This window comes from Microcoleus sp. A003_D6 (assembly GCF_036702825.1).
Taxonomy (GTDB): Bacteria; Cyanobacteriota; Cyanobacteriia; order Cyanobacteriales; family Microcoleaceae; genus Microcoleus.
In genome coordinates, this window is the sequence record NZ_JAUBWA010000003.1 from 59,924 (window position 1) to 117,594 (window position 57,671).

Here is a 57,671-nt window from a genome sequence, read left to right on the forward strand (position 1 = left end):
TATCTTTTGTGGAACGGCTTTTATGAACAGGCAAGATGCCTGTTCCACAAGAACAAAATTTATCTTTTGTGGAACGGCTTTTATGAACAGGCAAGATGCCTGTTCCACAAGAACAAAATTTATCTTTTGTGGAACGGGCATCTTGCCCGTTCTTGAGAATGGTGCAAAATTCGTCCTAAACAACTATTTCAAACTCGCCGCAGCAACTTTAATCGGTTCGAGCAATTCTAACGGCAAATGCAGCATATTCAATTGAGTGCTATCTGCTGCTTTCCTTTCCGGATCTGGGCCGTGATAATCGCTGCCACCAGTTGCCAGCAAACCGTAATGCAGACACAAATCTTTCAACTTTTGGATTTGGCTGGAACTGTGGGTGGGATGGTATACTTCAACTCCCATTAAACCAGCATCTACTAATTCTTTTAAAACTTCCTCCACAGCGCCGCCGCGAAATAAATAAGGGTGAGCCCAAACTGGTACTGCGCCACAACTTTTTAGTAAATCAATGCCTTCGACGATCGAGAATTTCTCGTAATGCACGTAAGCCGGGCCGTCATCTCCCAGCCAGCGATCGAATGCTTCCCGCGATGATTTCGCGTGACCGGCTTTTACAAGTGCAGAGGCAATATGAGGCCTTCCCGGTGCCATGCCTGGGGATGTTTTTGGCAGTTCGATCGCGTATCCCATTGCTGCTAACTTTTCGACCATTTCTTGCGATCGGCGAAACCTTCCTTCCAGGCGATCGTTCAAAGGAACTTGCAACTTATTGGCATCGGGATAAAAACCTAAAATATGCAGCGAACGGCCGTTGTGAACGGTGCTGAGTTCGAGTCCGGGGACTATTTCGATACCGTGCAAAGCAGCGGCGGCGAAGGCTTCATCCCAACCCGACATCGTATCGTGATCGGTGACAGCCAAAGCGCGAACCCCCGAAGACGCGGCGGCGGCTACGAGTTCGGCAGGGGTGAGAGTGCCGTCGGAATAAGTCGTGTGACAGTGGAGTTCTAGCATTTTTTCTGGTCAGTTAAAGTCTGCGAAACCTGCAATTATTCCCCTCTCTCATGTGAGATAATATATCGTGACTGCGATCGACAACTTTTTGGGTGATTTCAATCTGTTACCTGTAATAAGTTGTCGCGCATTTAATTGGGAGATTTATGTTTATTAAAAGCGTGCGTGGGGTGGGCATCTTGCCCGCCTTTTTAGTTAAACTTAGATGCAGAACAGCTTAGCTATTTCTTAATTTCTCGCATTGGGTGAAGGACACCCTCTGGCAATTTGGTAGGAACCGGCGATATTTCAATACTTTGTATGTTGTGAACTGGGATAACTACCAGTTTATCTGCCAATTCGAGAATTATCGGGTCTGCCGTCAACATTTTGTGCAGGCGAGTGCCTAAAGTTGCTTGCTCTCCTACTGTTCCCTCTGGTGCAATGAACTGGAAGTATTGCTGTTTGCCGTTGGTAAAGTGGATTGTCAGATCGATATTTCTTTCTTGGTTGGTTGCTTGCATATTTTTTTCCTCTAAGAGTCGATCGGGACTTCGCAAAATTAACAATAAATCAAAACGGGCGATCGCAGCACTGTTGCAAAGCTTTTGAGAAAACCAGCCTGTCGGTACGAAAGTCCGGTTACTGCTAATTTTATCACAAAAACTGTACTGAAAGTTGCCAACTTACCCAGTATACAATTGGCAGTCGCGCGGTCTTCGCTCCTGAATGCGCGAGATCCTTCGCTAGCAATATTTGGTCGATCGGGCTTTCTTCTATGCCAGTTGGCAAATTGGCTCAATTAAGCCTCTGCTGCGAGTTGACCTCAAAGCGCTCTCAAGTTATACAGCAGCGGCACTTGAGCGCTTTGGGGTCAATGTTTTTTTCTTGTGGGAACTGTGGAGGTTGGGATTGTGGCATTCTGCTGTCACTGCGGTAGAGGATTTTTTTATAAATTAATAACATAACATTCAGGTACAGCTTATGAAATCCACACTTTGTTTTCCCGAAACTTCTATTCAATCTAACACCGTTACTGTTAACAATAATGCTATTGAATCTTGTATTGTTGCAGCTTGGATTGATTTAGTAGGAGGAGACTTTGATAGATTGGGAGGAGATGATTGGCTTCCCTTGTGCGGCGACATTGATGACGGCGAAATTTATCGGGAATGGTTTTTGTGGCAAGACAGCGAAGTGACTCAAGAGTGGGAAGCTTACGATCCAATTACTAATTATCGAGTTGTGGCATCTAGCCGAGAAATGATGATTTCTAAAATTGACCAAATAGAAGATTCCAGAACAATTTAGTTGAGCGGGAGAAGGTTAAATCTTGATTTTCAACTTTAATAAAAACTCTGTAAACAAACCCGGTCTCTCCCAAACACAAAGAAACCGGGTTTTTCCGTTCCAAACTATAGGTTTGGGTTGACTTCCAATGACCCAACATAATAATTTATGTCGCTACTGCTTTTTGCTTTTCTCGCTCTAATTTGCGCTGCTTCAATGCTGCAAGATTTTGTTTAATCGTGTCGATCGCAAATCCAGCCCCCTGCTGTTGGTATAATTCGCTGGCACGGATCAAATCTGCAACAGCCTCCTCATCCGATCGCAAATTCGCACAAGCCAAGGCGCGATTGTGGTAAGCTTCTGCTAAAGTTGAAACTTGTTCTACAGCGCTGGTAAATTTATCTTTTGCTTTGCGGTACTTTCCTGACTGATAAGCCTCAATTCCTTGTTGAAAATAAACGGAAGCCTTACTGCCGCTGTCGGTATCTGGAAATTCTGGGTAAGTTAAAATTGGTTCTTTAAAGAGTACAGAAATGCTGCCCTTGCCGAAGTAAGCCCAAGTCATTGTTCCAAACCCAATCCCCAGCACGAGGGCAACAATTACAGACAGAGCAATAAAATTGGTGAGTTCCATAGAGCAATATTTGTTGTATTAGAATATGATAAGTTAATTTCTAACTTCTGGAACAATGGCTGGGCGGATTTACCTCAACTGGAAAGGCTTTTTCGGGTCGCTAGCTTTAGTATTGTCGATCGGCTTAATTACTGCAACTGCAAGTTCTGACGCAGCAACCAAGGCGCAAACTCAAGCAGGGTGGCAATTGTTGCAGCGGGATGAGACGGGGTTGGTGGTAGCAATGCGACACGCGATCGCCCCAGGCACCGGCGATCCTGCTAACTTTAAGTTGGGTAACTGTTCCACCCAGCGCAATTTATCAGCACAAGGAAGAACCCAAGCCAAGCAAATTGCAGCCGAATTTCGCAACCGCAACATCAAAGTTGCCAGAGTTTTATCGAGTCAGTGGTGTCGGTGTTTGGAAACAGCAAAACTGATAAATTTAGGCCAAGTCGAACCGTTCCCAGCACTGAACTCGTTCTTTAGCGACAGCAGCAAAGAAGCCAGACAAACAGCCACCCTCCGCAAATTAATTGTTGACAACCGCAACACTAAAGGCGCGATAATTCTGGTAACTCATCAAGTAAATATTACCGCGATTACTGATATTGTACCGCAAAGCGGCGAAGCTGTAATTCTCAAAGGATCTGGACAAGGTAAAATCCAAATAGTCGGACGCATTGGAGGATTTTAAATAAATAAAAAGTTATAATATTAACAATTCCCCCTTACCAGAAATAATGGGTTTAAAGCCCAAAGCCCGATCGGGATAAATTAAAAGAAGACTATTTATTACTGCAATCCTCTTCCTTCCAGGTAGAGGTTGCTATAAAGCGGTCAACTGTCAACTGTCAACTGTCAACTGTCAACTAAATAATTACCAATTTATATGAGTTTCCAATACAGCGCCGCCTTAGTGACTTTAGCAGACCTTGATAAAGAAGTTCTTGTTAAATTTTACACAAAATTTCTCGACATAGAACCAAACCCTTACATTCCCAATACTTATGCTGAATTTAAACTACCCGGCTTAAGACTCGGCATATTCAAACCCAAAGATTCCCACAAATCGGAATTTGCCAATCGAGCAAAAACAGGCATGAGTTTGTGTTTGGAAGTCAGCGATATCGAAACTGCGATCGCCCGAATTTGGGCTTTAGGTTATCCGCCCAGCGGAGAAATTATCAAAGCTTCTCACGGTCTAGAAATCTATGCCTTCGATCCTGCCGGGAACCGCATAATTTTACATCAACCCATGAGAATCTAGGATGATGGCTAATGATTTGTGAACTCTCAATCTTCTCTTCTCTTCCTTCGCGTCTTCGCGGTTCCTTCAAAAAAACATCTAGTTCACAACCTGCTGAGGATTGCTATATAAGTTCTGCAATTGCTTCACGACTTTCGCAATGAGATTGTAAAACCAGCCTCTACAAATCAAAACTGCCTTAACTATCTAATCAGTTCAGCAAAACTATAAAAACTGATAATTAATAACAACAAAGCTGTCAGGTGAGTTAGCTGAAATTGAGGCTGCGGGCCGAGGGATTCCCGCACCAAAATTGAAAAAGACGAACCAATTATATAACTCAAAGAGAGCGTTAAATACTGCCACTGCAATGTTACACTCCACAGCCCGAGCAAAATCATCGCCAAAGTCAACATTACCAACTCAACAAAGCGAGGCGGATTGTGCTGAGTAGACAGAATCAAAGTGTCCAACCAATATTGCCAAGGTCTCATGTTTTAGCGATCGAGCTTTTGGATTTAGCCTTCTAGCTTAACCTACGATCGCCATTCAGTTTGTTGCTGCAAACACCTTAAAGCCTCCGCCGTCTCAACCTGCGGAAATTGCCCGTAAAAGCGACTGACACTGTAAAAAGGGTGAGGAGTCTCCAGAACGATCGCCTTATCGCCCATTTGGGTTAAAAATCCCATCAAATCTGCCGGGGCGACAGGCGCGCAAATCCACAAAGCCGCCGGTTGCTGCGACTCCAAGGCCTTAGCCGCCACAGCCATCGTCATCCCCGTAGCAATGCCATCGTCCACCACAATCGCCAAAGCCCCCGCCGCGCTGACATTGGGGCGTCCAGGAGACAAATCCGCCAGCAGAGATTGAGCATTATTTTGGGCCACGGGTAGGGCTGATTTTTGCAAGCGCAAATTGTGCTGCTTTTGCTTTTGCCAGAGAACGTGGCCGTCAGCAGTTGCAGCCCCGATCGCCAATTCTAAATTATCTGGGCGAGTAATTTTCTTGGCGACAACAACATCCAAAGGACAGCCCAAGCGGCGCGCAATCGGCACAGCAACGGGCAAACCCCCGCGCGGCAAGGCATAAACAATCGGTTTAACAGCCTCCTGTGCCGTTAAATTCAACTTGCCGAGCTCGTCCAGAACTGCCTCTGCCAGTTTTTCGCCAGCATCGGCGCGATCGTCAAAAAACGGGTTAGAGAACATATTTTTGCCTGTACGAGCTCAACGAAATAATTGGAGATTGTGCCATCGACAGCCTCGCATACAAGCTTCTAGCCAATCTCAAATCACCAAACCCGATCTAAACTATAAACTCTAGACTCAACAAAATCTCTCTAATTGTAAAATATATGTCCAGTGACTTGCAACTGAGCCTTTTTGACAACAATCAAAGTGCCGCCTTCCAAAACGACTCAATCCCAGCAAATGCCAAAATTCCCATTCCTCCGGGCACTTATCAAAATATGGAACAAATCGGCGAGCACTGCAACCGCTGTCACCGCTGCGAATTGGGCAACAGCCGAACCCACGCCGTCATCGGGCGCGGCAATCCTCAAGCCTCAATCTTGATTGTGGGAGAAGCGCCCGGACAAAACGAAGATGAAACCGGATTACCCTTTGTCGGGCGATCGGGCCAACTGTTAGATAAGATTTTAGAATCCGTAGGATTGAGTGCAGAAACCGACGTATTCATTGCCAACGTCATCAAATGTCGCCCTCCCAACAACCGCCCTCCGACAGCAAAAGAAATCGAAGCTTGCAAACCTTACTTGCTAGAACAAATTCGCATCTTAGACCCCAAAATTATTTTATTAACCGGTGCAACAGCCCTCAAAGGTTTGCTAAGCGACAAGCGACCCATTAGTAAAATCAGAGGTCAATGGATTGAATGGGAAAATCGTTGGTGTATGCCGATTTTTCACCCATCATATTTGTTGCGAAACCCCTCGCGCGAACCGGAAACTCCGAAATGGTTTATGTGGCAAGATATGCAGGCGATAAAAGCAAAATTGGATGAATTTAAAACGGTAACATAATCAAAAATCACGCCTTATATCATCTCCGGTAAACCGCAATACTTGTAGGGGCGGGTTCACCAACAATCTCGGGCTCAAACCAACAATCTCATAAACCCGCCCCTCATCACAAATTCGCACCAAATAAGAATTAGAATCATGGTTTTATCTAATATTTTCACCGCAACCCCCATCAATAGAAAAGAAATTTCTCAAGAACTCTTAGACATTGAAAATAAACAACGAACCAATCCCCTCCCTTGGAAAGGGCAATTTTCCCCCCAGTTTGTCGAAACTTTGATTAATAAATATGCTAATCAAAAAAGCGTGATTTTTGACCCATTTTTAGGTAGTGGAACAGTTTTATATGAAGCAGGAAGATTTGGAATAGAAGCCTACGGAACAGAAATTAACCCAGCAGCTTTAATCCTAGCTAACATTTATAAATTCATCAATCTTTTGCCAAGACATCGAGAAAACTATATCAATTGTTTTTTAAATCGGCTGCACACAGAAATATTTGAAACAATGCCACTTTTCCAAACAATCAAAAAAGATGTAACCCAAGATTATATAATAGAAAAAGTGGTAAAATTAGCAGGTGATGCAGAACAAGAGTGCATTAAAATTCTACATGAAGCATTAGTTATATTGCTAGATTTAGACAAGAAAGAAGTTACCTACTCAAGAATTTTCACTATTGCGGAAAATATCGCTGCTTTTGTGCTGAAACTGCCCTATAGCGAAAAACCGATAAATGCCTACAACGCCGATGCCAGAAATATTCCCCTAGAAAACTCCAGCGTCAACCTTGTGATCACCTCTCCCCCTTATATCAATGTATTCAACTATCATCAGCAGTATCGCGCTTCTACTGAAGCACTAAACTGGAAACTTTTAGAGGTAGCAAAATCTGAATTTGGTTCAAATCGCAAACATAGAAGTAATAGATTTTTAACTGTAATTCAATATTGCTTAGACATTGCCTCTACTTTGCAAGAATTGTTAAGAATATGTAGCCATGAAAGTAGGATAATATTTGTTGTCGGTCGAGAATCAAATATTAGAGGCACTCCTTTTTTTAACGGAGAGTTAGTGGCAGAAGTCGCTAGTCAAGTATTGGGTATTAGTTTAGATATCCGTCAAGAAAGAAGTTTTGTGAATCGCTATGGCAAAACGATTAAAGAAGATATACTGCACTTTGTAAAGCTAGAAAATCAACCCTATTATTTTGCATTACATCAAGCACGAACTCTGGCAAAAGAAGCATTAGAATCAGCTTATTCCATAGCGGATGAAGAAGTGAAACCTGAAATTAAAGATGCTATTGATAAGGCTGAAAAAGTACAACCTTCACCTTATTTTGATAGGCATAATTCTCGAAAACCCATTGAAACAATTCACCAAAAAGCAGAACTTTATGTTTAATTTACCTAAACCACATGGGGAAAAACTAGCAGCATTGCTCAATAACGATAAACTACCTACTACAGAGAAACTGCGTGTTGAACACGCAATCGAACACTATAACCAATGGTTAGAAACCCTTAAAAACATAAGTGGTGATTTGAAAGTCGTGCCAGAAATGGTATCTCATCTAACATCTTATAAGCGATACATTGATGTTGAACTAATTTTTGACAGTAATACTGATTTTTTATACCGTCAAAAGGGGCAATTAAAACTCGACAATTCAATTATAGAGGAATTTATACCTATCTTAGTTACAACCGTCTTTGCAGATTCATTAAAAGACAAAGAACTATCCTTTGGCCCCACACAATGTTTTTCATCACTACGATTTGAGTCAAGTTTGAAAACAAGTCCACCGGGGGCGGGATGAGTATTCGATCCAAAGATCAAGATTTTGCAATAAGTAGAAAAATCTTTTTGAAAGCTTCTCACAATCGAGATTTTAATGATAGTATTTCCCGCGAGGCAAATATTGCTTATGTTGCGGCTGAGTGTAAAACAAATCTTGATAAAACCATGTTTCAAGAGGGCGCTGCAACCGCCCTTGATGTAAAATTGAGTGTGCCAGGAGCTAAGTATTTTTTACTATGTGAATGGCTTGATATGTCACCAATAAGCTCATCACTTACAGCTATTGATGAAATTTTAATTCTTAGAAAAGCCAAGCGGTTATCGTCTAATATAAGAAGTGCTTTTAGTACAGCAAAGGGAAGAAATAAAAATCGAGTTTTTTTTGTAAACCATCTCGATGATAATCCCTTCGCACCAGCAGTTTTTATGAGGTTTTTAAGTGAAATTGAAAAGATGATTTGCAAAGATGAACTAGATGAAAAAGATGTGTTTCAAGGGGATATTTTTAATTTTAAGGATTTTTTTAATCCTTCGTTCTATCTTCTCCTTTTGCACGACAATCTCGCAACCACAAACGAATCGCCTCAGCAATTGCGCTTTCACTATCTTGACCTAATAAAGGACGAACATCCACCGCAGTACCAAACCTAGAAACAATTTTTACTAATTCCCAACCGTTCTCCGTTTTAGTTAAAAACAGCCAGTGATATTGCTGAATCTCGACTCGCTGTCCCCCGCGATACTGCCGTTCCAAAGTAGTAATAAAAACTTGAGTGGCCTTTTCAGGAAGCGCATCTTCAAAATTTAAAGGTAACGGTTCAAACTCCGGGCGACCTGCTAAAATTATTTGAGGCAGCACGTAACCGGGCGGTGTGTTTTTGTTAGAAGAAAAGTGCGATCGCACAATTACGCGATTAGCATAACTCGGCAAATCTTGCAACAGGCGATCGACTAAAGTTTCTAAATCAGCGGGACAGGGCGATCGCGCTAACAAACCATACCGACTTGCATTGATACTGTTAGTATGATTTGTAGCAAAATTAACTGCCAAAGTCGGACTTGGAACCGCAGATGTTAGCAGATAAACACAGATGAACGCTGATGGGATTTTATCTGGGTTCATCGGCGTTCATCTGCGGTTAAAAAACACATTCATATTGTTATCCCAACTCTTCACAAATACGGGTAAAAGCCGCCACCGGATCGGGCGCAGCAGTAATTGGCCGCCCAATCACCAGATAATCCGCACCAGCTTTCAAAGCCGCCTTCGGAGTCATCGATCGCCTTTGATCGCCCCCATCGGCCCATTTCGGACACACACCGGGACAAACTAACAGAAAATCATCCCCGCAACTCATTCTTAACTGTTCCACCTCTTGCGGAGAACAAACAGCCCCAGCTAAACCCGTTTCCTTAGCCAACAATGCCATGTGCAAAGCAAATTCCGGCAACTCCAAAGGTATTTTCAACTCAAAAGCCAACTGTCGCGAATTCAAACTCGTCAATAGAGTAATTGCAATCAACTTAGGACTCGGTTTATCCACAGCCGCCGCCCCTTCAGTTAAAGCCAACTGTGCCGCTTTCAAAGCATCTTTACCACAAGTAGAATGGATAGTCAATAAATCCACATTGTACTTAGCAGCAGCCCGACAAGCACCAGCCACAGTATTGGGGATATCGTGAAACTTCAAATCGAGAAAAATCCGCTTTTGCCGCTGTTTTAAAATTTCCAAAATCCCCGGCCCGGAACTCACAAATAGCTCTAAACCGACTTTCCAGAAAGATACATCGGGGAGTCTGTCGAGAAGTGCGATCGCCTCTTCTTGACTCGAAACATCCAAAGCAACAATAATTCGATTATCAGCGTTCATCAGCGTTCATCTTCAGTATTCATCTGCGGTTAAAAAAGAGATTCAAGACACCAATCGCACAAACTTATTTTTCCCGACTTGCAAAACCTTACCTTCCAATTCAGCAGGTGATTCAAAGGTGAGGTTAACATCAGAAACTTTATCGCCCTCCAACTTCACCCCGCCGCCCTGCATCAACTTCCGCGCATCACCGCTGCTTTTACAAAGCCCGCTAGCACTCAGAATATAAAACAACTTAGCCGGAAACTGCACACTTGCCAAAGAAAACTCCGCTACAGCATCAGCTTTTCCCGCAGCACCTTTAACCAGCGCAATTGCATCTTGTTGTGCGCGATCGGCCGCTTCCTTCCCCCGATACTGGCGCACCACATCCACAGCCAAAAGTTTCTGTTTTTCTCGCGGATTTTCGGGCAATTCATCAAGCGACAAATCTGTCAATAGTTCAAAATATTGGGCGATCGAGCGATCGGCAATTTTCTCCAACTTAGAATACATAGTCAGCGGGTCTTCCGACAAACCTACATAATTATTCAAAGACTTCGACATCTTCTGCACGCCGTCAGTCCCGATCAAAATCGGCATTAGCAAACCAAACTGCGGTTTCATCCCGAAATGCCGCTGCAAATCTCTCCCCACCGCAATATTAAATTTTTGGTCAGTTCCGCCCAACTCCACATCCGCTTCCAAAGCCACCGAATCGTAACCCTGCATTACTGGATACAGAAACTCGTGCAGGAAAATCGCATTTTCCTGCTGCATCCTGTTATCAAATCCCTCTTTAGCGAGCATCTGCTGCACCGTCATCGTGCCTAGCAGTTCCAAAATCTTCGCCAAGTCCAATTTTGACAACCACTCGGAGTTATAGCGAATTTCCAAACGCCCGGGGGTGTCAAAATCTAGAATCGGACGCACTTGGTCTAAATAAGTTTTGGCATTTTCCGCCACTTGTTCGGCTGTCAACTGGCTTCGCATCTCGGACTTTCCTGTCGGATCGCCAATTCTTGCGGTAAAATCTCCGATGAGCAGTACGGCTGTGTGACCGGCATCCTGAAAAGCTCGCAGCTTGCGGACGCAAATGCTGTGTCCCAAGTGAATGTCACTCCCTGTCGGGTCAATTCCCAGTTTGACGCGCAACGGTCGATCGACTTTTGCCAGCAGTTGGGCTAAATTTTCGTCAGGGTTGCTAGAATCAGGTCGATCGGGAAAAATCTCGCTGACGCCGCGGTAAAGCGCTGAAAGGTTAGGAGTTATCATCGGGGAGCGATCGTCCATCATATTTTGCCAAAGTGCAGCAGAATTAGTTACACTCACTGGTTGACGCATAAAAACATAACTATCAAGCTACTATAATCCCAAAGCTGACCGGCTTTCATTAGCTGACAGTCTCTAGGGTTCGCATCTAAAATTAAAAGTCTTAAGCCCCACATCGATTGAGGAAGTGAAATCCACGTGTCAACCAACGCAGTCCGCAAAAACACGGAAAACTCAGCCCCCGTATTCGAGTTTGTTCAGTCAGTCAGTAAAGTGACCGCCGGAACCATACTCAGCATGACAATGCTTGCCAGTTCCGTAGTCGCTGGCGGATTGGTTGGCTTAGCGATCAGCTTCCGCAATTTGCCAGATGTTCGCATCTTGCAAACCTACTCTCCCACAGAAACTACCCACATTTACGACATCAACGGCAAGCCCCTGGCCAGCATCCACGACGAAGCCAACCGGGATGTCGTAACCCTTGACAAAATCTCCCCGAACCTGAAACGGGCCGTTCTGGCGATCGAAGATAGCAACTTCTTCACCCACAAAGGCATCAACCCCGGCGGGATAGCCCGAGCTCTCATAGTCAACCTAGAGAAAGGTAGAACCGTTGAAGGCGGCTCGACTATGACTATGCAGCTAGTCAAGAACCTGTTTCTATCTCCCCAGTCAAAATTCAGCCGCAAGATAGCTGAAGCGGTAATGTCTATCCGCTTGGAGCAAATTCTCAACAAAGACCAAATTCTGCAACTTTACCTGAATCAGATTTACTTGGGTCACAACTTGTACGGCGTAGAGACAGCCTCAAGAAGCTATTTCAACAAGTCAGCAGATAGTTTGACTCTTTCAGAAGCAGCGATGCTGGCCGGCTTAATTTCCGCCCCCGAAGAATACAGTCCTTTCGTCAATTACAAGTTGGCAAAAGAGCGGCAGGAAATCGTTTTAAACCGGATGAAGGATCTTAAATGGATTACGCCGGCCCAAGAGACTGCCGCCCGAGGGCAAAAAATTAAGCTCGGCCAAATTACCTCTTTTGGCACCTCTCAAGTTCCTTACGTAACACAAGCTGTAGTCCAGGAGCTGACACGGCGTTTCGGGCGAGATGCCGTGCTCAAGGGAGGAATGCGCGTTCAAACGACGATCGACCTCAAAATGCAGCGCATAGCCGAAGAAACCGTCAAAGCGTGGCACGATCGGCTTTACTACCAAGGGCTGTTTTACGATCGCGACCAAGGTCAAATTGCCCTAGCAGCCGTCGATCCCCGCACCCACTTCGTCAAAGCAATGGTGGGCGGCGTCGATTACAAAAAGAGTCAGTTCAACCGGGCCATTCAAGCACGCCGCCAGCCCGGATCTTCTTTTAAGCCTTTCATCTACTACGCTGCCTTTGCTAGCGGCAAATACAGCCCCGATTCCGTTGTCTACGACTCTCCTGTCGGCTACCGCGACGGCGACGGCTACTACTACCCTCAAAACTACGGCGGCGGATTCTCCGGTGCCGTCAGCATCCGCAGAGCATTGGAAGTATCGCTGAACATTCCCGCGATCAAGCTCGGTCAAGAAGTCGGATTGAATAAAGTGATTGAGATTTGCCGGGTGCTCGGCATCAGAAGTCCGATGGAACCCGTGGTTTCTTTGCCCTTGGGTGCAGTTGACCTGACTCCTTTAGAAATGGCAGGAGCTTTTGCTACCTTCGCCAACAACGGCTGGCATTCTGACACCACATTTATCGTGCAAGTCACTGACAGCAGCGGCAACGTCTTGCTCGACAATACGCCCAAACCCAAATTAGTTCTTAACGCCTGGGCTGCTGCATCTGTCAACAGCGCCCTCCAAGGCGTAATTAACAGCGGAACGGCAAGGGCTGCACAACTCGGGCGGCCGGCTGCTGGGAAAACTGGTACAACTTCCTCAGAACGGGATATCTGGTTTGTGGGTTACGTGCCGCAGTTGTCGGTGGCTGTTTGGATGGGTAACGACGATTACACACCCATGAGCTACGGTGCTACTGGCGGTACAATTGTCGCCCCTGTTTGGCGCGATTTTATGAGCCAAGCTTTGCAGGGCGTTCCAGCAGAAAGTTTCAAACCTCCTTCAAATTTTGAGCGGCCTTAATTATCAGTCAGTTGTCAGTTGTCAGTTGACAGTTGGCAGTTGGTGTTTGACAGTTGGCAGTTGGCAGTTGGTGTTTGACAGTTGACAATTACCCATTATTTCTCCTCTGACTTCTGGCTTCTGGCTCACACTGGATAATTAATCCGTGTATCCGTGTCAAAATCCGTGTTGTGCCTTCCTTCTTTCTCTGACCTCATGATTGTTTTTCAAGCTCAGATTTCATCCGCTCCAGCGTTGAGTTCATTTGCTCAAACATCTGCTGGGGGGTGATTCCAAATTGATTGAGCTGTGTTTTTAACTGCTCTACAGTCATCTGAGCCATGAAGTCCTCAGACAGCTCGAAGCGCTTCATGAAAATACGGTAGCGATCCATCATTGCTTCCATCTGAGCGATGAACATTTTCTTGCCTTCGCGATCGAATTTGCCGTAATTGCCGCCTAGTTTGATGAGAGATTGATAGTCTTCAAACAACAGCTTGGCTTCTTGCTGAACAATTTCTGAATCAAAAAATCCCATAGCTTTCCTAATTTTTTAATATTTAACTAATTTCGATCGAGGCGAGAACTCCCGCTGCTTTTTGTACTATTTTATCAGTTGCCGGAGGAAGTCCCTACCCCTCAAGGTACAAGAATCAGTAGAAATTTCCGTACAGGAGAGGCATCGGGCATCGGGCATCGGGCATCGGGCATCGGGCATCGGGCATCGGGCATCGGGCATCGGGCATCGGGCCCGCAAAGCATTGGTTATTGGTTATTAAAACTAAGAACCAACCAATAACCAATAACTAATGACTGATGACTGATGACTGATGACTGATGACTTCTTCAAACTTCCCCGATACGTTCTAGAGGCCAAAACCGTACTACAGCGCGACCGATGATGTTCTGCTTAGGTAAAAATCCCCACCTGCTGGAGTCGTTGCTGTTGTTGCGGTTGTCTCCCATCACGAAGTATTGATTTTCCGGGACGCGATAGGGCCCCCACTGGTATTTAGGAGGTTCAGCAATATATTTTTCGACGATTGGTTGGTCGTTGAGGTAGACTAGACCTTTTTTAACAGCGACGGTTTGACCCGGTAAGCCAATTACCCGCTTGATGAATGCTTGGTCTTGGGTAAAGCCTTGTTCTTGCAACTTTTCGGGCGGGGCAAATACTACGATGTCGCCAGTTTTTGGAGGTTCGAGGTAGTAGGAGATTTTTTCGACTACGACGCGATCGCCCACGTGCAAAGTCGGTACCATAGAATCTGAGGGTATGAAGCGCGGTTCGGCGACCAACGCTCGAATCACTATTGCTAAACCCAAAGCAATAATCACAATCTGAAGATTTTCTCGCTGCGATTTCCACGCTTTTTGCCACCACGGTTCAGGTAGATTTCCTGCTACTTCTGTACCCAAATTCTTTTCTTCAGATGTCATGAAACTCCTCGCTATGTAGTTGCTGCTAATTATCTAATTGCCATTGAAATAGCTCGCTCTAATTAAACGTAAAACTTTGTTTGGGTATTCATAAACCCGATCGCGGGCGACCACTCTTGATGCCACTCCTATAGAAACCGAGTTTATCTGTTTTATGTTTTTCGAGACGAAGATACTCCAAAAAGTAAGCGTGCATTCTCTTGATTTTAACTCATAAAAAAGGCAGAGAATTAAAATTCTCTACCTTTTTTTATGTGAGGATTTTGAGTTGTTTGCGACTGCAAGATTTGTCCGGAATCAAAACATAACTCGCGATCGCGCGCCACTCAATCTTACTCAGCACCTTGGGGCAGCAATTCCCGCTTTTGACCTTGCAGCACCTTGACAATTCCGTCCTCGCCCACATCCACAACAGCGGTGTCACCGTCTTTGATGCGGCCAGAAAGGATTTCCTCCGCCAAGCTGTCTTCCAACAACCGCATGATAGCGCGGCGCAGAGGTCTGGCTCCGTAGCTGGGGTTGTAGCCTTCTTCTATCAGCCGTTCTTTGAACCGTTCAGTGACTTCCATCGTGATTCCTTGTTCTGTCAAGCGGCCGAACACTTCTTTGAGCATGATGACGGCGATTTCCTTGACTTCTTCCCTGTTCAACTGGCGGAAGACGATTATTTCGTCAAGTCGGTTGAGGAATTCTGGGCGGAAGTAGTTTTTGAGTTCTTCGTTAACCAAGGAGCGAATGCGGTTGTAATTGGCATCGGTTTGGTTTTCGCTGAACTCGAAGCCGAGGCCGCCGCCGCCTGTGGCGATGACCTTAGACCCGATGTTGGAGGTCATAATCAGCAGCGTGTTTTTGAAGTCCACGGTGCGACCTTTGGCATCGGTTAAGCGGCCGTCTTCCAATATTTGCAGAAGCATATTGAAGACATCGGGGTGGGCTTTTTCGATTTCGTCGAACAGCACGACGGTGTAAGGGCGGCGGCGCACTGCTTCTGTGAGTTGGCCGCCTTCGTTGTAGCCGACGTATCCGGGAGGAGAACCGATGAGTTTGGAGACGGTGTGCCGTTCCATGTATTCGGACATATCCAACCGAATCATCGCATCTTCGGAACCGAAGAAGTAGCCGGCTAAGGCTTTGGTGAGTTCGGTTTTGCCGACGCCTGTGGGCCCGGAGAAGATGAAACTGGCGATCGGGCGATTGGGATTTTTCAAGCCGACGCGGGCGCGGCGGATGGCGCGGGAAACCGCTTTCACTGCTTCTTCTTGGCCGATCAACCGCTGGTGCAAAGTGTCTTCCATGTGCAGCAGCTTTTCGGATTCGGATTCGGTCAGTTTGTTGACCGGTACGCCCGTCCAGCTTGCCACGATTTGGGCGATATCTTCTTCAGTAACTACTGGCGACGGGTCGGTTTCGCCGGTGCGGGCAGAGTCGGTTTTTTTGGCTTGGGAAATAGCGCGAATTTCGGCTTTGATCGTCATTTCCCGATCGCGCAATTCACCTGCTTTGTCAAAGTCTTGAGAACGCACCGCTTCATCTTTATCTTTGAGGACTTGGCGGAGTTCTTTGTCAAGTTCTTTGGCTGCGGGGGGAAGTTGGGAGTTGATCAAGCGGACTCTCGAACCTGCTTCGTCTACCAAGTCAATTGCTTTGTCTGGGAGGAAGCGATCGGATATGTAACGGTGAGAGAGTTTGGCTGCGGCTTCCAGGGCCGTGTCCAAGATTTTCAGCTTGTGGTGCTGTTCGTAGCGTTCCCGCAGGCCGAAGAGAATTTCGATCGTCTCGTCAACCGTGGGTTCGCCGACCATGACGGGCTGGAAGCGCCGTTCTAGGGCTGCGTCGCGCTCAATGTGCTTGCGGTACTCGTCTAAAGTTGTAGCGCCGATACACTGGAGTTCGCCTCTTGCCAGAGCCGGCTTGAGAATGTTCGCTGCGTCGATCGCCCCTTCAGCCGCACCAGCACCGATCAAAGTGTGCACTTCGTCAATGACTAAAATCACGTTACCCGCCGTGCGGATTTCGTCCATGATTTTTTTGAGGCGTTCTTCAAATTCGCCCCGGTATTTCGTACCGGCGACCAGCAAGCCGATGTCGAGGGTAACGACGCGCTTGTCTTCGAGGATGTCTGGGATGTCGTTGTTAGCGATGCGCTGGGCCAGACCTTCGGCGATCGCCGTTTTGCCGACTCCGGGTTCGCCGATTAGCACCGGATTGTTTTTAGTGCGCCGGCCGAGGATTTGAATTACCCGTTCGATTTCTTTTTGGCGTCCGACTACTGGGTCTAGCTTGCCATCGACGGCCATTTGAGTGAGGTTGGCTCCAAATTCGTCGAGGGTTGGGGTTTTGGTGCGGGCCCCGCCGCCAGTGGCTGCGACTTCTGCGGTTTCTCCCAGCATCCGAATCACTTGGGTGCGGACTTTCGACAAGTCTACTCCCAGATTTTCTAAGACTCTAGCCGCTACTCCTTCACCTTCGCGGATCAGGCCCAGCAGCAGGTGCTCGGTGCCGATATAGTTGTGTCCGAGTTGGCGAGCTTCTTCGAGGGATAGTTCTAGAACCCGCTTGGCGCGGGGGGTGAACGGAATTTCGACTGCTACGAAGCCGGAACCGCGCCCGATGATTTTTTCAACTTCAATCCGAGCGTCTTTGAGGTTGACCCCCATTGATTTGAGGACTTTCGCTGCCACCCCGGTTCCTTCACCGATCAGACCCAAGAGGATCTGTTCTGTCCCTACGAAGTTGTGACCCAGGCGGCGAGCTTCTTCCTGGGCCAACATGATTACTTTTATTGCTTTTTCTGTGAAGCGTTCAAACATGATTTATTCCCATCACCTGCTGCTGTGTGCCCGTTTCGAGGTCACGCTCGCACTTAAGGAGCGTTTTTGTTCGAGTAGGGAGACGGCAATGCCGTGTCCCTACTCGTACTGCTTATTCTAGCGCGGCACTCCCCAACCGCTAGGTCGCACTGGAAAAGCGGTTGCAGATTCTAGGCTGCTGTTGCAGGTGGCTTTCAACTGGGAAGACCCAAATGGTGGCTGACCTACAACCTCCCCTAGACTGCAAGAAGATTGCTCTTCTCGGTCTGTGCCCAACCTACGACTACTTATTATTGATGGATTCTAGCATAATCTTTTGGGCTGTCATGCAGGTGGAGAAAGTGATGGTTGTCGAAGTGTACGGCTGTTTTTTTACAAAAGTTATTGTCAGTTGTGCGATCGATCCCCTACACTCACCCTCAAGCTGTTGTCCATCTCAAGAATCTGTTGGTGTAGGAGAGGGAGAGCGAGCTGGGCTTTCTTTATCTAAAAATATTCCCCCCGATCCGTTGGAGATTTGGGTAGTCTTCATGTTGTCTGTTGTGCGATCGCTCCTGCATCAATTAGTGAGTGTTGCTACACTCCGAACGGTTTGGCTCAGACTATACTCAAGACGGTCAAAGAACTTGCTTTCGTAGCAGAGTGCTTTGGTCGTTACTAATCTGACTTTAAAGTCTGAAACTTCATTATTCAACTTTAGAAAAAAATCTAAATCCTGTTTAAGGCTTAGTCAGGTGAACCATGAATACTAGAAACTTAGAGAATCAGGTAGAAAGTACCGAAGATCGCTCGATCGAAGTTGCAGGTAAATCCCACGATGGAACTACAGCAACTTCTGTCGCTTCACAAAAAGAATTCAATGCAGAAGAGCTAGGACGTGTCTACTTTATTCGGCACGGTGAAAGTACCAGTAACGAACGCAACATTTTTGCAGGAGTTCTGGATGTTGACCTCACATCATTTGGTCGGTTGCAGGCACGCCGTGCAGGTGTTGACCTCAAGAAAAAAGGTACAAAGTTTGACGCAGTATATGTTTCCCACATGAGACGCGCGCGCCAAACCTGCGAAATCGCCCTTGCTGAAAGTCAGGCATTGAAGTCGCCCGATACCCCCGTTCAAATCGACCACCGAATTAGCGAAAAATCCTTTGGCATTTTTGCAGGCCGCAACCTAAATCTGCTGCGTCTTGCTCTTGGTTACGAAGGCTTCGAGGAAATGCTGCATTCACACAACGAAGCACCCCCGGCGGGCGAAAAGATTGCCCAAGTTTATTCTCGCGCTGCCCGTTTCTACGAAGACAAAATAGTACCGCACTTGGAACGAGGAGAAACAGTTCTAGTAGTGTGCCACCAATATGTATTAGAGCCTTTAGCCCTTTATTTAAGCGGTTTACCGCCCACTGCTTACAAACACCTAAAACTCCCCAACGGTAAAGCTCTCAGCGGTGCGGATCTCGTCAAGTTTCGCGACAAGGAATCCGGCGGTGCCGCTTCGCTGCGGAAAGAGATCAACGATCTTTCAATTATGTGGGCGATTTTGATCTATGCGGCCGCCTTCTTGCTGGGAAGTTTGGTAGGGGCCATCAGCGCCACAGCAGGAGGGATTCCATCACCGCTATTTCGATCGATAATTGTTGCGTGTCTTGCCGCCTCAACGTTTTATACCTACCTAGATATTGACTTTGCAGCGAGTAAACGCAAAGTAACTTCAACTGTAAAGTATCTAGTTTACGGGTGGATGGCAGTGCGATGGGCTGTTGGGCTATTTTTAATATTTTCTGGACTATTGTATCAGAGCGAAGCCGATCTGTACAAAGTTTTGTGGGTGCTGTTTTGGATGGTGCCGCCAGCCCTTACTTCCCCAGTTTTATCGGTGCTTTGGGGCGGCAATCTTTATCCGTCGGCCCTCTTGTCAAGAACGCTGTCGATCGTTGCTCCACTGGCGCTGCTGGCTACATTGAAGTTTGCCAATTTACCCATTAATGTTGACAGCCTGATATTTTTCGCTGTCATTCTAATTCTAGGTCTGGCAATACCGGGTGCGATCGCCCAATTTTGGCGCGACAAATCCCCGGTTGAATCAAACCACCACAGTAAAAACTGGAAATTTATCGGCGTACTGGCTGTTGCAATCATGGCTTTGGCAACCGGGTTTCAGTTTACTCCTGCAACATTCCTCAGCGATATATTTTCCTCAACGGATACAGGGCGATCGCTCGCTTGTCTGCAACAACTGGCAATTGCAACTTTGGTCTTTGTCTCGATGCGCGCAGCAGCTACCTTAACCTCAGTATTTACAAAGGGCAAGCTAAGCAAGGCAGAAGCTCGGGATGCTTATATCCTGCTTGTGAATCCAAACTTTTTCCTTTGGGCGGCTCTTTTCATCGGAGTTAGTGCAACTGCAAATCCATTAGCCGTAAGGTATGCAGTTTTTTGGGCAGCGCTGGGGTTCTTCTGCATCCCGCTCATCGAACAGATATTGTTCATGAATTCATTTGGCAATGACATACTGAGAGAAACACTGCGTTCTTCGAGAGTGGCAACAGAAGATATCAAAAAGCTTTTCCTGCAATTGGATACGGATGAAAGTCAGTCGCTCGATCCAACTGAGATTATGGAGTTGTTAGGGCTAATAGAAGATATGACAACAGGCGAACGCAGCTCTGAACAAGTCAGAAGCTACGTCACTGATTATCTTTTCAACATTCTTGACAGCGATAAAAATGGCAGTGTTGATTTAGCAGAATTAGAAGACTACATATCAACCTATGGGTTAGTTGCCAACCTGAACGTCGTCTCTGCTGCTGCATCCTCAGTTGGAGCATAAGTGGCGATCGCGCAGAGTTGATACTAATAGAGCTGACAGAATTTTGATGAATTCTATCAGCTTCCAATTAAATAGAGAAGCAATTTACAGATTCAGTCGCTCCACAGTCCGTCAAACTTTCAATTGAAAAACCTAGTTCTTTAATGAACTTGTTAGATATCAAAATCGGGAGAATGTAGCAAATGTCACGTTATAAAATTCGAGCAATTATCCTGACAGCAGTCGTTTGTGTTGGCGTCGTATGGACGACTCCGGTGCGATCGCAAGAGCAAGAGCAAGCTCCCGAGGCCAACACTCCAAAGGTGGAACAAGTTGAACCAGAGAAACCAGGAGACCCCAAAGCAGCAACAACTACCAAAGATATTAATATTCCCGTCGATGAACTGAAAATCCTCCTGAAGCCGCTCACTCTCGAAGAACTCCGAGACGAGACAGCAGCGTGGATGCTGGTACTCCAAAAAAAAGCCCGCGAAATCAGCGAAGCTGAAGTTACCATCAAGCGCCAGAATCAAGCCATCAGCCAACAACAAGAAGGCACTGATGCCCTAGAACAAGCCAAAAAAGCCCTCGAAGCGGCCGAGCAAGCTCAAAAAGGTGCTGCCCCTGGTTCGCCCCAATATCTAGAAGGAACGAAAAAGGTAGAAGAAGCCAAAGAAAGCCTCAAAACAGCCCAGTCAGCAGTCGAGAAATCGAAAATAACCAAAGCCGAATTAAAACAAGACGAGACATCTAATAAGACGCTGGAAAAAGCTCAAAAAACCGGCGACATAGAAACAGCCAAACAAACTCTCGATAAAATAAAGGCCGATCGCGATCGGACTGTTGCTGGCTCTCTAGCTTATCAAGACGCGACCAAAACGATCGAAAAACTAGAAGCAGCGCTCAAAGCATTCGAGGATGCCCAAAAAGCTCAAACTGGTGCTAAGCCAGATTCACCCGAATCCGAGCAAGCTACCAAGCAGGTCGAAACAGCGCACGAAGCCATCAAACAACTGCTCAAAGAGCTTGGGACTGGTGCAACAGAGCAATCGTCCCAGGAGCGAGACTCGGCCACAGTCGCCCTGAAAAACACCGAAATTAAAAACAACGGGGAGGAAAAAGTTGCAGGGGAGCCCGGAGTCGCCAACAACCAACAGAACCTCCAACAAAAACAACAGGAACTCAAAACAACGACCGAAAATTTGCAAAAGAGTACCGATGCGGAGTCCAAGGCAAAGAACCAACTCGTAGTGACTGTTACCGAACTTCAGTCGCAGCTAACGGCGATCGACGATCGGTTTAACGCCATCTTAGAAGAACTGGAGAAAAAAGGTGGCGATCCCAAGCCCTACCGCCAGTACACTAAAGCAGTTATGAGTATCGACGTGGATACCAAAGATACCCAAGGTTTGGGCGTGCGGCTTCTGGCTTGGGGCAAAGCTGAAGAAGGTGGGCTGCGCTGGGCGGGAAATGCAGGGAAGTTCGTCGGGATTGTGATTGTTTCCGTCATAGTCTCTCAAATCCTCGGCGCCATCCTCAACCGACTGCTGGCGCTATTCGGCGGCACATCGAGAATCATGCGTAAATTTATTGTGATGCTCGTCAAGCGGGGCGGAGTTGTGGTCGGGTTTCTAGTTGCTCTGACAGCCCTGGAAGTCAGCCTCGGTCCAGTTTTAGCCCTGGTTGGGGGTTTGAGTTTCATTTTGGCCTTCGCCCTGCAAAGCAACCTGGGTAACATAGCTAGCGGCTTGATGATTATGGCTTACAAGCCCTTCGATGTCGGTGACGAAATCAAACTCGGCGAACTTTGGGGGTGGGTAGAGTCTATCACCTTAGCTAACACGAAAATTAAAGGTCTTGACGGTCAGATGTTTAACGTTCCCAACAACACGGTTTGGGGCGAGACTATCGAAAACCTGAGTCACAGTGAAACTCGCAAATTTACACACTGCTTGCGGATTGGCTTTGATGAAAACCTGGGTAAAGTGGAGCAATTGCTCGTAGAAATTCTCAAATCGCATCCCAAAGTTTTAGCAGTTCCAGCCCCCAGCACCCAAGTGTGGAGCATTGAGGACTATTACATCAGTGTGAAGGCCGATGGGTGGGTGAAAAAAGAGGATTTTTGGACAGTCCATTCAGACGCGATCCGCATGATTCGGGAACGGTTCTACAAAGAGGGTATCCAACTTGCTGCTATCCCCAAAAGTATGGGTGTAGGAGAACCAGATAATAGTAATGGCAACATTCCCGATTTCGTTTCAGAAACCTCTGTGCATCAGGGGGTAGGCTAGGTTTCGGAAAGCCCTAAAATCAGATGAATGCGATCGATCCTGACGGATTGTTTGGTTCAACGATCGAGAAAAGATGACCGAGCCAGAGATTTGGGGTGAGCCTTAGTGCAACCCAACTTATATCAAGTTCGGCTAATCAATTGTCATTGCTAACGAAGTGAAGCAATCTCATATCGTTTCCGGTTGCATCGGAATGATAGTTCGGACACCGCGAGTGCCTTAGTCCCTACCGCGATTAATTGTAGGGATTAAGGCACTCGCGGTGTCCTGTCCGTTTCGATCTAGTTGTTGACGACGCTACCCGGCTCCCAAGGAGTGAACTGGATGGTGATGCAGCAGCCTATTGAAATCTCGCGAAATCAGATCGAGCGATTTGCCAAATTAATATCCATTGATGCCAGACCCGTGCAACCGCAAAACAATCGCTTTGTGTTGCGATCGAGCTGAAGAACCTAGAAACAGTTCCCGATTTTTAAATGCACCCTGCAACTTGGGTTATGAGCGATCGCAGCCAAATGTGTAGCGGATCGCGATCGCGATACTGATGCCAAATCATTAGATAATTGTACTGACCCAATTCAATCGGTGGCTCGATCACAGCAATGTTTGTATGTTGAGCAAACAGCATTGCAATTCGACGAGGTGAGGTAAAAATCAGATCGGTCTGTTGGACGATCGTAGGAACCGAGAGAAAATGTGGTAACTTCAACATCACTCGACGCTTTACGCCTAAATTTGACAACACGTTATCCACATGGGTTTTAGTTGGACTCAGGATTGGGTTTGCAGGCGTGATGAACCCGTGTGGCAAAGCAACATAAGATTCAACTGTAAGACCCGTTTGAGCGATCGGATGATCGGCGCGAAGGACGCACGCATAATCTTCTACAAATAACTTTTGGGATTTAAACTCCTCAGTTTCCGGTAGATTAGGAGCTCCAAAGCCCAGATCGATCGCTCCATCTCTGAGTAAATCTAATGTCTCACTACGCCAATGATGGCATTCAATATTCAGTTGAGGAGCCTGCTGAGAAATTTCCTTCAAAACCATAGGAAGAATCAAAACCGTTGCGTAATCTGATACAGCTAGGTGGATTGTACCTTGTGCTGTTTTAGGTTCAAAAACAGTTGGTTGAATTAACTGCTCGATATCTAACAAAATTTTCTCTAGCGGTTCCAGTAGCTCGATACCGCATGGCGTAAGAAGCATACCTTTGTTTGACCGCACAAGTAGCGGATCGTTGAACACTTGGCGCAATCGTTTAAGTGCGTGACTGGTAGCTGATTGACTCAAACCTATTTTTTCTCCAGCATTCGTGACGTTACGTTCTTGCAGCAAGGCATATAACACCACGAGAAGATTAAGGTCGAGTTGGGATAAATTTATTTGATGCATACATATTATTTATATCATGCATTTGACAAATAATACTCAATAGTTTACTATCTTTATGTTTATTAAAAAGTCACCTAAAATGCTATGTAAAAATAGTAGATTTTCAACCATATAGCCCTTCCTATGGAGCGCCTGCTGCTGTTCTCGCTATCTATCCCAATCTTTTATAGATGTGCGGGAAAGTAACAACCGCTACTGTTTCTGACGGTGCAGTACATTTCACCATACACTCCTCTTTCGAGCGACTTTTTGAATATGAATGACAATCAACGAATTATCCAGCTCAGTGAAGTCTCTGTAAACGATTTTCCGGCTTCTAGTGACTATAAATATAAATGCAATTTGCAGGTAATTTCCGAAGAGGGACAAAGCTTGTTGTCAAGGGATCTGCTGATCCGCACGCAACCCAGTTGGTTGGTGGATTTTAAAAACAAGGGAGACTGCACGATCGCGATTACCCTGCGTTACCGGGAAGGGGACATCACTCAACCTTGGCAGGATGCTGGAACGGTCACGTTTGCCACCCAGGAGTGCCTGAATGGAGAGCGCAGCGCCGAGTTAGAATTTCCCATTACAACTTGGAATCAGGCACCCCAATTAAAGCTGAAAACTCGCCTGAGCCAGAGTAGCAGTCAGGGAAGTAGCAGCAGCTTTAACATCTTGGGGAATCAGAACGCTACTCGCCGCATCCACAGCAAAGAAACTCAGCCAGAGGCCGAGTTCGAGATGCCTCAAAGCGTTCCTCTCTCGCCCCCAGAAGAAGTGATTGTCAAAGATACTTGGAACAAGCTGCGGGCGTGGAAAGAATTGCAGATGGAAAAGTTCTTGAAACGCCTGTTGCTAGAGGAACCGGATCTGGAGTATATCTTCGGGGACGCGATGAACAGCATGAATGACTATTTCTTTGAGTTGTTTGATTGCTGCGTACACCAACTTCAGCCTGAAACTCAGAATGTAATTGGAGAACCCTTAATGGGCGTACCTCCAGAAAAAGGGGATTCGTTTGACACGGTTGAGGATTACGGTGCGCTGTTTGCCGATATCGGGATGCGTCCCCAGCACTGGTTGAAGGCACGGCAGGTGTGGATGTGGATGCTACCATCGGTTCCTTACCTGGAAGAGTACGATCAGCAAGATTTAGCAAAAGGCGCAAACTCTTCCCTCTACCGCTTCTTCAATAGCCATGTAATTGTGCCGATGGTGGAGGCAGTCCGTCGCTACGAAGAAGCAATGCTTCCAGATGTGAGGCAACGCATGGCAGACTCGTTGAGCGTACTCCAACAGAATCAGCAGGAGATTGGCAAGGCATTTTTTCAAACTCTATTTGAAAAGTACCCCTTCATCATGCCTATCTTTGGACGGACAAACATGGATTATCTGTCCTTGAACCTGTTTCAGGTTTTGGAATTCTTGGTTCACAGATTCAACGGCGGCAGCAGAGAGCAACTAATTAAAGATATGCGCGTATATATCTTTAATAACATTGACATAAATGGGAGTGGAACAATCTCTATTGAGGAACTCATCGATTTCTCGCACTCCTCCGGGCTACCCTTGTCCCTAAGCGAGTTGAACGCTCTGTTTATTCGCGTAGATATTGATGGTAGCGGCGAGATTGACTTTGAGGAATTTGAGGAGTTGATAGTCCAGGAGTTAGGCTCGCAGGTGAATAGTTTTGATGATATACCCTCCTGCGCCTATCCTGCTATACAAGACAACCTGCTGGTCATGCTTGAGAAGTACATACCAGACTTCACGCCAGAGTTACGGCAAGCATGGCAGACGTTAATCGCTCGCGCTATCAATGTCATCAAGCTACCCAAGCTGAATGAGGAACGATTGCTCAAAAAAGCCAAGCAGTACCTGGAGCTGATCGCCACCGAGCAGGCATGGGAACCGGAGGACAAAGCACGACGATGGACAGAAATTCAAGAGGAAGTACGCGCCACCGGAACCTATACCCACACGTATGAAGAAGTGGCGTATGGAGCGCAAGTCTCATGGCGCAATGCTTCTAAGTGTGTGGGGCGGATTCAGTGGAATAACATGGTGGTGCGCGATCGCCGCCACGTTACCGACCCTGATGAGATGTTCCGCGAACTCAAAGAACATATGCAGTACGCGACAAACGGCGGTAACCTCCAGATTACCATGACCGTCTTTCGTCCCAAACATCCCAAAGAAGGCTGGGGGCCGCGTATTTGGAATTCACAATTAGCTCGTTATGCGGCATACGAGCAACCAGATGGTAGCATTCTCGGCGATCCTGCCAACCTGGAATTAACCAAAGCGATTGTGAAATTGGGCTGGCAACCGCCTGAACCCCGCACGGACTACGACATTTTACCTCTAGTGATTGAAGCTTCGGGTATGGAACCGAAGATGTACCATTTCGATCGGGATGAGATTCTGGAAGTGGAAATCGAGCATCCCACGATTCCTGAATTCAAGTCATTGGGCTTCCGTTGGTATGCCGTCCCTGCCATTAGCAACTTCTCAATGCACGTTGGCGGCATCAACTACGCTTGCATTCCCTTTAATGGCTGGTACATGGGTACGGAGATTATGCGGGACTTCCTGGATGAGTACCGCTACAACAAGATGGAGGACATCGCCAAAGTTCTCAAGTTGGATACCAGTTCCGAGCAGACATTGTGGCGCGATCGCGTAGCATTGGAACTCAACGTCGCCATCCTCTACTCGTTCCAGAAAGAGAAGGTAACGATGGTAGACCATCAATCTGCCTCTCGTCAATTCCTGACACACGACTTACGCGAGAAGAAAGCAGGACGCGAGTGTCCGGGAGATTCGGGTTGGGTCGTACCCGCATCGGGGGGAAGTGCTTGTCCGGTCTGGCACCACCAGATGCGCGACTTCTACCTAGAGCCAGCCTATCACCATGCTGCCGATCGCTGGGCAGTGGAAGATGGTATTGACCTGGAAAAATTCATTAGCACTAGCGACGATGACGACAACAAGCAAGACCGCATCCTCATTCTCTACGCTTCCGGGACAGGTACTGCTGAAGGCTTTGCGCGGAAAGCCAGTCGTCAACTCCAACGATTCCGTCCCAAGGTGATGGCGCTGGATGAATACAACACGGACACCCTGGCATCAGAGAAACTCCTACTCATCGTCACGTCCACCTTTGGCAATGGCGAAATACCTGAAAACGGCAAAAAGTTCCTAGATTGGTTGAAGAACCAACCTGCGGGTTCCCTCGACGGTTTGAATTACTCGGTTCTGGGCATTGGTAGTACCGTTTACCCAAACTTCTGCGCTGCCGGAATTTCGGTAGATAAGGCACTCGCCAAGGTGGGAGGTAACTGTATTGTGCCACTCCACAAAGGTGATGAAATCAAGGGACAAGCCGACACCTTCAAACAATGGTTAGGACTGGTTTGCCGCGTTTTGGGTGAGGATGCTACCTCGGCCGATGCTACAGCGGCAACCGCACCTAAACTGAACGTTACGTTCTTGAGTGAGGCGGAAGCTGCAAATCTTTCACCAGTAGAAGTGAGTGGAGACAGAGGGGTCGAAGTACCTTTGGTTGCCAATACCGAACTGCTCAAAGAAGTGATTCCCGGTAGCCGTTCTACTCGCTATCTTGTCTTTGATATTTCTGGTACCGATGTGCAGTATGAAACAGGCGATCATGTTGCAGTTTATCCTTGCAATCCGCCAAAGTTAGTGAATCAGTTGTGCGATCGGCTCTCAGTATCCCCCAACACCTATTTCACAGCTCGTTATCTAATGCCCGATGGTACGGAATTGGAAGAAAAACCTCCTGTTACCGTTCCCACAACTATCGGACAGGTTCTCTCCGAAAACCTCGATCTCGCCTTGCGCGAACCATTCAACGAGCTGCTGATCTACCTGTACTCGGTAGCACAAAATCCCCAGGATAAACAACGCCTGGAAACCTGGTTGGAAATTCTCCGCCAAGGAGACGACCATCCCGACAGCATCACGCTCAAGAAAACCATCACGGACAACTTCATGAGCGTTGTCGATTTGTTCAATGAGTTTCCTTCTGCCCAAATTACACTAGAAGCCCTGCTAGAGTTGTTGCCGAAGCAAAAGCCACGTCTCTACTCGATTTCCTCCTGTGCTCTGCTTTATCCCCAGCAGATCCAAATCACAGTTGGAATGCTGCAAATTAAAACGGACGCAGGTAAAACCCGTCAGGGACTCTGCTCCAACTACCTTGCCGGACTTGAAACCGGGGCAAAGGTTCGGATCGGTGTCCGCAAGTCTAGCTTCCGTCCGCCCGCCGATCCACTAGCGCCAATGCTTATGGTTGGGCCGGGTACGGGGGTAGCACCGCTGATTGCCTTCCTCCAGTATCGGGAAGCCCTATTGCAGCAGGAAACACAATTAGGTGATGCTTCCTTGTATTTCGGCTGTCGCGATCGCAGTGACTTCCTCTATGATGAGCAACTTGCAAGCTGGCAGAATCAAGGCGTGCTGTCTGCGTTAGAAGTTGCTTTCTCGCGGGTGACCGACAAGAAAGTCTATGTGCAAAACTTGATGCAAGAAAAAGCTCAAGAACTCTGGCGAATACTCAGCCATCCGCAATGCCACTACTATGTCTGTGGCGATGCCAAGATGGCAGACAATGTATTCGAGGTGTTTATGGCGATCGCTAAAACCGAAGGTGGACTCTCGGACACTGAAGCTGTTAATTTCTTCGACCAAATGAAGCTAGAAAAACGCTTCTTCAGCGATGTTTGGGGTGTGGTGCTCAACTTCAAGGAATCCATCAAAGAGGTACAGCATGACAACTACTCGAAAGCTGAAAAATGGCTCGAGCGCGTGCATGAATCTGCTGATAGTCCCGCCGTTCATCAGGAATTGCAACCGGTAACTATCTAAAAAAGGGAATCGCGCGATCGCCCAACAACCTGATGTTATCTTTATAACATTCCGTGAGGCGATCGCCATTCCTGGTATACATTTATCATAAATTGTAGAGATGCTTGAGTGTCGCGTCTCTATAAAAAGCGGACATCATATCATCAATTCACCCAAAAAATAGAAAGCAAAGAACATGGTAATCCTAAATTATACTTTGATACCATCGAGAAGCTCAAAGTAACTTAGAAAGATCGAAAATTGACAAAGCCGACAAATACACCAAATGCATTAGACATCTCCGAAAAAGAATGCAGAAACGCGACTTTTTTTATTCTCTACAAAAATTTCAGGCAACGCAGCACTTTCCCAGGGATAATGGAGCGCGATCGCGCTGTTTCTCTGAATTACCAAAAACACCTTAAGAATGAAAAATAAATCAGGTGACGAATAGAGCAATAGTTTACCTTGGATCGAGGCTTCTGGGGTTGAATTGTGCAAGTTATTTATTTTTCATTCCTTACTTGAGTACCTCCAATTTAATCAACGATAAACCTAATGAATATCAGAACTTTTACCGATATATCAAAGTGGGGAATCTTACTCAAAGTTCTTCCTCTAACAGCGCTATTTTGCTTGGCAAAATCGATCGCTCATCAGATGCAGTGGGAAATTGGTAAGTTCGATAGTCAGATAGGTTCTCTGTTGGCCGCGGTAACGTTCATCTTGGCGTTTATGCTGAACGGGACGCTGAATGATTACCGTACCAGTGAAGATATGCCCGCGCAGATTGCGAATGCGGTTGAAACGATTCAAGATACGAATTTGTTCATTGCAGCCCGTCAGCCCGACTATAACCCAACCCTACTTACAGAAGGGTTAGTTGAGATCCTCAAATCAGTCCTACTCTGTTTGAAACAGAATAAGCCATTCATCAAAGTTGAGCATTCTGTTACAAGCCTCAATCAATCACTGGTTCCATTATCAAAGTTTTGCGAAGCTCCTTTGATGGCTCGCCTTCAAGGTGAACAGGGAAAGATTCGTATTCTGATTGCCCGAATTCAAAGGATTCGCGATACCGACTTTCTGGCATCCGCCTATGGATTGTTGCATCTTCTGATAATTGCCTCAAGCATTGCTTTGTTAATAACGCATACCGACGAGTTTTATACCAATTTGATTGTTTCAGGTTTTCTATTTACGGCATTCATGTATTTGTTGTTGCTGATATACGATCTTGAAAATCCTTTTGAGTACAACGGAACATCTAGTGCGGATATTGATTTGTCATCTCTAGAGCAGTCGTACCATCAACTGCGTGAGGGGCTATTGAATGACGATGAGCCTAAAATATCTGTGTAACCAGTTTTCAGAGCTAAAATCCAGGGCGTTGCTGATTTACGGTATGAAAGGCTAAATATGCCCGTCATAGAAACCAGTATTCACAAAGCGTTTGGATTTTCAACTTATTTTTTTCATACCCTGATTAAGCAATACCAAATCCAGCTAAGGCAGTTTAGAGAAATGCTGGGAAAAAGCTTGAATCTTCAAGCATTAATGGACAACAACCTGTACAAGACGACAAACAAGACTCATTGTAGCAAAGTGACTAAAGTAGAATTGACCGAGATGTATAATCATAAAAAGAAACCAAACAGAATCGGGAAAATTCCTATGCAATTACTTAAGCAGTTCAGTGAAGCCTTCGCTCCGATCGACACATTTCAACGAGAAGTAGTAATTGCAGCAGCTCTGATAGTGGTTATTGTCACCATAGTGGCGATATTCAAATAAAAATGAAAACAAAAACAAAAAATTGGTTTACACTTGCTTTCCAGCTAAGAGGGTCTGTTATCTCAGCTATTTATCAACGAGTTATTGGGTTTTGTCTGTTTGGTTTTCTTGTTTCTGTACTTTACTATTTCAAACTCCCTTTATCCCAACCTATTTTGGGAAGTATTATTCCCAGCATCGTATTAGGCTTATTACTGGTTTTCCGAACTAATACCGCTTACGAACGGTTTTGGGAAGGTCGTAGGTTATGGGGAAATTTAGTCAATGACGCCCGTAATATGGCTTGGCAAATTGGGGCAATGATGAACGACATTGAACCAGAAGATCGAGCCAAAAGAATTGCACTCGTGCGCCTCGTAGCTGCTTTACTTGTGGCGTGTAAATTTTATCTTAGGTCTGAACCTATAAATAGCGAATTAGAAGAATGTAAGGATTCAGGTCTAAAAACTTGCGGCTCCAACGCTTGTCTGGCAAGGCTTTTAGGGCAAAATCAGGGTTTTTGTCTTGATATGTTGATTGTCAATAAATGACAAAAAACGACAGTTTCTCGTCATTTATTGACAATAGAGATTTATTTAGCATCAAGCTCCATATCTAAAGTCTTTGCCCAGCAAGGAGTTCAGTGACCTGAATCCTTACGAAGAATTGATGTCTCGCCATCAGTATTTACATCTCAAAAAAATCAACAATCCACCGCTACAGATTGTCTTTTGGATGGCCGATTATCTACAACAGCAGTATCAACGTGGTAACTCTGTGTTACATTACAGTCATGTAGTTTTTTTGCAAACTACTGTAAAGAGTATGATGGAGTCTGTAGGACACTGCGAACGCATTTTAAGAACGCCCCTCCCCCTAGCTTATTCCATTCATCTCAAGCAACTGTTATTAATTTACTGCGTCTTATTGCCTTTTCAGCTAGTTAAAGATTTGGGATGGGGGACTGGTCTGTTTGTTGGTTTGATGAGTTTTACGTTACTTGGCATTGAAGAAATTGGTCTGGAAATAGAAAATCCCTTTGGTTACGATCCCAACGACTTACCCCTTGATGATATTTGCAACACAATCAAATCCGACATTAAAGAGTTGATCGATTGTAATCTCCATATCTAATCTAATTCAGATAAAATTCACCAATACAGAGTTAAATTTACCGAGATGTATAATCATAAAAAGAAAGCAAACAGAATCGGGAAATTTCCTATGCAATTACTTAAGCAGTTAAGTATAAAAACAAAACTCATAGTAATGTTGCTGGTAGTCAGCCTTTGCGCTATGCTCGCAAGCACCTATATATGCTCTAGCACCGGTAAATCTATTCTAACCGAAAAAGTCTTCAACCAATTAACCAGCCTTCGGGCTGCCAAGACTTATCAAATCCAAGATTATTTTGAAACCCTTTACAACCACAGCCAAACCCTAAGCGAAGATTTGACAGTCGTCGGTGCCATGCAGGAGTTCAAGACAGCTTACCGCCAGCTTGAACAATCGACAGTACCAGCGGATTTTGACGCAAAAATTGATACTTACTACCAGACACAATTTATACCCAAACTAGCGAAAACTAACGATGGTTCGCCGGTTCTGGCATCCTACACGCCAAAAACAGCCGCTGCCCGTTACTTGCAGTACCACTACATCGCTGCTAACCCCAACCCCGTTGGCAAGAAACTTCTGCTTGACAATGCAGGCGACGCCAGCGCTTACAGCCGCGCTCACGCCCGCTACCACCCAATTTTTCGCAATATAGTTGAAAAATATGGTTACTACGATATGTTTTTGATCGATCCCGAAGGAACTGTGGTCTACACGGTTTTTAAAGAAACAGACTTTACCACAAACTTCACCAACGGCCCCTACAACGAGAGCAACCTAGCATCCGCGATCGACGCCGCACGACAGGCTAAGGGAACTGGGTATGTGAAAATAGTAGATTTTAAGCCCTACAGACCTTCCTACGGTGCGCCTGCGGCTTTTATCGCGGCCCCAATCTTTAACGGCTCGGAATTCCTTGGTGTTTTGGCCTTCCAACTTCCCGTTGACAAAATTAACAATGTGATGACTGGCAACAAAAATTGGAAAGAAAATGGTTTGGGCGATTCAGGAGAAACTTATCTGGTCGGGTCGGATTATCTAATGCGTTCTGCGTCTCGTTTCCAGATTGAAGACCCAGAAGGTCATGCAAAAATCCTAGCATCGATCGGTACTGATGAAAAGACCATCAAGAAAATGAAAGAATTTAATACTACCATCCTCCTACAGGAAGTGCAAACAAAAGCAGTGAAGGAAGCTTTGTTTGGGAAACAGGGCACGGAGGCGATCGACGATTATCGCAATATTCCTGTTTTGAGTTCTTATGCTCCTCTAGATATTGATGGATTGAGGTGGGTTATCTTGGCGGAGATCGATGTTTCTGAAGCCTATGCCTCAATTCACTCGTTTGAAAAAACAGTTTTGATTGGGGCTACTTTAATCATTGCGCTAATCACGCTTGTTGCCATGTGGCTGACCGGAATCTTTGTCAAACCGATCAAGATGTTAATCGCTAGCGCCCGCCAGGTGGGGGCTGGGGATTTTGATGCGGTTGTCCAATCTGGTTCGCAAGATGAGTTTGGAGACTTAGCCAAGTCATTTAACCAAACTATAGGCAGCCTTCGTGCCGAAACTCAACTAATCGAACAGAAAAATCGCGAAAATGAAGCATTAGTCTTAAGTATATTTAATCCCGCAATAGCGAAACGCCTCAAACAGGGCGATCGACAAATTGCCGAGCAGATTTCTAATGTCTCGGTCTTGTTTTCCGACCTTGACCAATTCACCAAGCTCACTCACTCAATGTCCCCTCAAGAGGTTGTGGGCTTGCTCAATGAACTGGTAACAGCTTTCGATGAAATGACAGAAAAATACGGTTTGGAGAAGATTAAAACTATTGGTGACGGTTACATGGCGGTATGCGGGCTTGGTGTGCCGCGTCTGGATCATGACAAACGCACGGTAGATTTTGGTTTGGAAATGCTGTCGTTTGTCCGTCGATTTAGTTATGAAAAAAACTTGCATCTAGACCTGCGGATCGGCATCAATTCAGGAGATGTGGTGGCAGGCGTGATTGGCAAGAATAAATTGCTCTACGATGTTTGGGGGAATAGTGTAAATATTGCCAATAGGTTGAAGTCGGCTTGTGGACCAGGAGCAATCTTAGTTTCTCAAGACATTTGCGATCGCCTGACCGAACTATACGATTTTGAGCTGGTGGGTGAAATTCAAGAACCTGGAAAAGAAAAGCTAGTAGCTTGGCAAATCAAAAGTTCTAAGCTGACCGTAAGTGTTCGAGAGGAAGAAGTATATGAGTAATTTAAGCTTTTCAAACGACTGGCAAACCTGGGCGTTAATTGTCGGATTAGGGTTTCCATTCCTGGTCGTTTTACTAGGAGAGGTTATTTATCATCTACAAAGGCGCGGTAGACCGCTGGCGGCTACGCTGATGGTTGTAAAAAACCTCGTCCTGCCCATCTTAATGCTGATGGTTTTAGTCAGGAATGTCCTGACGCTTGACGTTAACGGGAATTTTCCCAAGCTCGTCGCAACGCTGTTCTGGATATCTGTTATCTACGCCTCTCTCTCGCTGTTTAATGTGATTTTGTTTGAAGAAGCTGAGGCGCATACATGGCGGGGACGGATGCCCAAACTGCTGATCGATCTTTCTAGGTTGTTTTTGGTGCTTGTGGGAAGCGCGATCGTGCTGGCGGTGGTGTGGGGTGCTGATTTGGCGGGTCTTGCTACCGGATTGGGCGTTAGCTCGATCGTGATCGGTTTGGCGCTTCAGGACACACTAGGGAGCATCATGTCTGGCATTGCGCTGCTTCTGGAACGCCCCTTCAGTGTGGGTGATTGGTTGCGAATTGGAGATATCGAAGGGCAGGTAGTTGATATCAATTGGCGCTCTGTTCGCCTGCTAACTCTCGAACGCGAGGTGATTATTGTTCCCCATCAGTTCATTGGAAAAGAAATAATCCGTAATTACAGCCAACCAGAACGTATTTACAACCAACGTATCAATATTGGGTTTTCCTACGATACCCCCCCTAACCTTGTGAAGCAGGTACTACTAAGTACAGCTTTGGCTACACAGGGAATATTAGTCGAACCCGAACCAGAGATCAAAACCACATCCTATGATGAGACTGCAATTATCTACGAGGTGGAGTTTTTTATCGAAAACTTTGAGGATGTGGAGCAGATACTCGATCGATTTATGACGCGAGTCTGGTACGCAGCGCAGCGAAACAATCTGACGTTATATCGCTACCGATACGAGTATGCTGTGGAAACTGCTGATAAGGCTGATAGCGCTTCAAGTAAGTTAGCTCAAAGCCTGCACTCAATTCCCGGATTTATGCCTTTGGCTAGAGAAGCGAAAAATTTGGATGACTTAACTAAGGGAACTATTTTACAGAAGTTTGGTGCGGGAGAGAAAGTCATCCGGCAGGGCGATCCTGGTAATGCTTTGTACATTATCATTGCGGGTGAGGCTAAGGTCACAGTCACGAACAAGTTGGGCATGGAGTTGGAGGTAATGACTATCTTGCGCGGTGAGTTTTTTGGCGAGATGGCACTGTTTAGTGGGGAACCGAGTCCGGTATCGATCGTCGCATCTGACGATTTGCAAGTTCTTGTCGTCTACTCGGATGCTGTAAATACGATGATTGAACGTCAACCTAGTTTGGGGCATGAAATAGGTCAAATTATAGAAGCGCGAAGCAAAGCGGTAAGTATGGTCGGGCAGGCAGATGTTGCGTCAAGAGCTGAGGTTGATTCGCGATGAGGATTTTGAACTAAATTGATATCGAGTAACCAATTAAGGGATCGGGACTAATTTTCTTTTCGGTTTGTGACAATTTTACCATTCAAGGGGCTGATTAAAAAGCCCGGTCTATGGCCGTGCAAAGTATTACGAATCACAGCCGCCTCTGCAAGACTGGGGAGAAGTCAAGCCTAAAATATCCTTGTAGGAAACTGCGACTCTAATTGCGAAGCCCAGAGACCGTCAATCTTTGCAATCAATTCACCTCCAGCCCAGAGAAAGGTTTGAGTGATGAGGTTTTGCGCTTCAATGTTCACGCCACCCAAAATTATGTCACGGTCTGGATTAAACCTCTGAATATAGGCGTAATCATTTCCACCATTGGCTGAGTACCAATTTCTTGTGCGATCGCCAATATAAAATGTGTTTTGTCTGGCGTTAGGGTTGCCAATTAAAGTATCTACCTCATCACTCAACATCGTGTTGGTGTCTGTACCTGGCGTTGCTTAATCAGGGTATGAAAAAATAATTTTAAAATCCAGAAACTGTGTCGAAAATGGTTTCTATGACTTGCATATTTTGCCTTGCATACCGTAAATCAGCAACGCCTTAGTTTCACCACCTGTTACCAAAAACGGAGTATTTATCGATGTCATTGTCTATTCCTCTCAAGTTAGGTTGGTAAAGATGATTATTCGTTTGCCTTTTTAGACTTTCTCCACAAGTGAGCTGCACCCAAGCCCAAAAAAGCCAACAATGAGGCCAATGGGGAGGCGTTCTCTGGTACAGCAGTAGGAGGAGATTCGTTAATTTCTAAGGTCACACCCCCCTCACCTCCAATAGCTCCATTTCGCAAGACGAACTTAAATGTCCCGGGATCGACAAACATAAATCCGTTATTTCCACCCCAAACTCCGCCATCATTTCCCGGAGCAACTTGCATACCAAATTGAGAGGGAATTCCGTTCTCAAAAAACAAAACAGGATTATCTGGGAAGTTGAAATCATCACTGGCCGTATAGGTGACAGGAGTTAAACCTGTAGCAAAGTCCAGAAATCTAAAGTTCAGAGATAGCAGTCCTGGTCGAGCTTGATAGTCACCATCATTCATGACCAGGAACTCCTCGCCGACTTTAGTCAGATGTGTATCGTCGTAGGAAAAGTCACCTGTGTAGACACCCGCGAATTTCGGATCGGTGACGTAGGCGAGATCGACGTTGACTTTGATTGTGCCTGTGATTGTAGCTGCCATAGCTGGAGATCCCCCTAATGTGGATATTAAATATGTTCCCAGGATAGCGGTCAGTCCATATTTTATGTTCATTGGATATTCCTGATTTGAAAGGCTTCACCCACAAGAGCGAGTTTGTTTTCGTTTGTAGCAGCAATTAACGAAAACAATATCTTGAGATACAAATTAAAGCTTTTTGCGGTATTTGATACCGTAAATTTACTAGGAATTACGCACTCCGACAAAAGAAACCGGGTTTTACCGAATCTACGGGTTGCAACGCGTCTTGTCGTAAAAACCCGGTTTCTAAACCCCGTAAGTTCTACCTACAAAAGAAACCGGGTTTTTTACCGAGTTTACGGGCAGCAACTAAGTATTGTCGTAAAAACCCGGTTTCTGGAGCCTCATGCTCACAACTCAAAACTATCGATCGCCAAATGCCATTTTTTCTCATACAGCCGATCGCACATTTCCCGTTTCTCAACCGCCAAATATTCCTGAAATTCGGGTTTTTCCAAGCCGCTGCGCCACATTACCAGAGCATCTTCTCCAGTGTCTTCGTAGTATCGTTTCCGCCGTCCCGCCTCTTTAAAACCAAACTTTTTGTACAGAGAAACTGCGGCTAAATTAGAATCCCGCACTTCTAAAGTCGATCGCTCTAATTGTCTGTCGCGAGCCGATTTCAGCAAAGCCAAAAGCAGAGCTTGTCCCAAACCCTGACGTTGAAAACTAGGATGAATTGCCAGCATGATAATGTGAGCTTCCTCTAAAATCGCCCACAAACAACCGATACCGATGAGAGTTGGGGGAATCTGTAGGGGCGATGCCCCCGTGCCCGCCTGGTTTTGTAGGGGCGGTGGATGGTGCGTGCCCGCCCCGTTTTGAGCTGATTCGCAGTCCTCAGTTTCCCGCGTCCACAAACCGAGTAAATCGCTGTTAGGACTGTCTAACTCGCGCCTGTAGCCTTCGATCGCCCAAATACCCCCAAAACAAAGTCGATCGAGTTCTACCGCACAAGGCAGGTGTTCTGGGGCGAGATGTTTAATTTCTATAAAACGCACAGGGGATTTTAGATTTTAGATTTTAAAATTACTCAAAAGCATCAATCTGGGGCTGATGACCCAATTGCTTGCGGTCAATTGTACACTGGAGAACACAGTAAGGATAGTTATTTCGCGATGGTATCAACTCAATCTGTCGGGGTGGAATCTGGACTTCAGTACCTGTCTGAGTCTCAAGATGCCAGGGAAAGTCGATCGCCCAATCAAGAACTTTTACCGCTGACAGCCAGTGTTAACAGTCGCGATCGGTTGGAAATAGGAGGCTGCGAGGTGACAGCTTTGGTGGAGCAATTTGGCTCGCCACTGTACATCTTAGATGAAGAAACGCTGCGAGCGACCAGCAGCCAGTACCGAGATGCTTTTAAACGGTACTATCCGGGATCTTCTCAAGTGCTCTATGCTTCTAAAGCTTGGAGTTGTTTGGCAGTTTGCGCGATCGCAGCTTCGGAAGGTTTAGGCATAGATGTGGTATCTGCGGGGGAAATCTACACCGCACTGCAAGCCGGCGTGAATCCCGACAAAATCTATTTTCACGGGAACAACAAATCCCGCGAGGAAATCCAGCTAGCTGTCGAAAGTGGCTGCGTTACCGTAGCCGACAATTGGCTCGATTTGGAGACTCTAGCAGAGTTGGGAAAATTGGGTGTCAGCAGCAAGACAGGCGGGCCGACACGGGTTATGGTGCGGTTTACCCCTGGAATTGAGTGTCACACTCACGAATACATTCAAACTGGTCAAATCGACAGTAAATTTGGCTTCGATCCCAATTCCCTCGATCGAGTTTTTAGTTTCCTCAGCAAGCAACCGTCGTTATCGTGCGTGGGAGTACACGCTCACATCGGCTCTCAGATTTTTGAAGTGAAACCCCATCATGATTTAGCCGAAGTCATAATTCAGGCCTTGACAAAAGCACATAGTTACGATTTAAAACCGACAGAAATTAATATTGGCGGCGGGTTGGGCATTCGCTATACTGAAGCGGACGATCCTCCGAGCATTCAAAAGTGGGCTCATACAATTTGCACCGCAGTGATAGCAGCTTGCGATCGACATCAATTGCCGTTGCCTAAATTGCTTTGCGAACCGGGTCGATCGCTCGTGGGTACAGCCTGCGTCACCGCTTATACCGTTGGCTCTCAAAAAGTCATTCCGGGAATGCGGACGTATTTAGCAGTCGATGGCGGTATGTCGGACAATCCGCGTCCAATTACCTATCAATCAGTTTATCGAGTTCTCGCAGCCAACCAAATGTCTGCTCCCTTAACGGAAACAGTGACAGTTGCTGGCAAACACTGCGAATCAGGCGATATTCTGATTAAAGATGCTAAGTTGCCAGAGTGTCAGGCAGGAGATGTCCTCGTCGTCACGGCTACAGGAGCATACAATTACAGCATGGCTTCTAACTACAACCGAGTGCCCAGACCGGCTGCGGTTTTGGTGAGAAATGGGGAAGTTAACACGATCGTACAGCGGGAAACTTACCAAGATTTGCTGAGGTTTGACCGCCTTCCTGAACGACTCGGAACTCAAAAGTAAAAAGTAAAAAGTAAAAAGCAAAAAGTAAAAAGTAAAAAGAAAGATAATTCATTTTGAATTCTTGATGATTGTCTTTTAACTTTTTACTTTTGGCTTGTTCAGTCACGCGATTGGAATAATAACTGTTCATGGTTCATGGGTTAGAGTGCATCACGGTTCGCGGTTCACAGGCGGTAGGGTTCGATGAACCATGAACAATCAACAATCTGGCTATGACTTTGGCCTCGTTCAGTCCTTATTGATTCAGGCGATCGATATTGGACTGGTATTTGCGCTTGCGTATTTGGTGCTCGTCATTGTTGGAGAGCGCAGGACGCTGTGGATGGTAAGGGGATTTATCATTTTGATGCTGGCGGCGGCGCTGAGCAACTGGGCTGGATTGAGGCTGTTGCACGTTGCCCTCAACAGCTTGGTGACTGGTTCGGCTGTGGCAATGGCGGTAATATTGCAGTCGGAGTTTCGCCGATTTCTGGAACAATTGGGTCGGGGGGAAATTAGACAATTGTTTGGACGCGATCGCCGACAAAATCCCGAACCGGACAGCGTAATAGATGAAATTGTGGACGCAGTAAAAGAACTTTCGCAAAACCGCACGGGCGCTTTACTAATTGTCGAAACAGATTCTCCGATCGACGATCGGGATTTTTCGGTGCCGGGAGTGAAGCTAAATGCTGAAGTTTCTAAAGAATTGTTGCAGACTATTTTTCAACCGCAAACTTTGCTTCATGACGGGGCTGTTTTGATTCGAGCTTCGCGGATCGTGTCGGCGGGGGTAATTTTGCCTTTGTCCGATCGCAGCGCGTCGCGGCAGTTGGGAACCCGCCACCGGGCGGCGATGGGGATTACGGAACGGGTGCAAGCTTGCGTGTGCGTGGTGGTGTCCGAGGAAACGGGTTCTATTTCTTTGGCGCAGATGGGAACTTTAAATCGACCTTTAACTAGCAGCAAACTGAAAGAATTGCTGGAAGCAAAGCTGTTTCCGTCGGAGGGAGAAAGAGCTGTGGCTCCAATTCCGATCGGCAATCTCGGACGGCAGATAGGATTGAAGGGAGTGACACTGTTAAAGCGGATAATGCGCCGGTCGGGTAATCGGGAGAAACCATGAGTCAAGGAATTTGCTTGGAAAAGTTGCCGGAGGATCTGCAACAAGAACTACTGCCTAAGCACATAGCAGTGATTATGGACGGGAACGGGCGCTGGGCTAAGAATAAGGGGTTGCCGCGGATTGCGGGACACCGCCGAGGAGCTAGCACTCTCAAAGAACTGCTGCGCTGCTGCAAAGATTGGGGGATTCCAGCTTTAACGGCCTATGCTTTTTCGACGGAGAATTGGGGGCGGCCGGTCGGAGAGGTGGATTTTTTGATGAGTTTGTTTGAGGGCAAGCTGCGGCAAGAATTGCGAGAGATGGTGGACGAAGACGTGCAAATTCAATTTATGGGGAATTTGGAGGCTTTGCCGAAGTCTTTGCAGGCCCAAATAGAGCGTTCTGTGACGGCCACTCGGCACAATCAGGGAATTCTGTTTACGGTGGCAACGAATTACGGCGGGCGCCAGGAGATTGTACAAGCTTGTCGGGCGATCGCCACTCAGGTGCAGGAAGGCAAGTTGCAGCCGGAGGAGATTGATGAGGTTTTATTTAAACGCTATTTGTATACTGCTGATATTTGCGACCCGGATTTGCTGATTCGGACTAGCGGGGAAATGCGGTTGAGCAATTTTCTGCTTTGGCAAATGGCTTATTCGGAAATTTACATTACTGAGACGCTGTGGCCGGATTTCGATCGATCGGAGTTTCACCGCGCTTTGTCTACTTATCAGAAACGCAGCCGCCGATTTGGAAAAGTGTAACGATTTGAGATTTTAGATTTGCGATTTTAGATGGGAAAATACAGACAAAAACGCCACTTTTCTGTACATTCACCGACAATCCATCAATCTAAAATCCAAAATCTCAAATCTAAAATCGAATTAGGGCCCTGAGAAAACAGCAGCTTCAATGTCCTGACGCGACAGGGAGTATTTGAAGAAGCGCTGAATATCTTGGCCGTCGTTTCCAGCATTGATGTAGCGGATGGTGAGTTGGTCGATGTCGAGGGAGAGTTCTGCTTTCCATGCAGGTCGATCGATGTTCCAGCAGTGCAGTTCTCGCAGGTTTTGCTCGCAGCCGCGACTTTTTAGCCACTGTTCGATTTCTGGGAGAGGATGGTTGTACAAAGGGGTGTCAGCGGAGGGAAGAGTCATAGGATTTTAGATTTTAGATTTTAGATTGGACTCAATTTTCGCCGGAAATTTAAAAATGCTGGCATCTTTTTTAATTTTAACTCCCACGAATTAGGCCGATCGCGATCGCCAGTACCAAACATCCGACTAAGGTAGCCCCCATAATAAACAGGGCGAATATTTCTCCAGGAGAAAGGGGGCGATCCGCAGGATCGAGGTAAGCCGAGTTAAAATTTTTTGCCCGCGATTGAGAAACCGGAGTGTTGAAGCCCGGGGGCTGCTGAATCACGTTCATGCGAGAATAGCCTATTTTGAGGTCGTAGGCGAGGCGGCGTTCTGGGTTGCTGAGGGTGGCGTAGGCGTTGTTAAGCTGCTGAAATTTGGCGGTAGCGACTGTGGGTGGCAAGTCGGTGGTATCGGGATGGTAGAGTTTGCTCAGTTCCCGGTACGATCGCCTAATTGCGATCGCTGAGGCTGAAGGATGCAGCCCTAACAAGCCGTAGTAGCTAGAACCCAAGGGGGTTTTTCCTGGCATTTTTTGACTTTCGTTTTGTGCAGTTCCCTCGTTAGAAGTCACCGAAGCGCCTCTGGGCTTGTTGATAATTTTTGATTATTTTAGACCAAATTTGAGGGTAGCGCCACTGTCTGCGATGTCGAGGGGTTGAGGGTGGGCGATCGGCGACGGCAAGTAACATCAAACTCAGCACCAAGATATTCATGCCGTCGGCTTCATCGATTTGTGATGCCACTTGACGAAGTGTTTGAGATATCTGACTCACCCATCGATCTGGTAAGCCGATTTCGCCAGAACCTTTTCTCGACAGTGCGGATATTTTTTTCATATCTCAGTTGCTCCAAGTAAAGCAGCAAATACTTCAATTCATCATCGCTCTCATCCCCCTCAAAGGGGTTTACTCGCACCAGATTGCCATAGCTGCGCTCCCACTTTTGAGGTGTATCATCCACTGCAATGATTGACTCTAGACGATACCCTTTGCGCTTGACCTTTTTTAGGTTTTTGCGATTGTAATATTCAAAGCATTCAATATCGTAAGCAACCGTGCAGCGATCGCTTGCCCACACAAACGATAAAGTTTTGGGATATTCAAAGATGGCTGACACAATTGCGATCGCATAAGACGGCGTAGAAGATGTCCAAACTGCCACCTCAAACCAGTCTAGGCAATTCTTTAAAAAGACATCTAGAAACGGTCGTTTGTAAATGTAATATGGCTCCACTAAAAAGTCAGCTTGCCGAGGGAGAGATGCTTCGGTAGCATAAATTAAAGTTTCATCAAGATCGAGAATCAGTAGTTTTTTGCTAGAATCCATAATCAAAAATCGTTCATCACTAAGTCTAGCTCCACTTCCTGTACCCAATTACTTTAAACTATGAATCGCCCCGCAAATTTTGCACGTCCTCAACGCTAAGCCCCGTAACTTGCGCGATCGCGGCATTATCTAGCTGTGAGAGTAATTGTCGGGCGATCGCCAACTTCTCTTCTCGCTTGCCTTGTTCGATGCCTTGTTCGATGCCTTGTTCGATGCCTTGTTCGATGCCTTGTTCGATGCCTTGTTGGATGCCTTGTTGGATGCCTTGTTCTATGCCTTGTTCGATGCCTTGTTCTATGCCTTGTTCGATGCCTTGTTCTCGTGCTTCCTGAGAAGCTTTCATAATCGCCCCCTGTTGGTCATAAATAAACTGTTCTCTCCTGTCTAAATCTTCCACTTCTTCCCGGCTTAACTTGGCTTGATTCGCAATATTAAAAGCTTCATGTATTTCCGGTATGCTATCCATTGTTTCGGGAACTGATGTCAGACTTCTGGCATTTTTCATGAAATAAATCCATTTGTCGGCTAGTGTTTCAAGTTCCTCCTCTTTTTTAGTAAACTTCGGCAACTCTACAAACACTAAATCCAGATCGTTTTCGGGATAAGTAAAGTTTTTCTTGACTTCTTTGAACACAAATCTCGAAATCCATTCTTCGGTGTTCGCAAACATTTCAAAATCAGTAATTGTCAAAGCTATCACTGGTTTCAGCAATCGATATCCTTGTGCTGCTTCCAATTGAAAAGCGTAAGTTTTCGCTGCATTGTACAAAACTCGCTTGCCAAAAGACTGGACGTTGAGCACTTGCATTTCAATAATTACTAAAGTGCCATCGCTGAGTTTGGCTTTCACATCCAGATAACTATCTTTTAAGCCTTCTAGTTTGGGCGGCAGATTTGGGTTGATTATTTCTAAGTCTTCGATGGTGGGATTGCCTTCATAAATTAAGGCGTTGAGAAAGCTAATTAGAATCTCTTTGCTTTCTGAGGAACCGAAGATTTTTTTGAAGGCATAATCTGTTTTTGGGTTGATAAATATCATGGCTTTAATTTGGTAGGAGGGGTTAAATCAGTGAGGCATAGTTTGTCGCAAGTGTCAGGAATCACCTGACGAGCGCAAATTCCTTACATCCTCAAGGCTAAGCCCGGTAGTTTGGCTGATGGTTTCGTCATCTAGCCGTGATAGTAATTGTCTGGCGATCGCTAGCGTTTCTTCTCGTTTTCTTTCCTCTCTTGCTTCCTGTATTCCTGCCTGTCTTGCGTCTTCAAAAGCTTTAATAATTGCCCCCTGTTGGTCGTGAATAAACTGTTCCATGCGTTCCAAAGCTTCTACTTCTTCCCGACTTAACCGGGCTTCATTGGCAAGATCGAATGCTTTGTGGATTTCCGGTACGCTATCCATTGTTTCGGGAACTTCTGAGAGAATTCTGGCATATTTCATGAAATATATCCATTTATCTGTCAAAGTTTCTAGTTGACTTGCTTCTTTAGAGAATTTAGGTAATTCTACAAACACTAAATTCATGTCATTTTCCGGATAGTTTAAATTGCTTTTAACTTCTTTATACACAAATCGCGAAATTAAGTTATGGCTGTTGCGAAACATTTCAAAATCTGTAATGGTTAAAGCTATTAATGGCTTGAGCATTCGATAGCCTTCTCCTTTTTGCAATTGAAATGCGTAGGTTTTGGCTGCATTGTACAACACCCGATTGCCAGAATATTGAACGTTGAGAACTAGAATTTCAATAATGACTAAGCTGCCATCGTCTAGTTTGGCTTTCACATCCAGATAACTATCTTTTAAGCCTTCTAGTTTGGGCGGCAGATTTGGGTTGATTATTTCTAAGTCTTCGATGGTGGGATTGCCTTCATAAATTAAGGCGTTGAGAAAGCTAATTAGAATCTCTTTGCTTTCTGAGGAACCGAAGATTTTTTTGAAGGCATAATTGGTTTTCGGGTTGATAAATATCATAGTTGTCAGATTTAGCTTTGAGGTTATCGGTTTTGTGGCGAAGCAACGAGATTTGAGATCCGTCAAACGGCTGATTTTGTTTCAGGTAAGGGTTTGACATTTTCCGCCAAATGTGCGTTAGCACTCGCCAGCACAGGCTCGTCGCTGCTGTGTTCCTCATCAATGGGAATTTGGCAAGAAATCAGTTCTGTGACGATGCGATCGCCCAAAGCGTCTTCCCAATCCTGCAACTGTTCCCTAGCTTTGATCGGCTCATTGACAGCTACGTCTACGCCCATTTGCTGAAGGTTGAGGCTGTGGGCTGCCGATCGGCGATTGACAAACTCCACCAGCCAAACGCTCAATCCGACTGCGGCCATCAAAGGCAATACAATCCGGTAATCGCGGGTTAATTCAAACATCAACAGGATGGCTGTCAGCGGTGCTCTGGCGCTGCCTGCGAGCACGGCTGCCATTCCCACCATTGCGTAGGCGGGAGGGCCGGCAACGTGTTCGCCCAAAGCCGGCAGCATTTCCAAAAAGAGGCCGTAAGCCGAACCCAGGGAAGCTCCCAAAAACATCGCCGGAGCGAAGATGCCGCCCACTAAACCGCTGCCGAGGCTGATTGCGGTCATCGCCAGTTTGACAAACAGCAGCAGCAGCAGCAAAGGCAAGGAAAACTTGACATCTTGGAGCATTGCTTGGACTGTTTCGTAGCCGACACCTAAAATTTGAGGAAATTGCAGGGCGACTAAGCCGACGCAAGCCCCGCCGACGATCGGGTGAAGCGGTCGGGGCAGTCGTCCGAGCCGAGCAAATCCTCGGACTTTTCCTTGAAAACAGCGATCGGCTAATTGAATTGCTTCTGTGTAGGCTAGGGAAACTACGCTGGCCAAAAGTCCCAATCCCATGTAAAAAGGCAGTTCCAAGGGGCTGCGGACATCGTAGACCGGCAAAGCAAAGGCCGGCTGAGCTCCCAAACAAATTTGACCGATCAGCGCCGAAACTACGGCCGATAGCAAGACAACGCTGACTGACGAAGTGGCGAAGGTGCTGCCGAGCACAACTTCTAAGGCAAAGAATACTCCGGCGATGGGAGCGTTAAACCCGGCGGATAAACCTGCTGCTGCTCCCGCGCCGAGGAGCAAGCGCTGCCGTTCTGGGGAGAGCTGCAAGACTTGAGCCAGCAGCATTCCGAAGTTAGCGCCGATTTCGACGCTGGGGGCTTCGGGGCCGAGGGATGCGCCGGTGCCGAGGGATACTGAGGCTGCCACCATTTTGGTGATGGGTTTGAGGGGGGAGAGTTCTTGCAGGCCGCGGGTGGCTGCAATTAAGGAAGACATATTCGGGCCAAAATCCCGAAACCGCCAGCGCATCAGCCCGATGATGACTCCGCCGAGGGTGGGAATGCAGGCTAGCGTCCAAGGGCCTTTGGAGGCGATCGCCCCCATGAAGTCTTCCAGCATCAGGCTGTGGATCGATTTGATGAGATAGTGAAAGGTGACGACCCCTGCGCCCGTAACTCCCCCTATGACTAGGGAGAGGATGAGCAGGAGGGTTTCGGGGCTGGGGTGCAGGCGGTTGAAGAGCGGGCTGAGGCGGGAGGCTTGGGGAGTTTCTGCGGTTGGCCCGGGTGGCGGCAGCTCCACAGGAGGGGTGGCTCTCATTTAGCGGTTAATTCTTCTGTGAGAAGTTAGATAAATATTACATTTTATTTCTTATTTTAATTTTGAGCGATTTGGAGAGAATTGACAACTTAAATTAAGGCGGATTTTATGGAGTATTTTTTTGCTGGCGGCTGGGCTAGGAAGGGACTTAACGGAGGGCCGGTCAATTTGAGGTTTGAGTTTGTATTCCGAGTTACATTTAATATTTCAGGAATTTGGCAAGAATGCTGATTGAGTATATTTCAATACGGTTCAGTAAAGGAAAATTATAGCGAAAAGGTTGGGTTGAGGAACGAAACCCAACCTACGCACGATCGGTTTTTTTAGCACTAACTGAACCGTATTGGAGTATATTTGATTTGCGCCGTCATCTGATTTGAGATTTGAGATTTGAGATTTGAGATTTGAGATTGTGATCGCGAATAGACCTCTTGCAAAAGTCCTTTTAATAAAATTTTGGAACGGGCAAGATGCCCGTTCCACAAGAAAAAATGTTTTTTTTGGAACGGGCATCTTGCCCGTCCTAGTTATTTTTGAAAGAGGTCTAATAAATTCGGGGGCTTGTTTAAAGGTTTTTGGAAAGGGCGATCGCACCCGACACCGATTGTTACTAACTTTCAAATAAAGACGAGCGCAAGTATTTTTAATTTTTTTTACGATTTTTTACCGCAGATGCACGCAGATTAACGCGGATGAATGTGGAGATGTTAATAGATTCCGGGAATTAATTTTTTTACTCGCTGGCTGTATTCTGAATAGTCGGGATATTTCTCGCTCAGCCAAGTTTCTTCGCGACTGGATTTTATATCGAAAAATATTAGTAAAATTGCAGTGGCTATTAAATGGGATATGCTCATTTGAAAAAGTGTCCAGCCCAGGGCGACTGAGATTAAGCCGCTGTACAAGGGATGTCGCACCATTCCGTAAATGCCTGTTTGGACTAATTCTCCGTCTTCTCTGGGATAGGGCAACGGGGTGAGGTTTTTTCCTAAGTCTATTAGTGCTTTGATTGTGAAAATTAATCCGATCGAGCTGAGAATACTTGCTAGAGTCCAGCTAAGATAAAAAAGTAGTTGAGTTGATTGAATTTTGAATCCTGGCAGTTGATAAACTGGTAAGATTGCAAATCCTGCGAGCAATGCTCCTTGCAGCAAAACTAAATATTCGCCGCGGCTGTTGTTGCGCCAGCCTTCGCGCGTGAAACCCCAATCAGTTAATATTTTCATGGTAAGAAGGAAGTTCGGCAACGGATTTTTTAACGGGTGTAACGGATGTAACGGATAGAAGGAAGTTCGGCAACGGATTTTTTAACGGATTTAACGGATATAAAAGTTAGAACAAAACTTACTTACGCATTAAGCTAAAGAAACCGGGTTTTTTACCAAATTTGCAGGGTAAAATCTGTGTGTTTTGTGAAAAAACCCGGTTTCTGACTACCAGTGAATAAGTCGTCTTATTCTAGCCAGGGACGTGTCATTAATTCTAGTTGGTTGACTTCATCTTGGCTCAAATTCCAGCCTAATGCGCCTGCATTTTCTTGGGCTTGTTGGGCGGTTTTGGCGCCGGGAATGGGGATGACTTTGTTTTGGCAGATCAACCAGTTTAGGGCAACTTGGGCGGGAGTTCGATCGCGCTTTTTGCCCATTTTCCGCAGGGTAGACATGACTAATTCGATTTTTTCGATGCCGCTTTTGCTGAAGCGGGAGTCCATTTTGCGGGCTCCTGTAGGTTGTACTTGGGCGGTGTATTTGTCGGTGAGCAATCCTTGGGCTAAGGGGCTGTAAGCTAAAATTGTGACTCCCAATTCGCGGGCTGCACTCACAATTCCTTGTTTTTCTACTTGCCGCGACAGCAATGAGTAGCGGACTTGATTTGTTGCTAGGGGAACTCCTCTGGCTGCTAGTATTTTGTGGGCTTCGCGCATCTGTTCTACTGAATAGTTGCTGACTCCTACTGCTTGAATTCTGCCTTGTTTTACTTCGTCTGCTAAGGCGTTCATCAGGGTTTCTTGACTCAGTAAAAAAGTGAATGGCCAGTGTACTTGGTAGAGGGCTATTTGTTCTACTTGCAAGCGTTTTAAGCTGGCACTCAAGGCGTCGGAAACTGATTTTCCTGTGATGCGCCAAGGTACGGGACCGAATTTGGTGGCTATTTGCACGGGTTGGCTGGTTTTTTTGATAAACTGTCCCAGCAATTCTTCTGACAAGCCTTTACCGTAGACTTCGGCTGTGTCGAAAAAGTTGACTCCGCTGTCTAGGGATGTTTTGAATGCTGCTTCTACTTCGGCGGCGCCGTAGTTGCTGCCGTAGTTCCAAAATAGTTTGTCGCCCCAAGCCCAAGTTCCGACGCACAGGGGAATGACGGCTGGGCCATTTTGTCCTAGGGTAATGGTTGTCACGCTTGCTAAATCCATAATTCTTGATTCTCTTTATTTTTATATGAATTTATACGAATAATTGCGATCGAGCTTCTAGCCCAGGGAAGAATGGCGGCTGGTTGCGGTATCTCAGTTACTATAAATGAGTCATGCTGTGTTTATTTGAATAGTTATGTCGATCGACCGTTTACCAGATTCAAGATTAACAGATTCCGCGACTCCTGCTATCAAGAGAGTTACCCTCGTGACTATGTTCCGGTTGGGTTTGTTTCAGATGGGATTGGGCATGATGTCGATTTTGACGCTGGGGGTGCTCAATCGCGTGATGATTAAGGAGTTGGCGATTCCGGCTACTGTGGTGGCTGGTACGCTGGCTATGCACCAGTTTGTCGCCCCGGCTAGGGTGTGGTTCGGGCAAATGTCTGATGCCAAGCCTTTGTTTGGCCATCACCGCACGGGTTATGTGTGGGTAGGAAGCGTTTTGTTTGCGATTTCTGCTTTTTTAGCGGTGCAGGTGATGTGGGGCTTGGGCGGCAGTTTGGAGGCTGTGGGATGGACGACTGCTACTTACGGTTGGGTTGGTTTGTTGGGTTTGATTTTTGCGCTTTACGGTATTGCTATTTGTTCTAGTTCGACTCCTTTTGCTGCTTTGTTGGTGGATGTTTCGGATGAGGAGGATCGATCGAAGTTGGTGGGTGTGGTGTGGTCGATGCTGATGGTTGGTATTATTATCGGGGCGATTGTTAGCAGCGGTTTGCTGAAGCAAATTGATGGAGATGTGCCGCGGGAAGTGTTGCAGGCTTCGATTAACGGTTTGTTTGTGAAGGTGCCGGCGGTTGTTTTGCTGTTGGTGGGGATTGCAACTTTTGGGGTTGAGAAAAAGTATTCGCGGTACGGGGCGCGATCGTCCGCAGTGAATCGAGAAGATAAAATTACGTTGGGAAGTGCGCTGCGGATTTTGACTGCTAGCCGCCAAACCGGTTTGTTTTTTACTTTCCTGCTGGTTATGACAATTTGCTTGTTTATGCAGGATGCGGTTTTGGAACCTTACGGCGGGGAAATTTTTAAGATGCCGATTTCGGAAACTACTCGCTTGAATGCTATTTATGGTACTGGTGTGCTTTTTGGTTTGAGCGCAACTGGTTTTTTAATTGTGCCGCGCATTGGCAAGCAAAATACGATTAGGTTGGGCTGTTTGTCGGTGGCTGCTTGTTTTGGTTTAATTATTTTATCTGGATTTACAGGAAATCCAATTGTTTTTAAGTCGGCTTTAATGTTGTTTGGTTTAGCTTCGGGAATTACGACGACTGGTGCGCTGAGTTTGATGTTGGATTTGACTGCTGCTGAAACTGCTGGGACTTTTATTGGCGCTTGGGGTTTGTCGCAGGCGATGGCGCGTGGTGTGGCGACGATTAGCGGCGGTGCTATTTTGGATTTGGGCAGAAGTTTGTTTGGGGTGCCGATGTTGGCTTACGGGTTGGTTTTTGCTGTGCCGGCGGTGGGTATGATTCTTGCTGTTTGGCTGTTGGGTAGGGTGGATGTTGGGGAGTTTCAGGATAATGCTAAAAGTGCGATCGCCACTATTCTTGGAAATGAATTAGACTGAGAGAAGAAGACCGGGCGGTTGAAACCGCGTCTATACAGACAAAACCCGCCTCCGCGGGTTGAAGAAAGTTATCTTCAGTCCGCGGAGGCGGACTTCGTTTTTGTAGACGCGGTTTCAACCGCCGTCTTCGTTTTTGTAGACCTGGTTTCAACCGCCGTCTTCGTTTTTGTAGACCTGGTTTCAACCGCCGTCTTATCGTACCAACAAAATACAAATGAAAGATTTTTGGGATTCTATTTTAACTTTTTCTCAGACTACTGTCAACACAATTGGGCAGCAGTTTTTGAAAGATTTCGGTTCTGCACAAGCGGATGAGAAGGATGATGGGAGTTTGGTTACGCAGTCTGATAATTGGGCGGATGCGGAGATTAGAAGTGCGATCGTATCTAGTTTTCCCAGTCACGGAATTTTGAGCGAGGAAGGAGAACACGTTTTCCCAGGTACTGAATGGTGTTGGGTTGTCGATCCTCTGGATGCTACAACTAATTTTGCGCGGGGAATTCCGATTTGGGGAATTTCTTTGGGTTTATTGTATCGCGGAACTCCGGTTTTTGGCTGCGTGCATTTGCCACCGGTGAATCAATTTTTTCACGGTTTTTATGCAGGGGATTTGGTGGGTGACAATGTATTGACAAATATGCCTCAAGGTGCGTTTTTAAACGGTCGGCCGATTAGTCCGACTGCTGATAAAATGAGCGGAAATCATATTTTTAATTTGTGTTCCCGGAGTGTGGGAATCGGGCCTCATCTTCCGAGTAAAATTCGGATGTTGGGTATGGCTAGTTACAATTTTTTGACGGTGGCTTCGGGTGCGGCTATGGGAGGGGTGGAAGCGACTCCGAAAATTTGGGATATAGCCGGGAGTTGGGTAATTGTGAAGGCTGCGGGTGCGGTTTGGCTGCCGCTGGAATCCCAGGCGATTTTTCCGCTGGAAGTGGGGAAGAATTACGGCAGGATTTCTTATCCGACTTTGGTGATGAACCGGCAGGAGTTGGTGTCGGTGTTTTTGCCGTTTGTTGAGGCTTGGAAGAAGAAAAAAATGGGGTGATACTATTTTCGATTTTCGATTTTTGATTTTCGATTAAGGAATTACTAATTCTCTAAGGGTTTGAATCTAATCTACAGTTTCATTCTTTTTGGGAACTGGTATAATTTGCGATCGCACAAATCGCACAATTATTAAATAAAACTGCATGGCAGGCGTGACGGAGGAGTCTCCCGCGCCTGCCGTGCGGTTTGGAAGAAATATACCGACCGATGACCGATGGTTTAAGTATGCCTACTCTTGTCTATTTCTGCCAATCTGCGATCGGGTGGTTTTGTTTTACGTCGATCGGGTGATGCGGTGCTGGTACAATTTGTGGTAATTTTTCTACTAGCTATTATCTCTATAAAATAAATTTTAAATAAGCGATCGGGCTAATCAGCATAGCACAATTCTCGCATTCGAGTTGCTGACAGCGGCAGTCCCAATTCTACCAGCGTTTCCAAATACTCGTCAGGCGTTTTTGGCGGATTCTTGAGCCTGATTCTTTGTTTTTCCGCTGCTTGGCATACACCTTGCCAATTGAAGTTGAGCAAGCGCAGGATAAACCGATCTGGGTGCAGCGGTTCAATATTATATTGTCTGAGTTTGTCAGCAGGAAAATCTCTGAGATTGAAAGTAACGATAAAATCCGCGCTAGAAAGAATTGCTGCTGCTAGAACATGGCGATCGCCCGGATCGGGAAGTTCCAAATCTTGTATAATTGTTTCATAGCCTTGCACTAAACAATTCTTAATGCTGGCATTCATCATATTTTTGGTTCTGGTAAGTCGTTCTGATGTAAGATTTGGATTGTTCAGAAGCACGTTTCTTATCCATTCTTCGTGAATCTCTTCTGTCCACCTCGGTTCAAATACCTCACCAACTCCTAGTTCCATCAACAAATCGCGGAGTGCGGCTGAATATAACACATTAGCATCGCAGACAACTTTGACAATTTTCATGAGTTAGTCGTACAAACCGAGTGCTTCTGATTCTGCCACAAGTTCGTCAAGGATTTTACTTCTTTTGTCATAATCCTGCTTTTTATATTTCATGACATCTTCGTAACGAATCCGACGGCAGCTTTGTACCATTTTATAAGGAATTTCGCCATCATCTAGTAACTGCCACACATACTCGCGGTCAACATTCAGTATTGTAGCAACCTGCCAGATATCGAGTTCCTTAGTAAGCGGAATCAGCTTGACAGTATTGCCGCTACTTGTTTGTTGCAAAATCGCCAACAGCAGAGGTAATGCAGCGGCAGGTATATCAATTGTTTTGCCCTCTTTTTCGTTTAATATCAATTTGAGGGATTCGCCAGACGGATGATTTTGCAAGTGCGACTCTAAAGCGCGGCTGCTGATTTTTGCAACCGCTGCTTCTTCGGCTGTCGGTAAAACAGGTGCTGAATTTGGGTCTCCGGTGAATGTCATGTTAATTTGGGGGTGAGTATAACAGGCAATCAATTATAATTGTAGCAATTTGAGAATGCGATCGCCAAAATCGAGCAAGGAGGTTAACCTGTGGCATACAGGGACTTTACAACTTTAGCGAAAGTTAGAGAATCTTTTAATTTAACCGTAGAAGAACCTTTAGATTTGTTTGGTGATATCCCAGAGGTACAGCCAAGTTCCTATTTGCAAACTACTTTCAATGAAAACCTGTCTTTAGCTACTGCAATTAATACAAAAAAGGCTCGCGCTGAGTTAATTATTGCTCCAATATTATTGGAAGTCAGGCGGCAATTTAATTTTCAAGTTGGTTTTTTCTCTGGTTCAGAATTCAATGTAGATGTAGAAGCGGGCTTAAACGGGTATTGCGATTATATTCTCACTGCATCGAAGGATTCCTATGAAATTCGCGCCCCGGTAATTACTCTCACAGAGGCTAAAAATGAAAGTATTAAATCCGGTTTAGGTCAGTGTATTGCAGAAATGGTAGCCGCCCAATTATTTAATCAGCGCAGCGGAGAGCAAATTGAAAGCATTTATGGGGCTGTTACTACGGGTACTGATTGGAAGTTTCTTAAATTGAGTAACAGCACAATTTTCATTGACAAGCGAGACTTTTTTATTAATGAAATTAGTCGGATATTGGGCATTTTAACAATGCCGTTTCAAGGCTTTTATTCTATGGATCGCACTTGATGCAAACAGCAAAATAACAGATACTAGGATTAGGGACACAACATTGCTGTGTCCCTACTGCAAAATCAATTTATTGCCTCATGCGATTAATTTCGACAGCACATTAGACAACTTAGCACCGAGATTCTCAACAGAGTCCTGCTGTTTGGGATCTTTCATCGTACCGTCAGCATTAAATGCTTCAAAAGCTTGGGGAATTGCTTTCTGATCCGGCAGTACCAATACGTTAATATTCCCCAAGATCGATCGCAAATGCACTAATCCCCGCAAACCGCCCATTCCCCCTGGGGAAGCACTCATAATTACCGCTACTTTGCCAGTAAATGCCACCAATCCCGGTTCACCCGGTGCTGGGCGCGATACCCAGTCGATCGCATTTTTCAACACAGGCGTAATTGAACTGTTATACTCGGGGGAAGCTATCAAAAACCCGTCATGCGCTACCATCAATTCCTTCAATTTGCGGGCATTTTCTGGCATTCCCTCTTTTGCTTCCAAATCTTCGTCAAATAGCGGCATCGGCAAATCGCGCAAATCTACATAAGTAACTTCTGCACCCGCCGCAGTAGCCCCAGCCGCCGCAACTTTTACCAGCAGTTTGTTGTAGGATGCTTCGCGGGTACTTCCGGCAAATGCGAGAATTTTTGGTCTATTGTTCACGGTATTTCCTGATATTTTGACAAGATCATCTTGACATTTCCAAGCTAAATTTTAGCAAAGGAAGGCGATCGCTGTCTCTTTCCTTAATATATATTAGTTAAATAAATTGTCACCAATAAAAAACCGGGCAGGCGTGACTGAGGAGTCTCCCACACCGGGCGCGCGGTTTGTAGTAAATATAACCGACCGATGAGCGATATGTAAACTGTGCCTTGGTGCATCGAGTTTCTGCAATCTGCGATCGGGCGATTTAATTTTGTGCGAGCGCGTGATGCGGCGCGTGCCGAATTTGTATTAAGTCCGATGGTCTATCGCGCAATCTTTTGGTAACATTAAACTTAAGAAACACCAAAATAATTTTTTAGAAAATAGAAAACTGCATTACAAAAAGGCTGGTATCGCCCTTGTGCATTCATTTGTTGACAAACTTGAGCTAATAATTCGGCCTCTTGCTGTGTCATGATTCCTTGTAATGCTTCAAGTGCTTGAATTCGTCCCTGCATTAAGTCATAATGATTGAGTCCCAAAACTTCAATGGTTGTTTGAGCATCTTTTTGATGAGCTAAATTATTTGCAGTTGGCAGTATCTCACCAGTGCTAGAGTAATTAAAAAATTCTTCACAGTTGGCTTGTAGTGGCGAAACCCCGATCGCAAGATTCTGCTTCTTATTGCCACAATACTCTGGCCAATCTGGATCTCTGCCACAAGAAGCTAGCATATTTGTGTAATCAACAGATAATTCTGAATCAGTCTTGCTCTGAGGGGCTAGATGTTCAATATGGCTATTACTTTGCTCAACTTTCTTACAGCAGTAGCAGCAAATATAGCCTTGTTCACTTAGCAAAGAAATGTGTACCGCTGCTTTCTCAGGGTTGGAAAGATACTTGTAATCATAGTTGACACCGAGAGACTTTTGTGTAGCCTTCCAGTCGGAAAAATTTTGAGGTTCTTTCCCCTTTTGAATATATTTCATTTATTGAGAATTTCCTTGCGTTGAATTAGCCAATCTGCTCTCACAAATTCAGGATCTTCTTCTCCCATTCTGTGTGCTAATTCTTGGCGCAATTGCCGTGCATTTCCGAGTTCGCCCTTGTCTATCAAGCCAAACAATTCACGTAAATCTTCCTTAATTTGCTGCGGACGTTCTGGAGTTCCCATAAGCGTTTCTAGAATCCGATTGCTATCTTTCCCAAAGGATGGTACTCGATCGATCGCAATTCCTTCCGATGTTGACCTCAAAAGATGAACCCATTTGAGATCGCTGATTACCTGTGGCGAATGAGTCGTAATTATAAACTGGCAATTTGGGAATGTTTTTTTCAGGTTCGGAATAATCGCCCGTTGCCATTTTGGGTGCAAGTGGAGCTCAATCTCGTCAATCAAAACAACGCCGGAACCCTCAAGCGGATTGCAATCTGGATTCGGATTTGCGATCGCCAAACGCCTTGCTAAATCTCCTGCTAGTGCTAACAAGCATTTTTCACCATCGGATAGTTGATTGACGATCAGTTCATCGCCTTGTTTGTCCACAGTCATTCGCAAAGGCGATCGCCTAACCCGTAAATTTGACCAGCCGTCTAGTAATTTAGCGATCGCATATCTGACTGCTTCTAGTTCGCGATCGCGATACTCATTAGTATTATTTAGTCGTTCTTCGTTTTCTAAATCTTCCCGATCTCTAAACCATTCAAAAAAGCGCCTAAAATCGATCTGCCCTCCCGTGAGAACCTCATCATAAGCAGTTATCTGCTCAAACGAATGTTTCGTCCTAATCTTCAAAGGAATATCAAGTACGGCACGGTTAGTTGGGTAGTAAACAGCCAGAGGCAAGGCTGCATAAGAATTAGCATCTAACTGACTGTGTATGCGATCGACAACTCTTTTTAAATCCCCAAGGTTGCTGCTAGTATCCTTGCTTCGCCCTTTACTGGCCTTGGTTAAAGACCATACCACTTCCGGCCAGTCATTAATTGAAATTGTAATTTCGTTGTGAGTTTCTTTGCATCCTTTTTTGATATCATCTTCCTTGAAAGAACGTCCAGAACTATTGGGATTTTGAATTCGCTTTGTCAGCCAGGAGAGAAGAATAGCCAAACACTCAAGTATGCTGGACTTCCCCACACCGTTAATACCGATGAACACAGTCGGCTCATCGGTATCAAACTCAAGGGTCAAATCGCTGATGCCTCGGAATGAGTTCATTTTTAGACGCTTGACTTTCACGATTTGGTTATCCCTCTGGCTTAGTGGGTTATATTTTTGAGATCGTATCAAATCAATAGACCTCTTGCAAAAATAACTAGGACGGGCAAGATGCCCATCCCACAAATTTTTTTTTCTTGTGGAATGGGCATCTTGCCCGTTCCAGAATTTGATTAAAAGGATTTTTGCAAGAGGTCTAATGCTGCCAAACAAAGTCAGCAATGGATCTATCTGCGGACAAAGGAAGATTTTCACTGGAATTGAATAAGACCGATCGCACTTTTACATTCCCGACACCCAAACGCCTCTCGACGCGACTGGGAATGCCGTAACCGTAAATAATGTGTCCTTTCCCCGCCAACACCACAACTTGATAGTCGGGGTTTGCTTTGACAAATTGGGCGATTTTTTCCGCCATAGTTTCGTCCCACAAAACTTGGGCTTGCAAAAATCTTTCAAAACCCGTACTATTTCCCTGTTCAGCCTTTTGGTGTTGCTGGTAAACTTCTAGCAGCAGTTGGCGATATTCGGCGTTGTCGGTGCGAATTTCGGATATTGGGGGAATGTGCTTTTTTTCCTCGGCTGTGAGGCTTTCTAAACCTTGAGTGGCAACTTTTCTCGTTACTTCGGAGGGTGTATTTAAGGCGAGGACAGGTAGTTGATTTAATGCGGCAAACCGCAAAATGGGGGCGTAAGATTCCCAGGGAAAACGCCATCTGCGATCGTACTCTGTTTGCTCGACTAATTGCTCTTCGGTCAGTTTACCTGCTAAGTAGTTGTCGATCGCGCTTTGAAACGGACGCTGAAACATTTCCATCGCGATCGCAATTTTCCGATTTTGCCGCTGCATTTCTCGGATAATCTTCAGTTGAGCTTGGTGGTCTGCCGCGCTATCGTGGGTTTCTCCCAGATACACGACTTTTGCCTTCAGCAACTGTTGCAGAATCTCTTGGTTAGTGTAAGTCTGCCCAGGTTGAGGGTTCGCCGTCGTTTGCGCTGTCACTGCACTGCTGCACAGCAGAAATATACTGAGCGATAAGGCGCACAGTTTGATGAGTTTGGTTGTTTTCATACACACATTATGCCGTTTCTCGCAGCAGCAAGCACTGCCGAACTCTACTATTTTAGCTGAGCAGCTAGAAAGCTCAATGCTTAATTTAACTTCATAATTAGTCGTAATTATCTATATCCATAGAGGAGTGTCTTCCCTCTTCCCTCTTCCCTCTTCCTTCTTCCTTCTTCCTTCTTTTGTAA

At 45.9% G+C, this 57,671-nt stretch carries 56 protein-coding genes and 1 pseudogene; 26 read left to right on the forward strand and 31 right to left on the reverse strand.

What is annotated here, in order from left to right; genetic code table 11:
* Window positions 1-183: 183 nt before the first annotated feature.
* Window positions 184-1,011, reverse strand: a complete 828-nt coding sequence (locus QUB70_RS01845; protein ID WP_332978036.1) for a PHP domain-containing protein — start codon at window positions 1,009-1,011, stop codon at window positions 184-186.
* Between the two features lie 221 nt (window positions 1,012-1,232).
* Window positions 1,233-1,514, reverse strand: coding sequence for a hypothetical protein (locus QUB70_RS01850; protein WP_332978037.1), 282 nt, complete (start codon window positions 1,512-1,514; stop codon window positions 1,233-1,235).
* A gap of 232 nt (window positions 1,515-1,746) precedes the next feature.
* Between QUB70_RS01850 and QUB70_RS01855 the strand changes: the two genes are divergently transcribed.
* Window positions 1,747-1,950 carry a hypothetical protein gene (locus QUB70_RS01855; protein ID WP_332978038.1) on the forward strand — a complete coding sequence of 68 codons (204 nt, stop codon included), beginning with the start codon at window positions 1,747-1,749 and terminating at the stop codon, window positions 1,948-1,950.
* A 24-nt stretch (window positions 1,951-1,974) separates the two neighbouring features.
* Entirely contained in the window at window positions 1,975-2,301 is a 327-nt protein-coding gene (locus tag QUB70_RS01860; protein WP_332978039.1) for a hypothetical protein, read from the forward strand.
* A 145-nt stretch (window positions 2,302-2,446) separates the two neighbouring features.
* On the opposite strand, the gene QUB70_RS01865 is transcribed toward QUB70_RS01860, so the two are convergent.
* Window positions 2,447-2,914, reverse strand: coding sequence for a hypothetical protein (locus QUB70_RS01865; protein ID WP_332978040.1), 468 nt, complete (start codon window positions 2,912-2,914; stop codon window positions 2,447-2,449).
* Window positions 2,915-2,969: 55 nt separating this feature from the next.
* Here QUB70_RS01865 and QUB70_RS01870 point away from each other — a divergent pair, with 55 nt between their 5' ends.
* Complete coding sequence (locus tag QUB70_RS01870; protein WP_332978041.1) at window positions 2,970-3,590, forward strand: histidine phosphatase family protein; 621 nt, start codon at window positions 2,970-2,972, stop codon at window positions 3,588-3,590.
* 195 nt (window positions 3,591-3,785) lie between these two features.
* Window positions 3,786-4,163, forward strand: a complete 378-nt coding sequence (locus tag QUB70_RS01875) for a VOC family protein (protein ID WP_332978042.1) — start codon at window positions 3,786-3,788, stop codon at window positions 4,161-4,163.
* 182 nt (window positions 4,164-4,345) lie between these two features.
* Here QUB70_RS01875 and QUB70_RS01880 read toward each other — a convergent pair whose 3' ends face one another.
* Both QUB70_RS01880 and QUB70_RS01885 read right to left on the reverse strand, forming a co-directional pair.
* Window positions 4,346-4,636: a hypothetical protein gene (locus QUB70_RS01880; RefSeq protein ID WP_190740776.1), complete on the reverse strand. Its 291-nt coding sequence runs from the start codon at window positions 4,634-4,636 to the stop codon at window positions 4,346-4,348.
* A gap of 42 nt (window positions 4,637-4,678) precedes the next feature.
* On the reverse strand, window positions 4,679-5,350 hold the full coding sequence (locus QUB70_RS01885; RefSeq protein ID WP_332978043.1) for a phosphoribosyltransferase: 672 nt from the start codon (window positions 5,348-5,350) through the stop codon (window positions 4,679-4,681).
* 146 nt (window positions 5,351-5,496) lie between these two features.
* Between QUB70_RS01885 and QUB70_RS01890 the strand changes: the two genes are divergently transcribed.
* The 3 genes and pseudogenes from QUB70_RS01890 to QUB70_RS01900 form a co-directional block, all read left to right on the forward strand.
* The gene (locus QUB70_RS01890) at window positions 5,497-6,183 is read left to right on the forward strand and encodes a uracil-DNA glycosylase (protein WP_332978044.1); all 687 of its coding nucleotides are present in this window, start codon (window positions 5,497-5,499) and stop codon (window positions 6,181-6,183) included.
* Window positions 6,184-6,321: 138 nt separating this feature from the next.
* Window positions 6,322-7,590, forward strand: a complete 1,269-nt coding sequence (locus QUB70_RS01895) for a DNA methyltransferase (RefSeq protein ID WP_332978045.1) — start codon at window positions 6,322-6,324, stop codon at window positions 7,588-7,590.
* A 157-nt stretch (window positions 7,591-7,747) separates the two neighbouring features.
* Window positions 7,748-8,427: pseudogene (locus tag QUB70_RS01900) on the forward strand (Bpu10I family restriction endonuclease); the annotation flags it as partial.
* Between the two features lie 82 nt (window positions 8,428-8,509).
* On the opposite strand, the gene QUB70_RS01905 reads toward QUB70_RS01900, so the two are convergent.
* Genes QUB70_RS01905 through tyrS form a run of 3 tightly spaced genes read right to left on the reverse strand, consistent with a single transcriptional unit; the run spans window position 8,510 to window position 11,132 of the window.
* Window positions 8,510-9,109: a hypothetical protein gene (locus tag QUB70_RS01905; RefSeq protein WP_332978046.1), complete on the reverse strand. Its 600-nt coding sequence runs from the start codon at window positions 9,107-9,109 to the stop codon at window positions 8,510-8,512.
* A gap of 37 nt (window positions 9,110-9,146) precedes the next feature.
* A complete protein-coding gene (pyrF, locus tag QUB70_RS01910; protein ID WP_332978047.1) occupies window positions 9,147-9,857 on the reverse strand; it encodes an orotidine-5'-phosphate decarboxylase in 711 nt (236 codons plus the stop codon).
* A gap of 42 nt (window positions 9,858-9,899) precedes the next feature.
* Window positions 9,900-11,132 (reverse strand): tyrosine--tRNA ligase, encoded by a 1,233-nt coding sequence (tyrS, locus tag QUB70_RS01915; RefSeq protein WP_332978094.1) that lies wholly within the window; start codon window positions 11,130-11,132, stop codon window positions 9,900-9,902.
* A gap of 174 nt (window positions 11,133-11,306) precedes the next feature.
* Between tyrS and QUB70_RS01920 the strand changes: the two genes are divergently transcribed.
* Window positions 11,307-13,226 (forward strand): transglycosylase domain-containing protein, encoded by a 1,920-nt coding sequence (locus QUB70_RS01920; protein ID WP_332978048.1) that lies wholly within the window; start codon window positions 11,307-11,309, stop codon window positions 13,224-13,226.
* A gap of 193 nt (window positions 13,227-13,419) precedes the next feature.
* Here the strand turns inward: QUB70_RS01920 and QUB70_RS01925 are convergent, their stop codons facing one another.
* The 3 genes from QUB70_RS01925 to QUB70_RS01935 all read right to left on the reverse strand — a co-directional run bounded on the left by QUB70_RS01925 (window position 13,420) and on the right by QUB70_RS01935 (window position 17,455).
* Window positions 13,420-13,743 carry a DUF1825 family protein gene (locus QUB70_RS01925; RefSeq protein WP_332978049.1) on the reverse strand — a complete coding sequence of 108 codons (324 nt, stop codon included), beginning with the start codon at window positions 13,741-13,743 and terminating at the stop codon, window positions 13,420-13,422.
* Window positions 13,744-14,051: 308 nt separating this feature from the next.
* Window positions 14,052-14,645 (reverse strand): signal peptidase I, encoded by a 594-nt coding sequence (gene lepB, locus QUB70_RS01930; protein WP_332978050.1) that lies wholly within the window; start codon window positions 14,643-14,645, stop codon window positions 14,052-14,054.
* Window positions 14,646-14,977: 332 nt separating this feature from the next.
* Entirely contained in the window at window positions 14,978-17,455 is a 2,478-nt protein-coding gene (locus QUB70_RS01935) for an ATP-dependent Clp protease ATP-binding subunit (protein ID WP_332978051.1), read from the reverse strand.
* A gap of 212 nt (window positions 17,456-17,667) precedes the next feature.
* Between QUB70_RS01935 and QUB70_RS01940 the strand changes: the two genes are divergently transcribed.
* The 4 genes from QUB70_RS01940 to QUB70_RS32585 all read left to right on the forward strand — a co-directional run bounded on the left by QUB70_RS01940 (window position 17,668) and on the right by QUB70_RS32585 (window position 22,998).
* Window positions 17,668-18,093 (forward strand): hypothetical protein, encoded by a 426-nt coding sequence (locus tag QUB70_RS01940; protein ID WP_332978052.1) that lies wholly within the window; start codon window positions 17,668-17,670, stop codon window positions 18,091-18,093.
* Window positions 18,094-18,196: 103 nt separating this feature from the next.
* Window positions 18,197-20,281 (forward strand): histidine phosphatase family protein, encoded by a 2,085-nt coding sequence (locus QUB70_RS01945; RefSeq protein ID WP_332978053.1) that lies wholly within the window; start codon window positions 18,197-18,199, stop codon window positions 20,279-20,281.
* Window positions 20,282-20,463: 182 nt separating this feature from the next.
* A complete protein-coding gene (locus tag QUB70_RS01950) occupies window positions 20,464-22,551 on the forward strand; it encodes a mechanosensitive ion channel family protein (RefSeq protein ID WP_332978054.1) in 2,088 nt (695 codons plus the stop codon).
* 288 nt (window positions 22,552-22,839) lie between these two features.
* A complete protein-coding gene (locus QUB70_RS32585) occupies window positions 22,840-22,998 on the forward strand; it encodes a carbonic anhydrase family protein (protein WP_442927682.1) in 159 nt (52 codons plus the stop codon).
* 25 nt (window positions 22,999-23,023) lie between these two features.
* Here the strand turns inward: QUB70_RS32585 and QUB70_RS01955 are convergent, their stop codons facing one another.
* Window positions 23,024-23,947 carry a LysR family transcriptional regulator gene (locus tag QUB70_RS01955; protein ID WP_332978055.1) on the reverse strand — a complete coding sequence of 308 codons (924 nt, stop codon included), beginning with the start codon at window positions 23,945-23,947 and terminating at the stop codon, window positions 23,024-23,026.
* A 255-nt stretch (window positions 23,948-24,202) separates the two neighbouring features.
* Between QUB70_RS01955 and QUB70_RS01960 the strand changes: the two genes are divergently transcribed.
* Window positions 24,203-28,822 (forward strand): nitric oxide synthase oxygenase, encoded by a 4,620-nt coding sequence (locus QUB70_RS01960; protein WP_332978056.1) that lies wholly within the window; start codon window positions 24,203-24,205, stop codon window positions 28,820-28,822.
* 270 nt (window positions 28,823-29,092) lie between these two features.
* Here QUB70_RS01960 and QUB70_RS01965 read toward each other — a convergent pair whose 3' ends face one another.
* Window positions 29,093-29,302: a hypothetical protein gene (locus tag QUB70_RS01965; protein ID WP_332978057.1), complete on the reverse strand. Its 210-nt coding sequence runs from the start codon at window positions 29,300-29,302 to the stop codon at window positions 29,093-29,095.
* Window positions 29,303-29,359: 57 nt separating this feature from the next.
* On the opposite strand from QUB70_RS01965, the gene QUB70_RS01970 reads away from it, so the two are divergent.
* The 6 genes from QUB70_RS01970 (at window position 29,360) to QUB70_RS01995 (ending at window position 35,417) form a co-directional block, all read left to right on the forward strand.
* Window positions 29,360-30,163 (forward strand): hypothetical protein, encoded by an 804-nt coding sequence (locus QUB70_RS01970; protein ID WP_332978058.1) that lies wholly within the window; start codon window positions 29,360-29,362, stop codon window positions 30,161-30,163.
* A gap of 57 nt (window positions 30,164-30,220) precedes the next feature.
* A complete protein-coding gene (locus QUB70_RS01975) occupies window positions 30,221-30,595 on the forward strand; it encodes a hypothetical protein (protein WP_332978059.1) in 375 nt (124 codons plus the stop codon).
* 2 nt (window positions 30,596-30,597) lie between these two features.
* A complete protein-coding gene (locus QUB70_RS01980) occupies window positions 30,598-31,125 on the forward strand; it encodes a bestrophin family ion channel (RefSeq protein WP_332978060.1) in 528 nt (175 codons plus the stop codon).
* Window positions 31,126-31,243: 118 nt separating this feature from the next.
* Window positions 31,244-31,708, forward strand: coding sequence for a bestrophin family ion channel (locus QUB70_RS01985; RefSeq protein ID WP_332978061.1), 465 nt, complete (start codon window positions 31,244-31,246; stop codon window positions 31,706-31,708).
* Window positions 31,709-31,798: 90 nt separating this feature from the next.
* Window positions 31,799-33,946 (forward strand): adenylate/guanylate cyclase domain-containing protein, encoded by a 2,148-nt coding sequence (locus QUB70_RS01990; protein ID WP_332978062.1) that lies wholly within the window; start codon window positions 31,799-31,801, stop codon window positions 33,944-33,946.
* Entirely contained in the window at window positions 33,939-35,417 is a 1,479-nt protein-coding gene (locus QUB70_RS01995) for a mechanosensitive ion channel family protein (RefSeq protein ID WP_332978063.1), read from the forward strand. Before QUB70_RS01990 ends, QUB70_RS01995 begins: the two co-directional genes overlap by 8 nt.
* Window positions 35,418-35,587: 170 nt before the next feature.
* On the opposite strand, the gene QUB70_RS02000 is transcribed toward QUB70_RS01995, so the two are convergent.
* The 3 genes from QUB70_RS02000 to rimI form a co-directional block, all read right to left on the reverse strand.
* Entirely contained in the window at window positions 35,588-35,875 is a 288-nt protein-coding gene (locus QUB70_RS02000; RefSeq protein WP_332978064.1) for a hypothetical protein, read from the reverse strand.
* A 212-nt stretch (window positions 35,876-36,087) separates the two neighbouring features.
* The gene (locus QUB70_RS02005) at window positions 36,088-36,648 is read right to left on the reverse strand and encodes a hypothetical protein (RefSeq protein WP_332978065.1); all 561 of its coding nucleotides are present in this window, start codon (window positions 36,646-36,648) and stop codon (window positions 36,088-36,090) included.
* Window positions 36,649-37,037: 389 nt separating this feature from the next.
* Window positions 37,038-37,688, reverse strand: a complete 651-nt coding sequence (gene rimI / locus QUB70_RS02010; RefSeq protein WP_332978066.1) for a ribosomal protein S18-alanine N-acetyltransferase — start codon at window positions 37,686-37,688, stop codon at window positions 37,038-37,040.
* A gap of 117 nt (window positions 37,689-37,805) precedes the next feature.
* Here rimI and lysA point away from each other — a divergent pair, with 117 nt between their 5' ends.
* The 3 genes from lysA to QUB70_RS02025 all read left to right on the forward strand — a co-directional run bounded on the left by lysA (window position 37,806) and on the right by QUB70_RS02025 (window position 41,072).
* Window positions 37,806-39,224: a diaminopimelate decarboxylase gene (gene lysA, locus QUB70_RS02015; protein WP_332978067.1), complete on the forward strand. Its 1,419-nt coding sequence runs from the start codon at window positions 37,806-37,808 to the stop codon at window positions 39,222-39,224.
* Between the two features lie 190 nt (window positions 39,225-39,414).
* On the forward strand, window positions 39,415-40,329 hold the full coding sequence (gene cdaA, locus QUB70_RS02020; protein WP_332978068.1) for a diadenylate cyclase CdaA: 915 nt from the start codon (window positions 39,415-39,417) through the stop codon (window positions 40,327-40,329).
* Entirely contained in the window at window positions 40,326-41,072 is a 747-nt protein-coding gene (locus QUB70_RS02025; RefSeq protein WP_332978069.1) for an isoprenyl transferase, read from the forward strand. Before cdaA ends, QUB70_RS02025 begins: the two co-directional genes overlap by 4 nt.
* A gap of 120 nt (window positions 41,073-41,192) precedes the next feature.
* On the opposite strand, the gene QUB70_RS02030 is transcribed toward QUB70_RS02025, so the two are convergent.
* The 9 genes from QUB70_RS02030 to QUB70_RS02070 form a co-directional block, all read right to left on the reverse strand.
* Window positions 41,193-41,465, reverse strand: a complete 273-nt coding sequence (locus tag QUB70_RS02030; RefSeq protein ID WP_332978070.1) for a DUF3143 domain-containing protein — start codon at window positions 41,463-41,465, stop codon at window positions 41,193-41,195.
* A gap of 76 nt (window positions 41,466-41,541) precedes the next feature.
* On the reverse strand, window positions 41,542-41,979 hold the full coding sequence (locus QUB70_RS02035) for a J domain-containing protein (RefSeq protein ID WP_332978071.1): 438 nt from the start codon (window positions 41,977-41,979) through the stop codon (window positions 41,542-41,544).
* A 31-nt stretch (window positions 41,980-42,010) separates the two neighbouring features.
* Window positions 42,011-42,193 (reverse strand): hypothetical protein, encoded by a 183-nt coding sequence (locus QUB70_RS02040; protein ID WP_332978072.1) that lies wholly within the window; start codon window positions 42,191-42,193, stop codon window positions 42,011-42,013.
* Window positions 42,174-42,776 (reverse strand): HAD family hydrolase, encoded by a 603-nt coding sequence (locus QUB70_RS02045; RefSeq protein ID WP_332978073.1) that lies wholly within the window; start codon window positions 42,774-42,776, stop codon window positions 42,174-42,176. Before QUB70_RS02045 ends, QUB70_RS02040 begins: the two co-directional genes overlap by 20 nt.
* A 58-nt stretch (window positions 42,777-42,834) precedes the next feature.
* Entirely contained in the window at window positions 42,835-43,815 is a 981-nt protein-coding gene (locus tag QUB70_RS02050; protein ID WP_332978074.1) for an Rpn family recombination-promoting nuclease/putative transposase, read from the reverse strand.
* A gap of 54 nt (window positions 43,816-43,869) precedes the next feature.
* A complete protein-coding gene (locus tag QUB70_RS02055; RefSeq protein WP_332978075.1) occupies window positions 43,870-44,748 on the reverse strand; it encodes an Rpn family recombination-promoting nuclease/putative transposase in 879 nt (292 codons plus the stop codon).
* Window positions 44,749-44,810: 62 nt separating this feature from the next.
* Window positions 44,811-46,394, reverse strand: coding sequence for a chloride channel protein (locus QUB70_RS02060; RefSeq protein ID WP_332978076.1), 1,584 nt, complete (start codon window positions 46,392-46,394; stop codon window positions 44,811-44,813).
* A 707-nt stretch (window positions 46,395-47,101) separates the two neighbouring features.
* Window positions 47,102-47,620: a methyltransferase family protein gene (locus tag QUB70_RS02065; RefSeq protein WP_332978077.1), complete on the reverse strand. Its 519-nt coding sequence runs from the start codon at window positions 47,618-47,620 to the stop codon at window positions 47,102-47,104.
* 227 nt (window positions 47,621-47,847) lie between these two features.
* Window positions 47,848-48,792, reverse strand: coding sequence for an aldo/keto reductase (locus tag QUB70_RS02070; protein WP_332978095.1), 945 nt, complete (start codon window positions 48,790-48,792; stop codon window positions 47,848-47,850).
* Window positions 48,793-48,943: 151 nt separating this feature from the next.
* Between QUB70_RS02070 and QUB70_RS02075 the strand changes: the two genes are divergently transcribed.
* The 3 genes from QUB70_RS02075 to QUB70_RS02085 all read left to right on the forward strand — a co-directional run bounded on the left by QUB70_RS02075 (window position 48,944) and on the right by QUB70_RS02085 (window position 51,744).
* The gene (locus tag QUB70_RS02075; protein WP_332978078.1) at window positions 48,944-50,377 is read left to right on the forward strand and encodes a BCD family MFS transporter; all 1,434 of its coding nucleotides are present in this window, start codon (window positions 48,944-48,946) and stop codon (window positions 50,375-50,377) included.
* 214 nt (window positions 50,378-50,591) lie between these two features.
* Entirely contained in the window at window positions 50,592-51,425 is an 834-nt protein-coding gene (locus QUB70_RS02080) for an inositol monophosphatase family protein (RefSeq protein ID WP_332978079.1), read from the forward strand.
* A 145-nt stretch (window positions 51,426-51,570) separates the two neighbouring features.
* Entirely contained in the window at window positions 51,571-51,744 is a 174-nt protein-coding gene (locus tag QUB70_RS02085; protein WP_332978080.1) for a hypothetical protein, read from the forward strand.
* A gap of 52 nt (window positions 51,745-51,796) precedes the next feature.
* Here QUB70_RS02085 and QUB70_RS02090 read toward each other — a convergent pair whose 3' ends face one another.
* Both QUB70_RS02090 and QUB70_RS02095 read right to left on the reverse strand, forming a co-directional pair.
* A complete protein-coding gene (locus QUB70_RS02090; RefSeq protein WP_332978081.1) occupies window positions 51,797-52,366 on the reverse strand; it encodes a PIN domain-containing protein in 570 nt (189 codons plus the stop codon).
* Between the two features lie 3 nt (window positions 52,367-52,369).
* The gene (locus QUB70_RS02095) at window positions 52,370-52,840 is read right to left on the reverse strand and encodes an excisionase family DNA-binding protein (protein ID WP_332978082.1); all 471 of its coding nucleotides are present in this window, start codon (window positions 52,838-52,840) and stop codon (window positions 52,370-52,372) included.
* Window positions 52,841-52,930: 90 nt separating this feature from the next.
* On the opposite strand from QUB70_RS02095, the gene QUB70_RS02100 reads away from it, so the two are divergent.
* A complete protein-coding gene (locus QUB70_RS02100; RefSeq protein ID WP_332978083.1) occupies window positions 52,931-53,554 on the forward strand; it encodes a hypothetical protein in 624 nt (207 codons plus the stop codon).
* Between the two features lie 78 nt (window positions 53,555-53,632).
* Here QUB70_RS02100 and QUB70_RS02105 read toward each other — a convergent pair whose 3' ends face one another.
* From QUB70_RS02105 to QUB70_RS02120, 4 genes are all read right to left on the reverse strand, one after another.
* On the reverse strand, window positions 53,633-54,214 hold the full coding sequence (locus QUB70_RS02105) for an NADPH-dependent FMN reductase (RefSeq protein ID WP_332978084.1): 582 nt from the start codon (window positions 54,212-54,214) through the stop codon (window positions 53,633-53,635).
* Window positions 54,215-54,552: 338 nt separating this feature from the next.
* Window positions 54,553-55,188 carry a retron system putative HNH endonuclease gene (locus QUB70_RS02110; protein WP_332978085.1) on the reverse strand — a complete coding sequence of 212 codons (636 nt, stop codon included), beginning with the start codon at window positions 55,186-55,188 and terminating at the stop codon, window positions 54,553-54,555.
* The gene (locus tag QUB70_RS02115; protein WP_332978086.1) at window positions 55,185-56,438 is read right to left on the reverse strand and encodes an AAA family ATPase; all 1,254 of its coding nucleotides are present in this window, start codon (window positions 56,436-56,438) and stop codon (window positions 55,185-55,187) included. The genes QUB70_RS02110 and QUB70_RS02115 overlap by 4 nt, the downstream gene beginning before the upstream one ends.
* 175 nt (window positions 56,439-56,613) lie before the next feature.
* A complete protein-coding gene (locus QUB70_RS02120) occupies window positions 56,614-57,489 on the reverse strand; it encodes a ChaN family lipoprotein (protein ID WP_332978087.1) in 876 nt (291 codons plus the stop codon).
* Between the last annotated feature and the right edge of the window lie 182 nt (window positions 57,490-57,671).

Bases quoted from the DNA above. Each gene is read 5' to 3' on its own strand.
- QUB70_RS01845 (WP_332978036.1), bottom strand. From the start codon at position 1,011: ATGCTAGAACTCCACTGTCACACGACTTATTCCGACGGCACTCTCACC.
- QUB70_RS01850 (WP_332978037.1), bottom strand. From the start codon at position 1,514: ATGCAAGCAACCAACCAAGAAAGAAATATCGATCTGACAATCCACTTT.
- QUB70_RS01860 (WP_332978039.1), top strand. From the start codon at position 1,975: ATGAAATCCACACTTTGTTTTCCCGAAACTTCTATTCAATCTAACACC.
- QUB70_RS01865 (WP_332978040.1), bottom strand. From the start codon at position 2,914: ATGGAACTCACCAATTTTATTGCTCTGTCTGTAATTGTTGCCCTCGTG.
- QUB70_RS01870 (WP_332978041.1), top strand. From the start codon at position 2,970: ATGGCTGGGCGGATTTACCTCAACTGGAAAGGCTTTTTCGGGTCGCTA.
- QUB70_RS01875 (WP_332978042.1), top strand. From the start codon at position 3,786: ATGAGTTTCCAATACAGCGCCGCCTTAGTGACTTTAGCAGACCTTGAT.
- QUB70_RS01880 (WP_190740776.1), bottom strand. From the start codon at position 4,636: ATGAGACCTTGGCAATATTGGTTGGACACTTTGATTCTGTCTACTCAG.
- QUB70_RS01885 (WP_332978043.1), bottom strand. From the start codon at position 5,350: ATGTTCTCTAACCCGTTTTTTGACGATCGCGCCGATGCTGGCGAAAAA.
- QUB70_RS01890 (WP_332978044.1), top strand. From the start codon at position 5,497: ATGTCCAGTGACTTGCAACTGAGCCTTTTTGACAACAATCAAAGTGCC.
- QUB70_RS01895 (WP_332978045.1), top strand. From the start codon at position 6,322: ATGGTTTTATCTAATATTTTCACCGCAACCCCCATCAATAGAAAAGAA.
- QUB70_RS01905 (WP_332978046.1), bottom strand. From the start codon at position 9,109: ATGAACCCAGATAAAATCCCATCAGCGTTCATCTGTGTTTATCTGCTA.
- pyrF (WP_332978047.1), bottom strand. From the start codon at position 9,857: ATGAACGCTGATAATCGAATTATTGTTGCTTTGGATGTTTCGAGTCAA.
- tyrS (WP_332978094.1), bottom strand. From the start codon at position 11,132: ATGATGGACGATCGCTCCCCGATGATAACTCCTAACCTTTCAGCGCTT.
- QUB70_RS01925 (WP_332978049.1), bottom strand. From the start codon at position 13,743: ATGGGATTTTTTGATTCAGAAATTGTTCAGCAAGAAGCCAAGCTGTTG.
- lepB (WP_332978050.1), bottom strand. From the start codon at position 14,645: ATGACATCTGAAGAAAAGAATTTGGGTACAGAAGTAGCAGGAAATCTA.
- QUB70_RS01935 (WP_332978051.1), bottom strand. From the start codon at position 17,455: ATGTTTGAACGCTTCACAGAAAAAGCAATAAAAGTAATCATGTTGGCC.
- QUB70_RS01940 (WP_332978052.1), top strand. From the start codon at position 17,668: ATGGTGGCTGACCTACAACCTCCCCTAGACTGCAAGAAGATTGCTCTT.
- QUB70_RS01945 (WP_332978053.1), top strand. From the start codon at position 18,197: ATGAATACTAGAAACTTAGAGAATCAGGTAGAAAGTACCGAAGATCGC.
- QUB70_RS01950 (WP_332978054.1), top strand. From the start codon at position 20,464: ATGTCACGTTATAAAATTCGAGCAATTATCCTGACAGCAGTCGTTTGT.
- QUB70_RS01955 (WP_332978055.1), bottom strand. From the start codon at position 23,947: ATGCATCAAATAAATTTATCCCAACTCGACCTTAATCTTCTCGTGGTG.
- QUB70_RS01960 (WP_332978056.1), top strand. From the start codon at position 24,203: ATGAATGACAATCAACGAATTATCCAGCTCAGTGAAGTCTCTGTAAAC.
- QUB70_RS01970 (WP_332978058.1), top strand. From the start codon at position 29,360: ATGAATATCAGAACTTTTACCGATATATCAAAGTGGGGAATCTTACTC.
- QUB70_RS01975 (WP_332978059.1), top strand. From the start codon at position 30,221: ATGCCCGTCATAGAAACCAGTATTCACAAAGCGTTTGGATTTTCAACT.
- QUB70_RS01980 (WP_332978060.1), top strand. From the start codon at position 30,598: ATGAAAACAAAAACAAAAAATTGGTTTACACTTGCTTTCCAGCTAAGA.
- QUB70_RS01985 (WP_332978061.1), top strand. From the start codon at position 31,244: ATGTCTCGCCATCAGTATTTACATCTCAAAAAAATCAACAATCCACCG.
- QUB70_RS01990 (WP_332978062.1), top strand. From the start codon at position 31,799: ATGCAATTACTTAAGCAGTTAAGTATAAAAACAAAACTCATAGTAATG.
- QUB70_RS01995 (WP_332978063.1), top strand. From the start codon at position 33,939: ATGAGTAATTTAAGCTTTTCAAACGACTGGCAAACCTGGGCGTTAATT.
- QUB70_RS02000 (WP_332978064.1), bottom strand. From the start codon at position 35,875: ATGTTGAGTGATGAGGTAGATACTTTAATTGGCAACCCTAACGCCAGA.
- QUB70_RS02005 (WP_332978065.1), bottom strand. From the start codon at position 36,648: ATGGCAGCTACAATCACAGGCACAATCAAAGTCAACGTCGATCTCGCC.
- lysA (WP_332978067.1), top strand. From the start codon at position 37,806: ATGGTATCAACTCAATCTGTCGGGGTGGAATCTGGACTTCAGTACCTG.
- cdaA (WP_332978068.1), top strand. From the start codon at position 39,415: ATGAACAATCAACAATCTGGCTATGACTTTGGCCTCGTTCAGTCCTTA.
- QUB70_RS02025 (WP_332978069.1), top strand. From the start codon at position 40,326: ATGAGTCAAGGAATTTGCTTGGAAAAGTTGCCGGAGGATCTGCAACAA.
- QUB70_RS02030 (WP_332978070.1), bottom strand. From the start codon at position 41,465: ATGACTCTTCCCTCCGCTGACACCCCTTTGTACAACCATCCTCTCCCA.
- QUB70_RS02035 (WP_332978071.1), bottom strand. From the start codon at position 41,979: ATGCCAGGAAAAACCCCCTTGGGTTCTAGCTACTACGGCTTGTTAGGG.
- QUB70_RS02045 (WP_332978073.1), bottom strand. From the start codon at position 42,776: ATGGATTCTAGCAAAAAACTACTGATTCTCGATCTTGATGAAACTTTA.
- QUB70_RS02050 (WP_332978074.1), bottom strand. From the start codon at position 43,815: ATGATATTTATCAACCCAAAAACAGATTATGCCTTCAAAAAAATCTTC.
- QUB70_RS02055 (WP_332978075.1), bottom strand. From the start codon at position 44,748: ATGATATTTATCAACCCGAAAACCAATTATGCCTTCAAAAAAATCTTC.
- QUB70_RS02060 (WP_332978076.1), bottom strand. From the start codon at position 46,394: ATGAGAGCCACCCCTCCTGTGGAGCTGCCGCCACCCGGGCCAACCGCA.
- QUB70_RS02065 (WP_332978077.1), bottom strand. From the start codon at position 47,620: ATGAAAATATTAACTGATTGGGGTTTCACGCGCGAAGGCTGGCGCAAC.
- QUB70_RS02075 (WP_332978078.1), top strand. From the start codon at position 48,944: ATGTCGATCGACCGTTTACCAGATTCAAGATTAACAGATTCCGCGACT.
- QUB70_RS02080 (WP_332978079.1), top strand. From the start codon at position 50,592: ATGAAAGATTTTTGGGATTCTATTTTAACTTTTTCTCAGACTACTGTC.
- QUB70_RS02085 (WP_332978080.1), top strand. From the start codon at position 51,571: ATGGCAGGCGTGACGGAGGAGTCTCCCGCGCCTGCCGTGCGGTTTGGA.
- QUB70_RS02090 (WP_332978081.1), bottom strand. From the start codon at position 52,366: ATGAAAATTGTCAAAGTTGTCTGCGATGCTAATGTGTTATATTCAGCC.
- QUB70_RS02095 (WP_332978082.1), bottom strand. From the start codon at position 52,840: ATGACATTCACCGGAGACCCAAATTCAGCACCTGTTTTACCGACAGCC.
- QUB70_RS02110 (WP_332978085.1), bottom strand. From the start codon at position 55,188: ATGAAATATATTCAAAAGGGGAAAGAACCTCAAAATTTTTCCGACTGG.
- QUB70_RS02120 (WP_332978087.1), bottom strand. From the start codon at position 57,489: ATGAAAACAACCAAACTCATCAAACTGTGCGCCTTATCGCTCAGTATA.